This is a genomic window from Burkholderiales bacterium (assembly GCA_023511995.1).
In the GTDB taxonomy this organism is placed as follows: Bacteria; Pseudomonadota; Gammaproteobacteria; order Burkholderiales; family Thiobacteraceae; genus Thiobacter.
In genome coordinates this window covers 1-56,666 of the sequence record JAIMAL010000010.1, presented here as the reverse complement: position 1 = coordinate 56,666, position 56,666 = coordinate 1, and the positions used below count along the sequence as shown (strand labels likewise).

At 65.0% G+C, this 56,666-nt stretch carries 54 protein-coding genes and 1 tRNA gene (1 of these 55 running past the window's edge); 26 read left to right on the top strand and 29 right to left on the bottom strand.

Annotation, left to right across the window (positions count from 1 at the left end; all coding sequences use genetic code 11):
* From K6T56_06935 to clpB, 3 genes are all read right to left on the bottom strand, one after another.
* Positions 1–787: the 5' portion of an ankyrin repeat domain-containing protein gene (locus K6T56_06935; protein ID MCL6556079.1), read on the bottom strand. 113 nt of this gene lie to the left of the window's left edge; 787 of the gene's 900 nt are visible here — the first part of the coding sequence; its start codon is at positions 785–787; its stop codon lies off the left edge, out of view.
* Between the two features lies 1 nt (position 788).
* Complete coding sequence (locus K6T56_06930) at positions 789–1,208, bottom strand: secondary thiamine-phosphate synthase enzyme YjbQ (GenBank protein MCL6556078.1); 420 nt, start codon at positions 1,206–1,208, stop codon at positions 789–791.
* Positions 1,209–1,304: 96 nt separating this feature from the next.
* The gene (gene clpB, locus K6T56_06925; protein ID MCL6556077.1) at positions 1,305–3,902 is read right to left on the bottom strand and encodes an ATP-dependent chaperone ClpB; all 2,598 of its coding nucleotides are present in this window, start codon (positions 3,900–3,902) and stop codon (positions 1,305–1,307) included.
* Between the two features lie 178 nt (positions 3,903–4,080).
* Here clpB and nadC point away from each other — a divergent pair, with 178 nt between their 5' ends.
* Entirely contained in the window at positions 4,081–4,920 is an 840-nt protein-coding gene (gene nadC, locus K6T56_06920) for a carboxylating nicotinate-nucleotide diphosphorylase (protein ID MCL6556076.1), read from the top strand.
* Positions 4,921–4,926: 6 nt separating this feature from the next.
* Here the strand turns inward: nadC and thrC are convergent, their stop codons facing one another.
* From thrC to alaC, 3 genes are all read right to left on the bottom strand, one after another.
* Positions 4,927–6,345, bottom strand: coding sequence for a threonine synthase (thrC, locus tag K6T56_06915; GenBank protein MCL6556075.1), 1,419 nt, complete (start codon positions 6,343–6,345; stop codon positions 4,927–4,929).
* Between the two features lie 29 nt (positions 6,346–6,374).
* On the bottom strand, positions 6,375–7,688 hold the full coding sequence (locus K6T56_06910) for a homoserine dehydrogenase (protein ID MCL6556074.1): 1,314 nt from the start codon (positions 7,686–7,688) through the stop codon (positions 6,375–6,377).
* 86 nt (positions 7,689–7,774) lie between these two features.
* Positions 7,775–8,959 (bottom strand): alanine transaminase, encoded by a 1,185-nt coding sequence (alaC, locus tag K6T56_06905; protein MCL6556073.1) that lies wholly within the window; start codon positions 8,957–8,959, stop codon positions 7,775–7,777.
* A 78-nt stretch (positions 8,960–9,037) separates the two neighbouring features.
* On the opposite strand from alaC, the gene K6T56_06900 reads away from it, so the two are divergent.
* Positions 9,038–9,406, top strand: coding sequence for an Mth938-like domain-containing protein (locus tag K6T56_06900; protein MCL6556072.1), 369 nt, complete (start codon positions 9,038–9,040; stop codon positions 9,404–9,406).
* Positions 9,407–9,508: 102 nt separating this feature from the next.
* Here K6T56_06900 and yrfG read toward each other — a convergent pair whose 3' ends face one another.
* The 12 genes from yrfG to K6T56_06840 all read right to left on the bottom strand — a co-directional run bounded on the left by yrfG (position 9,509) and on the right by K6T56_06840 (position 17,309).
* On the bottom strand, positions 9,509–10,162 hold the full coding sequence (gene yrfG / locus K6T56_06895; protein ID MCL6556071.1) for a GMP/IMP nucleotidase: 654 nt from the start codon (positions 10,160–10,162) through the stop codon (positions 9,509–9,511).
* A gap of 3 nt (positions 10,163–10,165) precedes the next feature.
* On the bottom strand, positions 10,166–11,122 hold the full coding sequence (gene rpoS, locus K6T56_06890; protein ID MCL6556070.1) for an RNA polymerase sigma factor RpoS: 957 nt from the start codon (positions 11,120–11,122) through the stop codon (positions 10,166–10,168).
* The gene (locus K6T56_06885; GenBank protein MCL6556069.1) at positions 11,119–12,066 is read right to left on the bottom strand and encodes a peptidoglycan DD-metalloendopeptidase family protein; all 948 of its coding nucleotides are present in this window, start codon (positions 12,064–12,066) and stop codon (positions 11,119–11,121) included. The genes rpoS and K6T56_06885 overlap by 4 nt, the downstream gene beginning before the upstream one ends.
* Before the next feature lie 31 nt (positions 12,067–12,097).
* A complete protein-coding gene (locus tag K6T56_06880) occupies positions 12,098–12,754 on the bottom strand; it encodes a protein-L-isoaspartate(D-aspartate) O-methyltransferase (protein MCL6556068.1) in 657 nt (218 codons plus the stop codon).
* A gap of 7 nt (positions 12,755–12,761) precedes the next feature.
* Entirely contained in the window at positions 12,762–13,505 is a 744-nt protein-coding gene (gene surE / locus K6T56_06875; GenBank protein MCL6556067.1) for a 5'/3'-nucleotidase SurE, read from the bottom strand.
* Between the two features lie 43 nt (positions 13,506–13,548).
* Positions 13,549–13,625, bottom strand: a tRNA-Pro gene (locus K6T56_06870).
* Between the two features lie 56 nt (positions 13,626–13,681).
* On the bottom strand, positions 13,682–14,590 hold the full coding sequence (locus tag K6T56_06865) for a TauD/TfdA family dioxygenase (GenBank protein MCL6556066.1): 909 nt from the start codon (positions 14,588–14,590) through the stop codon (positions 13,682–13,684).
* Positions 14,590–15,162: a hypothetical protein gene (locus K6T56_06860; protein MCL6556065.1), complete on the bottom strand. Its 573-nt coding sequence runs from the start codon at positions 15,160–15,162 to the stop codon at positions 14,590–14,592. Before K6T56_06860 ends, K6T56_06865 begins: the two co-directional genes overlap by 1 nt.
* Positions 15,163–15,164: 2 nt before the next feature.
* Positions 15,165–16,013 (bottom strand): sulfurtransferase, encoded by an 849-nt coding sequence (locus tag K6T56_06855; protein ID MCL6556064.1) that lies wholly within the window; start codon positions 16,011–16,013, stop codon positions 15,165–15,167.
* A gap of 59 nt (positions 16,014–16,072) precedes the next feature.
* On the bottom strand, positions 16,073–16,405 hold the full coding sequence (locus K6T56_06850) for a TusE/DsrC/DsvC family sulfur relay protein (GenBank protein MCL6556063.1): 333 nt from the start codon (positions 16,403–16,405) through the stop codon (positions 16,073–16,075).
* Between the two features lie 59 nt (positions 16,406–16,464).
* Entirely contained in the window at positions 16,465–17,052 is a 588-nt protein-coding gene (gene cas6, locus K6T56_06845; GenBank protein MCL6556062.1) for a type I-MYXAN CRISPR-associated protein Cas6/Cmx6, read from the bottom strand.
* Positions 17,053–17,102: 50 nt separating this feature from the next.
* Positions 17,103–17,309, bottom strand: a complete 207-nt coding sequence (locus tag K6T56_06840; protein MCL6556061.1) for a hypothetical protein — start codon at positions 17,307–17,309, stop codon at positions 17,103–17,105.
* Between the two features lie 334 nt (positions 17,310–17,643).
* Between K6T56_06840 and dsrA the strand changes: the two genes are divergently transcribed.
* The 16 genes from dsrA (at position 17,644) to cysG (ending at position 33,353) form a co-directional block, all read left to right on the top strand.
* Complete coding sequence (gene dsrA / locus K6T56_06835; GenBank protein ID MCL6556060.1) at positions 17,644–18,948, top strand: dissimilatory-type sulfite reductase subunit alpha; 1,305 nt, start codon at positions 17,644–17,646, stop codon at positions 18,946–18,948.
* Between the two features lie 73 nt (positions 18,949–19,021).
* On the top strand, positions 19,022–20,092 hold the full coding sequence (gene dsrB, locus K6T56_06830; GenBank protein MCL6556059.1) for a dissimilatory-type sulfite reductase subunit beta: 1,071 nt from the start codon (positions 19,022–19,024) through the stop codon (positions 20,090–20,092).
* 78 nt (positions 20,093–20,170) lie between these two features.
* Complete coding sequence (gene tusD / locus K6T56_06825; protein MCL6556058.1) at positions 20,171–20,530, top strand: sulfurtransferase complex subunit TusD; 360 nt, start codon at positions 20,171–20,173, stop codon at positions 20,528–20,530.
* Positions 20,531–20,541: 11 nt separating this feature from the next.
* Positions 20,542–20,949 (top strand): sulfurtransferase complex subunit TusC, encoded by a 408-nt coding sequence (gene tusC, locus K6T56_06820; protein ID MCL6556057.1) that lies wholly within the window; start codon positions 20,542–20,544, stop codon positions 20,947–20,949.
* A 12-nt stretch (positions 20,950–20,961) separates the two neighbouring features.
* Positions 20,962–21,267 (top strand): sulfurtransferase complex subunit TusB, encoded by a 306-nt coding sequence (gene tusB / locus K6T56_06815; protein ID MCL6556056.1) that lies wholly within the window; start codon positions 20,962–20,964, stop codon positions 21,265–21,267.
* Between the two features lie 30 nt (positions 21,268–21,297).
* Positions 21,298–21,630, top strand: a complete 333-nt coding sequence (locus K6T56_06810) for a TusE/DsrC/DsvC family sulfur relay protein (protein ID MCL6556055.1) — start codon at positions 21,298–21,300, stop codon at positions 21,628–21,630.
* A 72-nt stretch (positions 21,631–21,702) separates the two neighbouring features.
* Positions 21,703–22,437 carry a respiratory nitrate reductase subunit gamma gene (locus tag K6T56_06805; GenBank protein MCL6556054.1) on the top strand — a complete coding sequence of 245 codons (735 nt, stop codon included), beginning with the start codon at positions 21,703–21,705 and terminating at the stop codon, positions 22,435–22,437.
* Positions 22,438–22,456: 19 nt separating this feature from the next.
* A complete protein-coding gene (locus K6T56_06800; GenBank protein ID MCL6556053.1) occupies positions 22,457–23,998 on the top strand; it encodes a (Fe-S)-binding protein in 1,542 nt (513 codons plus the stop codon).
* A gap of 40 nt (positions 23,999–24,038) precedes the next feature.
* Complete coding sequence (locus K6T56_06795) at positions 24,039–25,988, top strand: NAD(P)-binding protein (GenBank protein ID MCL6556052.1); 1,950 nt, start codon at positions 24,039–24,041, stop codon at positions 25,986–25,988.
* 2 nt (positions 25,989–25,990) lie between these two features.
* On the top strand, positions 25,991–26,464 hold the full coding sequence (locus tag K6T56_06790) for a hypothetical protein (protein ID MCL6556051.1): 474 nt from the start codon (positions 25,991–25,993) through the stop codon (positions 26,462–26,464).
* Entirely contained in the window at positions 26,461–27,207 is a 747-nt protein-coding gene (locus K6T56_06785) for a 4Fe-4S dicluster domain-containing protein (GenBank protein ID MCL6556050.1), read from the top strand. Before K6T56_06790 ends, K6T56_06785 begins: the two co-directional genes overlap by 4 nt.
* 2 nt (positions 27,208–27,209) lie before the next feature.
* Positions 27,210–28,415 carry a polysulfide reductase NrfD gene (nrfD, locus tag K6T56_06780; GenBank protein MCL6556049.1) on the top strand — a complete coding sequence of 402 codons (1,206 nt, stop codon included), beginning with the start codon at positions 27,210–27,212 and terminating at the stop codon, positions 28,413–28,415.
* Positions 28,416–28,534: 119 nt separating this feature from the next.
* On the top strand, positions 28,535–29,935 hold the full coding sequence (locus K6T56_06775; protein ID MCL6556048.1) for a cobyrinate a,c-diamide synthase: 1,401 nt from the start codon (positions 28,535–28,537) through the stop codon (positions 29,933–29,935).
* Between the two features lie 29 nt (positions 29,936–29,964).
* A complete protein-coding gene (locus K6T56_06770; protein MCL6556047.1) occupies positions 29,965–30,306 on the top strand; it encodes a hypothetical protein in 342 nt (113 codons plus the stop codon).
* Positions 30,307–30,406: 100 nt separating this feature from the next.
* On the top strand, positions 30,407–31,876 hold the full coding sequence (locus K6T56_06765; protein MCL6556046.1) for an NAD(P)/FAD-dependent oxidoreductase: 1,470 nt from the start codon (positions 30,407–30,409) through the stop codon (positions 31,874–31,876).
* 37 nt (positions 31,877–31,913) lie between these two features.
* On the top strand, positions 31,914–33,353 hold the full coding sequence (cysG, locus tag K6T56_06760) for a siroheme synthase CysG (GenBank protein MCL6556045.1): 1,440 nt from the start codon (positions 31,914–31,916) through the stop codon (positions 33,351–33,353).
* Between the two features lie 50 nt (positions 33,354–33,403).
* Here the strand turns inward: cysG and K6T56_06755 are convergent, their stop codons facing one another.
* Both K6T56_06755 and K6T56_06750 read right to left on the bottom strand, forming a co-directional pair.
* Positions 33,404–34,072 carry a response regulator gene (locus K6T56_06755; GenBank protein MCL6556044.1) on the bottom strand — a complete coding sequence of 223 codons (669 nt, stop codon included), beginning with the start codon at positions 34,070–34,072 and terminating at the stop codon, positions 33,404–33,406.
* Positions 34,069–35,274, bottom strand: coding sequence for a GAF domain-containing protein (locus K6T56_06750; GenBank protein ID MCL6556043.1), 1,206 nt, complete (start codon positions 35,272–35,274; stop codon positions 34,069–34,071). Before K6T56_06750 ends, K6T56_06755 begins: the two co-directional genes overlap by 4 nt.
* Before the next feature lie 197 nt (positions 35,275–35,471).
* On the opposite strand from K6T56_06750, the gene K6T56_06745 reads away from it, so the two are divergent.
* From K6T56_06745 to pelG, 8 genes are all read left to right on the top strand, one after another.
* Complete coding sequence (locus K6T56_06745; protein MCL6556042.1) at positions 35,472–36,536, top strand: thioredoxin fold domain-containing protein; 1,065 nt, start codon at positions 35,472–35,474, stop codon at positions 36,534–36,536.
* 188 nt (positions 36,537–36,724) lie between these two features.
* Positions 36,725–39,403, top strand: a complete 2,679-nt coding sequence (locus K6T56_06740) for an endo alpha-1,4 polygalactosaminidase (protein MCL6556041.1) — start codon at positions 36,725–36,727, stop codon at positions 39,401–39,403.
* Entirely contained in the window at positions 39,363–42,962 is a 3,600-nt protein-coding gene (locus tag K6T56_06735; protein MCL6556040.1) for a tetratricopeptide repeat protein, read from the top strand. The genes K6T56_06740 and K6T56_06735 overlap by 41 nt, the downstream gene beginning before the upstream one ends.
* Positions 42,963–42,978: 16 nt before the next feature.
* Positions 42,979–43,512 carry a penicillin-binding protein activator LpoB gene (locus K6T56_06730; GenBank protein ID MCL6556039.1) on the top strand — a complete coding sequence of 178 codons (534 nt, stop codon included), beginning with the start codon at positions 42,979–42,981 and terminating at the stop codon, positions 43,510–43,512.
* 4 nt (positions 43,513–43,516) lie between these two features.
* A complete protein-coding gene (locus tag K6T56_06725) occupies positions 43,517–44,809 on the top strand; it encodes a PelD GGDEF domain-containing protein (GenBank protein ID MCL6556038.1) in 1,293 nt (430 codons plus the stop codon).
* Complete coding sequence (locus tag K6T56_06720; GenBank protein MCL6556037.1) at positions 44,799–45,770, top strand: hypothetical protein; 972 nt, start codon at positions 44,799–44,801, stop codon at positions 45,768–45,770. Before K6T56_06725 ends, K6T56_06720 begins: the two co-directional genes overlap by 11 nt.
* Entirely contained in the window at positions 45,767–47,266 is a 1,500-nt protein-coding gene (gene pelF / locus K6T56_06715; protein MCL6556036.1) for a GT4 family glycosyltransferase PelF, read from the top strand. Before K6T56_06720 ends, pelF begins: the two co-directional genes overlap by 4 nt.
* Positions 47,266–48,636, top strand: a complete 1,371-nt coding sequence (pelG, locus tag K6T56_06710) for an exopolysaccharide Pel transporter PelG (GenBank protein MCL6556035.1) — start codon at positions 47,266–47,268, stop codon at positions 48,634–48,636. Before pelF ends, pelG begins: the two co-directional genes overlap by 1 nt.
* Before the next feature lie 7 nt (positions 48,637–48,643).
* Here the strand turns inward: pelG and K6T56_06705 are convergent, their stop codons facing one another.
* From K6T56_06705 to K6T56_06665, 9 genes are all read right to left on the bottom strand, one after another.
* Positions 48,644–49,936 (bottom strand): adenylosuccinate synthase, encoded by a 1,293-nt coding sequence (locus tag K6T56_06705; GenBank protein ID MCL6556034.1) that lies wholly within the window; start codon positions 49,934–49,936, stop codon positions 48,644–48,646.
* A gap of 25 nt (positions 49,937–49,961) precedes the next feature.
* Positions 49,962–51,128, bottom strand: coding sequence for an ATP phosphoribosyltransferase regulatory subunit (locus tag K6T56_06700; GenBank protein MCL6556033.1), 1,167 nt, complete (start codon positions 51,126–51,128; stop codon positions 49,962–49,964).
* A 3-nt stretch (positions 51,129–51,131) separates the two neighbouring features.
* Positions 51,132–51,317 (bottom strand): DUF2065 domain-containing protein, encoded by a 186-nt coding sequence (locus tag K6T56_06695; GenBank protein ID MCL6556032.1) that lies wholly within the window; start codon positions 51,315–51,317, stop codon positions 51,132–51,134.
* Between the two features lie 3 nt (positions 51,318–51,320).
* The gene (hflC, locus tag K6T56_06690; protein MCL6556031.1) at positions 51,321–52,199 is read right to left on the bottom strand and encodes a protease modulator HflC; all 879 of its coding nucleotides are present in this window, start codon (positions 52,197–52,199) and stop codon (positions 51,321–51,323) included.
* Complete coding sequence (hflK, locus tag K6T56_06685) at positions 52,196–53,368, bottom strand: FtsH protease activity modulator HflK (protein ID MCL6556030.1); 1,173 nt, start codon at positions 53,366–53,368, stop codon at positions 52,196–52,198. The genes hflC and hflK overlap by 4 nt, the downstream gene beginning before the upstream one ends.
* A 67-nt stretch (positions 53,369–53,435) precedes the next feature.
* Positions 53,436–54,584: a GTPase HflX gene (hflX, locus tag K6T56_06680; protein ID MCL6556029.1), complete on the bottom strand. Its 1,149-nt coding sequence runs from the start codon at positions 54,582–54,584 to the stop codon at positions 53,436–53,438.
* Positions 54,568–54,804, bottom strand: a complete 237-nt coding sequence (gene hfq / locus K6T56_06675; protein ID MCL6556028.1) for an RNA chaperone Hfq — start codon at positions 54,802–54,804, stop codon at positions 54,568–54,570. The genes hflX and hfq overlap by 17 nt, the downstream gene beginning before the upstream one ends.
* A 221-nt stretch (positions 54,805–55,025) precedes the next feature.
* The gene (gene der / locus K6T56_06670) at positions 55,026–55,913 is read right to left on the bottom strand and encodes a ribosome biogenesis GTPase Der (GenBank protein ID MCL6556027.1); all 888 of its coding nucleotides are present in this window, start codon (positions 55,911–55,913) and stop codon (positions 55,026–55,028) included.
* A gap of 24 nt (positions 55,914–55,937) precedes the next feature.
* A partial coding sequence (locus tag K6T56_06665) for a hypothetical protein (protein ID MCL6556026.1) occupies positions 55,938–56,666 on the bottom strand: 729 nt, incomplete at its 5' end.

Here is a 56,666-nt window from a genome sequence, read left to right as displayed (position 1 = left end):
AACGCACCACCTGCAAATGCCCGTTGGCACTGGCTTTGTGCAGAGGCGTGAACCCCTCATGCCCCGCCTGGTTCACCAGGGCACCACGTTCCACCAGCATCTGCACGATGGCGAGGTGACCGCGGGCCGCCGCCTGCAGGAGCGGTGTGAAGCCATAGACCGTCATCGCGTTGGGATCGGCGCCCTTGTCCAGAATGAAACGCGTGGCCCGCTCGTAGCCATTGAGCGCCGCCCAGTGCAAGGGTTGGTAGCCATAGCGGTCCGCGGCGCGCACTTTGGCCCCCTTGGACAGCAACAACATTGCCGTCTCCTCCCGGCCATTGAAAAGCGCCACCAGAAGTGGCGTCCACTCATCCGCCCGCCGGGTATCCACGTCCATGCCCGCCCGCAGAAAGAGCAGCACCTCCCGCGTCTCACCCCTCTCCACCCGTTGGAAAAAGGTCTCGGGTGCGAAACGTTCCCCCCGTCTTTCCAAGGTGTCGAGAAAGGCCGCGCGCTCGCTCTCGTCCATGGGGGGCTCGTCGGCCCAAGGATCGTCTTCCTCCTGCGGAAGGGCGCGCCACCGATCGTGAGCGAGGGAAAGACGGAGGATGTCCCTTGCTACATCAGGCGGAAAACCCTGTCTGCGCTCTGTATCCGCGATGGAAAGTTCGGCAAAGTATGCCTCGCCGGCGTCGGTGCCCCACAAGTCCGCGATTTTTTCCAGTATGGCGGGGTAATCACGATCGAGCGCATGGGGATAAGGCTCCCCCACTGCGGCCAGATAGGTGGCGAGCTTGGTGTCCACGCTATTCTCCCAGCAGATGCAGCGTCACCTGCCGGCGTTGGGCCGCGTGGCGATGCTCGAACACGTAGATGCCCTGCCAGGTACCCAGCACGGGCGCGCCGCCGGAGACGGGAATGGACAGGCTGGTCTGGGTCAGCGCCGCCCGCACATGGGCGGGCATGTCATCCGGGCCTTCGATCACGTGGGAAAACAGCGGGTCCCCGTCCGGCACCAGACGGGCAAAGAAACGGGCGAGATCCGCCGTCACATCCGGGTCGTAGTTCTCCTGGATGAGGAGGCTGGCCGAAGTATGGCGGATGAAGAGGGTGAGCAGCCCTTCGCGGATGCCCGTGCTGCGCACCCAGGCCACCACCGGCTCGGTACAGGCATAAAGCCCCTTGCCGCGGGTGGCGATGCTCACCGTATGACTCGCCTGACGCATGGGCCCATTGTACTGCGCAGGAACGGCGGCGTGTTTAGCAGGGGCACAAATGGAAACGCGCCCGGGGGAGGCCGGGCGCGTTTCCTGGCCACGCGGTCAGGCGGCCTGGGCCAGGGTGCCCTTCTCGAAGACGATCTCGCCGCCGCGGGCGTCGACGCGGATGACGTCCTTGGGACCGAAGCGGCCGGCGAGGATTTCCTTCGCCAGGGGGTTTTCGATCCGCGCCTGGATCGCCCGTTTCAGCGGACGGGCGCCATAGACCGGGTCGAAGCCGGCCTTGGCGATCTCCGCCAGCGCCGCATCCGTGACCTCCAAGGTCATGTCGTGGGCGGCCAGCCGCTTGGCCAGGTAACCCAACTGAATCCTGGCGATGGACTTGATGTGCTCCTCGCCCAGGGGATGGAACACCACCACTTCGTCAATGCGGTTGATGAACTCCGGCCGGAAATAGTTGCGCACCTCCGCCAGCACCGCCAGCTTGATGACCTGGTAGTCGTCACCCGCCATCTGCTGGATCATCTGGCTGCCCAGGTTGGAGGTCATGACGATCACCGTGTTGCGGAAATCCACGGTGCGCCCCTGACCATCGGTCAGCCGGCCATCATCCAGCACCTGCAGCAGGACGTTGAACACGTCCGGGTGGGCCTTCTCCACCTCGTCGAGGAGGATCACGCTGTAGGGCTTGCGCCGCACCTGTTCGGTGAGGTAGCCCCCCTCCTCATAACCCACGTAGCCCGGCGGCGCACCGATCAGGCGGGCCACCGAATGCTTCTCCATGTACTCCGACATGTCGATGCGGATCAGGTGATCCTCGGAGTCGAAGAGGAAGGCAGCCAGCGCCTTGCACAGTTCGGTCTTGCCCACCCCGGTGGGACCAAGGAAGAGGAAAGAGCCATAGGGCCGGTTGGGGTCGGCAAGCCCGGCACGGGAGCGCCGGATGGCATCGGCCACCGCCCGCACCGCCTCGTCCTGCCCCACCACGCGCTCGTGCAGCGCCTCCTCCATGTGCAAAAGCTTCTCCCGTTCCCCCTGCAGCATCTTGGCCACGGGAATGCCGGTCATGCGCGAGACCACCTCCGCGATCTCCTCCGCGCCCACCTGGGTCCGCAGCAGCTTGAACTTGCGCTTTTCCGTGCCCGCGGCCTCCGCCTGCTTGAGCTGGGCCTCGAGCTGAGGCAGCTTGCCGTACTGGATTTCCGCGACCTTGTCCAGTTGACCCTTACGCTGCAGCTCGGCCATTTCCGCGCGCAGCCGTTCGATCTCCTCCTTGATGTGTTGCGTGCCCTGGACCATGGCCTTTTCCGCCTTCCAGATTTCCTCCAGGTCGGAGTATTCCTTCTCCAGGCGGGCGATCTCCTCCTCGAGGAGGGCCAGGCGTTTTTGCGAAGCCTCGTCCTTTTCCTTGCGCACCGCCTCCCGCTCGATCTTGAGCTGGATCAGGCGCCGCTCCAGCTTGTCCATGGCCTCTGGTTTGGAATCGATTTCCATCTTGATCCGCGCCGCCGCCTCATCGATGAGGTCGATGGCCTTGTCGGGCAGGAAACGGTCGGTGATGTAGCGGTGGGACAACTCCGCCGCGGCCACGATCGCCGGGTCGGTGATCTCCACCCCGTGGTGCAGTTCGTATTTCTCCTGCAGTCCGCGCAGGATGGCGATGGTGTCCTCCACCGACGGTTCTTCCACCAGCACCTTCTGGAAACGCCGCTCCAGCGCCGGATCTTTCTCGATGTATTTGCGGTATTCGTCCAACGTGGTGGCGCCGATGCAATGCAGCTCCCCGCGCGCCAGCGCAGGCTTCAGCATATTGCCGGCATCGATGGCGCCTTCGGCCTTTCCCGCCCCCACCAGGGTGTGGATTTCGTCGATGAAGAGGATGATGCGCCCTTCCTCCTGGGCGATCTCCTTGAGCACGGCCTTGAGCCGCTCCTCGAATTCACCGCGGTATTTGGCGCCGGCCAGAAGCCCCGCCATGTCCAGGGAGAGGACACGCTTGTTTTTCAGCGTCTCCGGCACTTCGCCGTTGACGATACGCTGGGCGAGCCCCTCGACGATGGCGGTCTTGCCGACGCCGGGCTCGCCGATCAGCACCGGGTTGTTCTTCGTCCGCCGCTGCAGGATCTGGATGGTGCGACGGATTTCGTCATCCCGCCCGATCACCGGGTCGAGCTTGCCTTCGCGGGCCCGCTCGGTGAGGTCGATGGTGTATTTCTTCAGGGCTTCACGGGTGGCCTCGGCTTCCGGATTTTGCACGGTTTCCCCTCCACGGATGGCATTGATGGCTTTTTCGATGGCGGCGCGCGTCGCCCCTGCATCTTTCAGGGCGCGGCCGGTATCGCCCTTATCCTCCAGGGCGGCAAGCAGGAACATTTCCGAGGCGATGTATTGATCGCCCCGCTTCTGCGCCTCGCGGTCGGTGAGATTGAGCAGATTGTTGAGATCGCGGGAAATGTTGATTTCCCCGCCATGCCCCTCCACTTTGGGCAGACGTTTGATGGACGCCTCCAGGGACGTGCGCAGGGCCTGCACGTTGGCCCCGGCCCGCTGCAGGATGGAGGCGACACTGCCGTCCTCCTGGTTGAGGAGCGCAAGCAGCAGGTGCTGGGGCTCGATGTAGGGGTTGTCGTTGCCCACCGCCATGCTCTGCGCATCGGCAAAGGCCTGCTGGAATTTGGTGGTCAGTTTGTCGAAACGCATCGTGATCCTTTCCCAAGGGTGTGATTTGCTCTCAATATAGGGGGTAACGGCGGGATTTCAACGGGCCGGGTTGCCGCTTACAGGCTTACAGTATGGAGGCGCCAAAAAAAGACCGTTCTTGCCTCTCCCCCGCCTCCTCCCCGGTGGGGTGCGCCGTTTCACGCTAGAATGCGGGCCCATGAATGACAGCGAACTTTGGCGCGCCATCGAGGCCAACGTCACGGCTGCGCTGGCGGAGGATCTGGGACCGGGGGATCCCACCGCCGCCCTCATTCCCCCCGAAAGACGCGCAACCGCCCGCCTCATCACGCGGGAGGCGGCGATTCTGTGTGGTCAACCCTGGTTCGAGGCCTGTTTCCGCCGTCTGGATCCGGACGTGATCTTCCGCTGGCGGGCAACCGAGGGGCAGGCACTCACGGTGGGCATGGAGGTGTGCGAGATCGAAGGGAAGGCCCGCGCGCTTCTGTCCGCCGAGCGCTCGGCCCTGAATTTCCTGCAGACGCTTTCCGCGGTGGCCACCGTCACCCGGCGTTACGTGGAGGCAGTGGCGGGCACCCGGGCGCGCATCATGGATACCCGCAAGACCCTGCCGGGCCTGCGTGTTGCGCAGAAATATGCGGTGCGCGTGGGCGGCGGGGTGAATCAGCGCATGGGGCTGTTCGATGGCATCCTGATCAAGGAAAACCACATCGCGGCCGCCGGAGGCATTGCGCAGGTGATGGCCGCGGCGCGCCTGGCGGCACCGGGCTTAAGCATTCAGATCGAGGTGGAAAACCTGGCGCAGCTCGAAGAGGCGCTGGCGGCGGGCGCGACTTTGGTGTTGCTCGACAATTTCCCCCTGGCTGCGCTGCGGGAAGCGGTGCGGCTTGCAGCGGGGCGCGCCGAGCTCGAGGCCTCCGGCGGTATCAACCTCAGCAACGTGCGCGCGGTGGCGGAAACCGGGGTGGACCGTATCTCCGTCGGCAGCCTGACCAAGCACATCAAGGCGGTGGATTTCTCCCTGCGCATTCCCCTGTGAAGGGCCTCAGGCGTGGGCGGCAATGTACCGCTTGACCTGCTCCACGTCGGCCTCCACCACCTCCACCCGCTGCGGCCGTTCCTCCAGCCCCAGGAGGTCCGCCGGCCGCTCCGGCGGCCGCCCCAATGCCTCGCGGATCGTTTCCTCAAATTTGGCGGGCAGCGCGGTTTCCAGGCAGATGAGGGGCACCTCCGGCTCGCGGTATTCCAGCCCCACCTTGAGGCCGTCTGCGGTGTGGGGATCGATGATCTGTCCGTACTTTTCGTACACCATGCGGATGGTGGCGATACGGTTGGCATGGGTACTGCGTCCAGAGACGAAGCCAAATTCCTTCACCCGGGCAAACTCCTCCGCCGACAGGGTGATACCTTCGCCGCGGTCCACATGGGACCAAAGCTGCCGGATGCGCGCCGGATCACGCCCCACGGCATCGAAAATCATGCGTTCGAAGTTGGACGCCTTGGAGATGTCCATGGAGGGGCTTGAGGTGCGCAGGGTGCGTGCCCGTGGCGCGTAATGACCGGTCCTGAAAAACTCGTCGAGCACGTCGTTTTCGTTGGTGGCCACGATCAGACGACGGATCGGCAGGCCCATCATGCGCGCGATGTGTCCGGCGAGGACATTGCCGAAATTGCCGGAAGGCACGGCAAAAGAAACTTGCCGGCCGATCTCCTCCACCACCGCCAGGTAGGCCTTGAAGTAATAGACCACCTGGGCGGCGATGCGTCCCCAGTTGATGGAATTGACCGCGCCGATGTGGTAGCGGGACTTGAATTCCAGGTCATTGGACACCGCCTTGACGATGTCCTGGCAGTCGTCGAAGGATCCGCGCACGGCAAGGTTGTGGATGTTCGGGTCCATGAGGGAATACATCTGCGCCCGCTGGAAGGGACTCATGGCGCCGAAAGGCGAGAGCATGAAGACGCGGATGCTCCGCTTGCCCCGCATGGCGTATTCCGCCGCCGAACCGGTGTCGCCGGAGGTGGCGCCGAGAATGTTGAGGGTGGCGCCGGTGCGTGCCAGGACATATTCGAAAAGGTTGCCCAAAAGCTGCATGGCCATGTCCTTGAAGGCCAGCGTGGGACCATTGGACAGGGCGAGGATGAACAGGCCATCTTCGAGACGGCGCACCGGCGTGATGTCGGCGGCATTTTCCCCCGGTCGGGTGTGGCAGTACACCGCGGGCGTATAGGTCCGGTGCACGAGCCCCCGCAGGTCATCCCCCGCTATGTCAGGGGCGAAGCGGGAAAGAATGGCAAACGCGAGCTCCGCGTAATCCAGACTGCGCCACGCTTCGAGCTGTGCAAGGCTTACGCGGGGATAATCCGTCGGCACGTAAAGGCCACCGTCTGGTGCCAGACCGCCGAGGAGGATTTGCAAAAAAGACTGCGGTTCGGCGCCGCCGCGGGTGGAGATGTATTCCATGGCCACTTTCCAGACTTTTCCGGCCCGCCTCAGGTGAGGGTTTCCAGTCGCAGTTTGATCACCGCACCGGAAATGGTGGGCAGGGCCTCGATCCGGCTGATGGCCTGCACCACGTGTTTTTCCAGCGTCTCGTGGGTGAGCATGATGATGTCCACCTGCTCCTCGCCCTCTTCCGGCTCCTTCTGGATCATGGCATCGATGGAGATGCCGAGATCGGCCAGAATCCGCGTGATGTCCGCCAGCACGCCCGGCCGGTCGTAGGCCCGCATGCGCAGATAGTAGGCGGTGCGCACCTCGCCGATGGGCAGAATGGGCTCATCGGAGAGGGCATCCGGTTGGAAGGCGAGATGGGGAACGCGGTTTTCCGGGTCCGCCGTCGCCATGCGCGTCACATCCACCAGGTCCGCCACCACGGCGGAGGCAGTGGGCTCCGCCCCCGCGCCGCGCCCGTAATAGAGGGTATGCCCCACCGCATCGCCCTTGACCAGGATGGCATTCATCACTCCATCCACGTTGGCGATGAGCCGGCGGGCGGGGATCAGGGTGGGGTGTACCCGCAACTCGATCCCCTTCTCCGTGCGTTTGGTGATGCCCAGCAGTTTGATGCGATAGCCAAGCTCCTCGGCGTAGCGCATGTCCTCGCGGGTGAGCTGCGAAATGCCTTCGGTGTAGGCCTTGTCAAACTGCATGGGAATGCCGAAGGCGATGGCGGAGAGAATGGTGAGCTTGTGCGCGGCGTCGATGCCTTCGATGTCGAAGGTGGGATCGGCCTCCGCATAGCCGAGACGCTGCGCCTCCGCCAGCACCTCGGCAAAGGGCAGGCCTTTGTTGCGCATCTCGGTGAGGATGAAATTGGTGGTGCCGTTGATGATGCCGGCCACCCACTCGATGTGATTCGCGGTCAGACCCTCGCGGATCGCCTTGATGATGGGAATGCCGCCGCCCACCGCCGCCTCGAAGGCGACCATCACCTGCTTTTCCTGCGCCAGGGCGAAGATTTCATTGCCATGTTTGGCGATCAGGGCCTTGTTCGCGGTCACCACATGCTTGCCGTTGCAGATGGCCTGCATCACCAGTTCCCTGGCGGGGCTGGTGCCACCGATGAGTTCCACCACGATGTCGATGTCCGGATGGTTGACCACGGCCATCGCATCGTCGGTGATGGCGAGCCCCTCGCCACCGTATTGACGGCGCGCCCGCTCCACGTTGCGCACCGCGGCCATCACCACGCGAATCTCCCGCCCGGCACGGCGGCTAATCTCCCCCGCGTTGCGGCGCAGGACGGTGAGGGTGCCACCCCCCACCGTTCCCAGTCCCAGCAGACCGACGTTGATTGGTTTCATTGCCTTTCCCTGAAAATGATTGCCTACCTGCAGGCACCGCCCCTCGGCGGAAGCGACGGTGCGCCTTGCCGGAAGGGCTAACGCCTCTAGAGGAGTCCGTCTTTCTTGAACATCTCGCGGATGCCACGAATCGCCTGACGGGTGCGCGCTTCGTTCTCGATGAGGGAAAAACGCACGTGGTCATCGCCATAATCGCCAAAGCCGATGCCGGGAGACACCGCCACCTTCGCCTCCGCCAGCAGTTTCTTCGCGAACTCCAGGGAACCCATGGCCCGATAGGGTTCGGGAATGGGCGCCCAGACGAACATGGTGGCCTTGGGCACCTCCACCGGCCAGCCGATGGCGTGCAGTCCCTTGCACAGGGCATCCCGCCGCCGCTGGTACATATCGCGGATTTCCCGCACACAGTCCTGGGGCCCCTCCAAGGCGAGGATGCTCGCCACCTGGATGGGCGTGAAGGTGCCGTAGTCGTGGTAGCTCTTGATGCGCGCGAGCGCCGCCACCAGGTCCCGGTTGCCCACCATGAAGCCAACCCGCCAGCCCGGCATGTTGTAGCTCTTGGAGAGGGTGAAGAATTCCACCGCGATCTCCTTCGCCCCCGGCACCTGCATGATGGACGGCGCCCGGTAGCCGTCGAAAACGATGTCGGCATAGGCGATGTCGTGCACCACATAGATGCCCTGCTCCCGGCACATGGCCACCACCTTTTCGAAGAAGGGCAGTTCCACACACTGGGTGGTGGGGTTGCTGGGGAAGTTAAGGATGAGCATCTTGGGCTTGGGATAGGAGGTGCGGATGGCCTTTTCCAGCGCCTCGAAGAAATCCATGCCCGGACGCATGGGGATGTATTGGATATCCGCCCCGGCGATGACCGGCCCGTAAATGTGGATGGGATAGCTGGGATTGGGTACCAGCACGATGTCGCCCTTGTCCAGCGTGGCCAGACACAGGTGGGCAATGCCCTCCTTGGAGCCGATGGTGACGATCGCCTCGGTGTCGGGATCGATCTCCACCCCGTAACGGCTGGCGTACCAATGACTGATGGCCCGGCGCAGGCGGGGAATGCCCTTGGAGACCGAATAGCGGTGGGTGTCGCCCCGCTGCGCACTTTCGATCAGCTTGTCCACGATGTGCCGGGGCGTGGGCTGGTCGGGGTTGCCCATGCCGAAGTCAACGATGTCCTCGCCCCGCCGCCGGGCGGCCGCCTTCAGCTCCCCCGTGATATTGAAGACATAGGGCGGCAGGCGGGAGATACGGGGAAATGCATCCATGGTTCCGCGAAATGGCCAAAAAGCCAAAAAAGATATAATGTTACAGAACCGCTCCGGCCCCCGCAACGACGCCCCCCGATGAAGCTGCACCTCGACCGTTTCGGCAATCAGAATGCCTTCACCGGTTACGGCGAAGGTTACGTCCTCATCAACCAGCAGCGCTTCGAGCGCAGCCTGATCGTGCTTCCCGACCGCATCATCGCCGATTGGGCGCCGCGGCGCGTGGAGGAGCTCACCGCAGCCGACAGCGCGCTGCTGGCGGATCTGCCGGCGGACATCCTCCTCCTCGGCACCGGGCGGCGCTTGTGCTTCCCCCCGGCACCCCTCCTGCAAGCTCTCACGACGAGGGGGATCGGCATGGAGGTGATGGACAGCCACGCCGCCGCCCGCACCTACAACATCCTCCTCGCCGAAGGCCGGCGGGTGGCCGCCGCCCTCCTCCTCTAGCGGCAAGCCTCTCCCAGAGCTTCTGCGAGGCAGCGGCCACGGTGACCCCGCCGCCCACAGCGTGGCTTCCGCCCCGCAAGGGGGATCGCTTCGGCGCTTCGTTCAGGGAGGAAGAATGTCGGCGAAACTGAGAAGCAGGGGAAACTCCTGAGCTTCCCGCGCCGGTGCCTGGGAATCCGGCCGCGCCACGGCGAGGAGATGCCGGATGCCATAGGCCCGGGCCGCACGCAGCACCGGCAGACTGTCGTCGATGAGCAGGGTGCGTCCGGGCGCGAAGGATTCGCGCGCGGCAAGCCAGGGCCAGAACTCCGGGTGTTCCTTGGGCCGCCCGCATTCATGGGCGCAGACGATGGCATCGAAATAGCGGTCAAGCTCCGTGCGTTCCAGCTTGAGGGTCAGACTCACCTGGTGCGCATTGGTCACCAGCACGACGCGCTTTCCCCGCTCCCGCACGCGGCTGAGGAAAGGCTCCACGTGGGGATGGACGGCGATCAGGTGGGCCACCTCGCGCTTTAAGCGCGCGATGTCGAGTCCCAGCTCCCGGCTCCAGTAGTCGACGCAATACCACTCCATCGTCCCGGCCACCCGGGCATAACGGGACAGCAGCGCCTGCCGTGCCGTAGCCAAGGGAAGGCTGTGCTTTTCCGCATAGCGCTGCGGCACGTGGGCGAGCCAGAAATGGTTGTCGTAGTGGAGGTCGACGAGGGTACCGTCCATGTCCACAAGGACGGTGTCGATGGTCTGCCAGTCGAGCATCGGCTAGAGCAGGGAATCCTTGGACACCCCGGCACGGCGGAGAATCCGCCGCAGGGACTGCAGGGCCTCCATCTGGATCTGGCGCACCCGCTCCCGGGTGATCCCGTGGGCGGCCGCCACCTCCTCCAGGGTGCTCACCTCGTAGCCATTGAGACCGAAGCGGCGTTCGATCACCGAACGCTGTTTGTCGGGGAGCTGCTCCAGCCACTCCTGCACATAGCGTTCCATTTCCGCCTGTTGCAGCCACACTTCCGGCAACACCCCCTGCTCGTCGGGAATCGCCTCGCCGATGGAAAGATTGGGGTCGATGTCCAGGGGCGCATCGAGGGAGGCCATGCGCTCGTTCAGGCTCAGGATGTAACGCACCTCCTCCACGTCACGCCCCAGCAGATGGGCCACATCCTCCGCCGTGGGATCGGGTTTGCCGTGGGCCTCCAGGTGCCGCTGCGCGCGCAGATAGGTGTTGAGCTCCTTGATGATGTGCACCGGCAGGCGAATGGTGCGCGACTGATTCATGATGGCGCGCTCGATGTTCTGCCTGATCCACCAGGTGGCGTAGGTGGAAAAGCGGAAGCCCCGCTCCGGGTCGAATTTCTCCAGGGCGTGAATGAGACCGAGATTCCCCTCCTCGATCAGGTCCAGAAGCGGCAGACCCCGGTTCACGTAGTGCTTGGCGATGTTGACCACCAGTCGCAGATTGCACTCGATCATGCGCTGGCGTGCCATGAAATCCCCCTGGACCACGCGCCGCGTAAGTTCCAGCTCCTCTTCCGCCGAAAGCAGGGCATTGTGCCCGATTTCGTTGAGATAAATCTGGGTGACGTCGGCGTTGAGATCGGACAGGAACTCGCCTTCCGCCGTTTCCGTGGCCGGTTCGGCCACCCCCTCGGGCGCGCCGGCCACTTCCGGGGGCAGCTCGTTTTCCTCGGGGGCGTCCTGGGGGTCGAATCCGGAAATCATGAGCTCCTGTCGTTGGGCAGGTATTTGAGCGGGTCCACGGGTTTGCCGAGGCGGCGGATTTCGAAATGGAGCTTCACGCGGTCGGCGTCGGTGTCCCCCATCTCCGCGATCTTCTGCCCACGCACCACCGACTGACCTTCCTTCACCAGGATCTGGCTGTTGTGGGCATAGACGCTGAAGTAGCTCTTGTTGTGCTTAATGATGATGAGTTTGCCATAGCCGCGCAAGGTGGTGCCGGTGTGCACCACCTTGCCCGCGGCAGCAGCGTTCACCGGCTGGCCGGCGCTGCCCGCAATGTCCACCCCTTTGTTTCCCCCCTCGCCGAAGGTGGCGATGATTTTGCCGCTCGCCGGCCAGACCCATTCGACCCGCTCCGGATCGTCCTCCTCCCCTTGCGGCGCATCCTTTTCGGCGGGCTTTTCGGCCGGTTTTTCCGGCGCCGGGCCGGCTGCCGGCGCAGCAGGTGCCTCTGTGCGGGGCGCCGGCGTTGCGGGCTTTTCCAGCCTGGCCAATGCCTGCTCGGAATAGGGCAGCCGCAGCGCCTTGGGCTCTGACTTCACATTGCCCGTGGCGGAGGGCAGGGGCTTGGCCTCGGCCAGGGGGGCGGTGCGCAGGGGTTGCACCCCCTCGCCATTGGGCGGAGTCAGCCGCAAGACCTGGCCGACGCGGATGAGGTAGGGCTCGCCGATGCCGTTCCATTCGGCAAGCTCCCGGTAATCGAGGCCGAATTCCAGGGCGAGCCCATAGAGGGTGTCACCCTTTTTCACCGTGTAGGTGGCAGGCCGCCAGTCCGCTTCGGGCGCGGGCCTTCCCGCCGGTTTGGCCGGCGGGGTTTTCGCCGTCTCCGCCGGCAGACGGTCAATCACCGGTGCCCGTTTGGGGCTGCCCCCACAGGCGGCAAGCAGCATGGGGATGAGGACAATCAGCAGAATTTTGCCGGACATGGCGTTTCCCTCACGGCCGCTGTGCGCCGGATCAGGCCATCCCCGGCAAAAGCGGCACGAATTTGACCTCTTCCAGTTCGAGCTGTTGAAAGCCCAGCGCCGATCGCTCGACGACGGTGAGCCGCTGTGTGTCCGTGCCCAGGGGGAGGACCAGGCGGCCGCCGGGGGCGAGCTGGGCGAGGAGCTTCTCGGAGATGTGAGTGGCGGCGGCGGTCATGACGATGGCATCGAAGGGGGCGAGCTCGGGCAGCCCCTGGCTGCCATCGGCGTATTTGACCTTGACGTTGAACAGGCGCAGTTCCCTGAGATTCCTGCGCGCCCGGGCAATGAGCGGCGCAATGCGCTCGATGGTGATCACCTCCTGGGCGAGCTTCGCCAGAATGGCCGCCTGATAGCCGCAGCCGGTGCCGATTTCCAGCACCCGCTTCAGACTGCGCCCGTTGCGCGCCAATTCCGTCATGCGCGCCACCGTATAGGGTTGGGAGATGGTCTGGCCGAAGCCGATGGGCAACGCCACGTCGTCGTAGGCGCGGCTCGCCAGGGCCTCTTCGACGAAGATGTGCCGTGGCACGGCACCGATGGCCGCCAGCACCACCTCGTCGGCGATCCCCTGCCCCCTCAGACGCTCCACCATGCGCGCCCGAGTGCGCTGGGAGGTCATGCCGATGCCGGAAAATCTGCTGCTCACCGGCCCCTCAGTTGCCAAGCCAGGCGCGCACCTCATCGAGCTGCGCGAAATGGGTGAGATCCATCTGCAGGGGCGTCACCGAAACGCAGCCTTGAGCCACGGCGTGGAAATCGGTGCCCGGCCCCGCATCCTGGGCGCTGCCGGCCGCCCCCACCCAATACACCGTCTCCCCGCGCGGACTCTGGGTTTTCACCACCGGCTCCGCCTTGTGCCGTTTGCCCAGCCGGGTCACCTCAGTGCCCTTCAGCGCCTCGTAGGGCAGATCGGGCACGTTCACGTTGAGCAGGCACGGCGGCGGCAGTGGCCGGTTGCGCATGCGTTCGACGAGCTCCACGGCCACCCGGGCGGCGGTGGAATAATGGCCGTGGCCCTGGCTCGCCAGGGAGATGGCCATGGCAGGAATGCCCAGCAGGAACCCTTCCGTCGCTGCGGCGACGGTGCCGGAGTAAATGGTGTCATCCCCCATGTTGGCGCCGTGATTGATGCCGGAGATCACCATGTCCGGCGGTGTCTCCAGCCAGCCGGTGACGGCCAGATGCACGCAGTCGGTGGGCGTGCCATTGACGTAATAAAAGCCGTTGTGGGAACGGCGCAGGCTCAATGGCCGGTCGAGGGTGAGGGAGTTGCTTGCGCCGCTGCGATCCCGCTCCGGGGCGACGACGATGACCTCGGCAATGGCAGCAAGCGCGTGAGCGAGGGCGGACAGGCCAGGGGCGAAGTATCCGTCGTCATTGCTGAGCAGGATGCGCATGGGAGAGGAATGGTCCAGCGGCAGACGGATTGGCCCGTGAATCTGGTCGGGGCGAGAGGATTTGAACCTCCGACCACCTGCACCCCATGCAGGTACGCTACCAGGCTGCGCTACGCCCCGAATCCGCGCATTATAACGGAAAGCCTGCGCCGCAGCCAACCCGCCGGGCGCAGCGTTCAGGCCACACCACCGGCGCAGGCCGCCATGCCGGTGCCGCGGATGCGATCCAGGTAACGCCCCCGGTAGATCATGCGCCGGCGCGCGGGGCTGTCGGTGAAGCCGCTGCGGTCGTGGAGGACGTTGTTGCAGATGAGCCCCATGCCCGGCTCCAGCCGGCCGCGCAGGATGAAGGGCGAGTCTTCGCCGAGGATGGCCTCCAGCGCCGCCACCGCCGCCCGCACCGATGGCGTGTCCTTCCACTCAATGCTGCGGGTGCGCGCGGTGTAGCGCATGTGCAGGGCACCGCAGGGGAGCAGGGAAAACACGGGGCCGCTCTGGGCGGGCCTGGCCACCCCGTTTTCATCGAGGCGGGGGGGAATCGTCATCACATCCGGCTCACTGAGGGCGCGCACATGTTCGGGATCGCGCTCGCGCAGCAGGATGTAGGCGATCTCGTGATCCAGCAGACGGTTTTCACCGCCAGTCTCGGCGCTTTGCACACAGTGCAGGATCATCCCCAGAATGCGCTGCGCCGGGGGGTTGTAGTAGCCGTCGGTGTGCCAGCGGATGGGCCGGTTGGTGTAGGGGATGAAATCGCCGCGCATCCCCTCCTGCTCCTCGGCGACGGTCAGGGTGCTGATGGCATCCTCATCGGCGAGCAGATTGCGGTCGAGGCGCACGAGCCCGAACTGCTCCCCCAGTTTGCGCGGCAGGTCTTTGTCGGCTTCCACGTGACGGCTGGCGTAGATGGCCATGTTGGCCCGGCGGCAGCGCGCCAGGATCGCCTCCTGCTCCGCCGGGGTGAGCCGCCGGGGGTCGGCCACCTCCACCACCAGCTCGTCGAAGGAGCGGGGATAGGCCGCAAGCTTCTCATCCCGCCAAGCGCGGTAACTCGCTTCGTCCTCGAGATGGAAGGGGCAGCCCATCAGTCACGCTTGGGGAAAAAACCGTTGATGAGCTTCTTCACCGTTTCGATCGCTTCCGGCGCCTGGAATTCGATGATCTGGTCGATGATCCAGACCTGATCCTGGCTTTCCATACGCTCACGGATCATGTTGGCGAGATAGCGCTTGACGGCGAAACTGGGCTCTTCCGGCGGGAAATCGAAGGTGGCATAGTCCGCGCCCCGCCGGTTGAGGAAATCGAGGAACTCCGCCGCGTAATCCCGGGTGTGCACTTCGTCCGGCGCCAGATCGCGGATGTTCTGGTCCACGTAATCGGCCAGTCGGGCGCCGGTGGCAGCGATGAGACTGGCGCGCCGCTCCTCGTCCACCCGCCCGTAGAGCAGGCGATCGGCGATGTGGAGCATGAAGGCACACATTTCGGCGATGATGCCGAAGCCCCGGCCCAGGTGGATGATGTCGTACTCCGCCTTGGAGATGTCGTCCACCGCCTTCGAGGCCTGCTTCCACATGTTGAGGGCAAGCACGCTGGCGGTCTCGTCACTGGCGCGCGCGGCATCCTTTTTGAACCAGGTGGTTTTGACCCGTATGGCCATCGCTATTCTCCTCTCGCCACGGGGCGGCGTGGGTCGGTGATCCACTCACTCCACGAGCCCGGGTAGAGTTTCGCCCCGGTGAGGCCCGCCACTTCCATGGCCAGAAGATCGTGGCAGGCGGTCACGCCGGAGCCGCACATGACGATCACCTCCTCCGGCCTGCGCCCGGCGAGCAGGGCCTCGTAATGGGCGCGCAACGCCTCCGCTGGCAGAAAAGTGCCGGAGACATCCAGGTTGTCGTCGAAGGGAACGTTGATTGCGCCCGGCACATGACCGGCCACGGGGTCGATGGGTTCCATCTCGCCGGTGAAGCGCATTTCCGGCCGCGCGTCCAGAATCAGCCGGCTGCCGCTGCGGCTGGCCTCGAGGACGGTTTCCGCATCCACCCGCAACTCGTCCCTCAGGTGGGGTACAAACACGGTCGGGGTGATCCGGGGCGGCTGGGTGGTGAGGGGCCGTTTCTCCCGCTGCCATTTGGGCAGCCCCCCATCCAAGAGGGCCACCCCATCGTGGCCCATCCAGCGCATTAGCCACCACAGCCGCACCGCCATGGAGCCGAAACTGTCGTCATAGACGACCACCTGTTTGTTCCCGTCGATGCCCCACCGGCCCAGGGTGCGGGCAAACTCCGCCGGATCGGGCAAGGGATGCCGGCCATTGCGTCCGGTGCGCGGGCCCGACAGGTCTTCATCCAGATGGGCATAGCGCGCCCCCGGCAGATGCCCGGCGGCGTAGGCACGGCGGCCGGCTTCGGTATCGCTCAGGGTGAAGCGGCAGTCCACGATCACCCAATCGGGATCGTCCAGGTGGGAGGCCAGGGTCTCCGTATCAATCAAAGTGGTATAAGCCATCCGCTGCCCCATATAAAAAGGCCGGCACCGGCCGGCCTTGGCCCAACCTGCGGCCGGCTTCAGTAGCCGCCCTTGCCAAACGGTTTGGGCAAACCGGCAATCCGCACCGCCTGCCGCGCCGGCTGCATGGGGAAGAGTTCATAGAGCCGCTTTTTCCAGTCGATGCCCGGTTGCAGCTCCTCCATTTCCTTGACCAGGTTGCGGAAATTCGGCGTGTGGCCCTTTTCCCGGTATTCGTTGCGCAGGTGTTCGATGACCATCCAGTGTTCATCGGTGAGCTCGATGCCTTCCGCGGCGGCGATCACCTTGGCCGCTTCCTCGGTCATGATCGGCTCGAGGAGGAACTTCTCATCATCGTACTCGTACTCGACACCATCGATCACATAGCCCATCTGTCAACTCCTTCTTCTGTCAAACAAAAGCCAAGTTAGGGAAGCCGACCGGCACGCCGTCAGGCAACCGGCGTAATCGATTTGTGGGGGATGAACACGCCGCAACCCAGCTTGCGGTTCGTCCCCAGACCCTGCTGCTGGATGAGGAGGGCATGCTCCACAGGCAGGCCGTGGAGCAGGACGCTGTAGCCATACTCGGTGCCCCGCTCCGTGGTCAGGGCCTGGCGGCGGCCACAGATGAAGCGGGTGTCGATCTTAAGCTCGTCCAACATCCGGATGACGTCCTGGGCAAAAGCCTTTTCATCGGCGCTACCCGTCGTCACCAGGTGCGCGTAGAGCGGCGTGTGCAGAGAAAGCGGCCGCAGCTTGCCGGCACCGATGGCAAAAGCCGCCCCGGCCAGTTCGAACCGCTGCCCGGAGAGCTTGAGCACCTCCTCCACCCGGTGGCGTGGCACGCGGATGACCAGCTTGGCGCGGCGGTTGAGCATGAGTCGGCCGCCGCCCACGTCCGCACCCTGGATGGGGTGGATGGCCAGCAACGGCTCTTCCTCCATCCAGGGAGCCAGGGCACGCAGGGCGCGGTAGAGGAGGAGGCCGTGATCCTGGGGCAGGCCCTCCCCCTTCAGCTCGAACTGAACATCGGTCACCGCCGCTTCGTCCACCTTGGGGGCGACGAAGCCTTCGTCTGCAAGCCAGCCTATTTTTGCTCTCCTTGGCGGCGCGCCCAGTCGGTGAGGGCATTCCCCCAACGGGCCGCCGTCGCCGCGTCGATGTCGAAGACGGTGAAGCGCTTGCCCTCCCGGATGCGCAACCGGAGGGTGGTATAGCCCGCCGGGTGCTCCACCTGCTGCAGCTCCACCTCCTGGCGGAAGGGCTGACAGAGGAACTTTTCCAGACTGGTGATGCGCTCCGATTGCAAAATCCGCCGCCTGTGCTAGAGTTTCAGGTTCGGCGATAAGGTAATGGCTTGATTCAACTTTATCAAGCGCGCCCGCGCCGTTTGGCCGCCTTCTAGCCAAACTTGGGGAGCCCGGATACTCCTTTTGGGTAGGTCCGAGCTAACTACTCAGGTGAATAGTGCCCCCGGAACACGGGGCATAACATTTTGGCCACGTAAGGGCGGGTACGGCTTCGGCCCCGCCGGGGTCCCAGGTGAGGCGTCTGTTGCCCGGCAGTCAGGCGGCAGCCGTGCAGTGTCCTTGGGTTGTCAGTTCAACGTTTTTTGTGGAGAGAACGCCATGGCAAAACAAATTCCTGCAACGCCGATGCTTGACCAGCTGGAAAGCGGCCCCTGGCCCAGCTTCGTGACCGGGCTCAAGCGCCTGGCGAAAGAAAAGGACATGATGGCCGACCTGCTGGGTCAGCTGGAAACGTCCTATGAAACCCGCAAGGGTTACTGGAAAGGGGGCACGGTGGGCGTGTATGGCTATGGTGCCGGCGTCATCCCCCGCTTCACCGAGCTGAAGGACGAAAACGATCAGCCCCTGTTCCCCGACGCAGCCGAGTTCCACACCCTGCGTGTGCAGCCGCCCGCGGGCATGCATTACACCTCCGACCTGCTGCGCAGCCTGTGCGACACCTGGGACAAATACGGCTCCGGCCTGATCGCCTTCCATGGCCAGTCCGGCGACATCATGTTCCAGGGCATCAAGACCGAAAATGTGCAGCCCGCTTTCGACGAGCTGAACGAAAAAGGCTTCGACCTGGGGGGTGCCGGTCCGGCCCTGCGCACCTCCATGTCCTGCGTGGGTGCTGCCCGCTGCGAAATGTCCTGCTATGACGAGGCCCGCGCCCTGCGCACCGTCATCAACAACAACCTGGACGACATGCACCGTCCGGCGCTGCCCTACAAATTCAAGTTCAAGTTCTCCGGCTGCCCGAACGACTGCGTGAACGCTATCCAGCGCTCCGACTTCGCCACCATCGGCACCTGGCGCGACAACATCCAGGTCAACGAGCAGCTCATCCAGGACTGGGTGGCCAAGCATGGCAAGACCGAACTCGTCAACCAGGTCATCAACATGTGCCCGACCAAGGCCATCCGCCTGGTGCCCAAGGACAAGGTGGCCCAGGGTGACGGCTACTCGGTGGCGGCGGTGGATGCCCAGGACTGCATGGAGATCGACAACCACAACTGCGTGCGGTGCATGCACTGCCTGAACGTCATTCCCGGCGGCCTGCTGCCCGGCAAGGACAAGGGGGTGACCATCCTCATCGGCGGCAAGGGCGTGCTGAAGATTGGCGCCACCATGGGCACCGTGATCATCCCCTTCATGAAGCTCGAGTCCGACGAGGACTTCGAAAAACTCAACGAGCTGGCCCGCAACGTCCTCGACTTCTTCGCCGAGAACGCGCTGGAGCATGAGCGCACCGGTGAGATGATCGACCGCATCGGCCTGGTGAACTTCCTCGAGGGCATCGGCATCGACGTGGATCCCAACATGATCCTCGAGCCGCGCTCCAACCCCTATGTCCGCACCGACGGCTGGGACGAGGAAGTCGCCAAGTGGAACGAGCGCAAGGCGGCGGCCAAGGCCGGCTGAAGCGTCACGGTCCAAGCGCCCGCCCGCGAGGGTGGGCGCACAAACCCAGGCATAACAATTGAGAGGAAACCCTATGGCAGAACTTCGCCAACCGATCGAATCCGGGGCGCCGGATCCCAAACCCTACATGCACCCGGTGATGGTCAAGAACTACGGGAAGTGGGTGTTCCATTCCCATCCGCGGCCCGGTGTGCTCTACCATCGCGCCGAAAGCGGGGATGAGATCTGGACCGTCAAGGCCGGCACCCAGCGCCAGATGGACACCTACACCATCCGCAAGCTGGCCGAGATCGCCGACAAATACGGTGATGGCTACGTGCGCTTCACCACACGTTCCAACATCGAATACATGGTGGCGGACGAAAAGAAAGTCGAGCCGCTGATCAAGGCCCTCACCGAAGCCGGCTTCCCCGTCGGTGGCACCGCCAACTCGGTGTCCATGGTGGCCCATACCCAAGGCTGGCTGCATTGCGACATCCCGGGCACCGACGCTTCCGGCGTCGTCAAGGCCCTGATGGACGAGCTCTACGACGAGTTTGTCAAATGCGAAATGCCCAACCGGGTGAAACTGTCCACCTCCTGCTGCGAAATCAACTGCGGCGGCCAGGCCGACATCGCCGTCATCGTCCAGCACACCAAGCCGCCCAAGATCAACCACGATCTGGTGGCCAACGTCTGCGAGCGGCCGGCGGTGGTGGCGCGCTGCCCGGTGGCGGCCATTCGTCCCGCACTGGTGAACGGCAAACCCTCGCTGGAAGTGGACGAGAAGAAATGTATCTGCTGCGGCGCCTGCTATCCTCCCTGCCCGCCGATGCAGATCAACGACCCCGAGCACTCGAAGATCGCCATCTGGGTGGGGGGCAAGAACTCCAATGCCCGTTCCCGTCCCACCTTCCACAAGCTGGTGGCTGCGGGCCTGCCCAACAACCCGCCGCGTTGGCCCGAGGTCAGCGCCGTGGTGAAGAAGATCCTCTCGGTGTACAAGGCGGATGCCCGTCCCTGGGAGCGTATGCGTGACTGGATCGACCGCATCGGCTGGCCGCGCTTCTTCGAGAAGACCGGTCTGCCCTTCACCAAGTACCACATCGACGATTGGAAGGGTCACCGCGTCACGTTCAACGCTTCGGCGCACATCCGCTTCTAAATCGTAGTCATCCCCCTGCATCCAAACGGGTGCGGGGGTGATGCCATTCAAAAACACTACAAAGATCAGGGGTTTTGAATGAAGTTTGGCATTCTGGTGAATGAGGGTCTTTACCAGCACCAGGCAAGCGATACCGCTTATCAGTTTGCCAAGGCTGCAATCGAGAAAGGCCACCAAGTGCCCCGTGTGTTTTTCTATCACGACGGGGTTTACAACTCGAGCCGCCTGACTGAGCCGCCGCAGGACGACCGCAACATCGTCCAACGCTGGCAGAAGCTCGCCAAGGAGCACAACATCGACCTGGTGGTCTGCGTGGCTGCCGCGCTGCGTCGCGGCATCAAGGATGAGAACCTGGCGGAAGGCTTCCGGATTTCCGGTCTCGGCCAGCTGGTGGAGGTGGGCATCCAGGCCGACCGTCTGGTGGTGTTTGGCGACTGATGGGAGAAGACATGACCGAAGCAACGGGTGGCATCGACTTCGAGGAAGAATCCGCCGGGGTCGTCAAAAAATTCATGTTCGTCAACCGCAAGGCGCCCTATGGCACCATCTACGCCCTGGAAGGGTTGGAAGTGGTGCTGATCAGCGCCGCGTTCGATCAGGACGTGAGCCTGGTCTTCCTCGACGATGGGGTTTATCAGATCGTCAAGGGCCAGCACACCAAGGCCATCGACGTCAAAAACTTCTCCCCCACCTATCGGGCGTTGGAAGGCTACGACATCGAAAAGCTCTATGTGCTGAAGGAGTCCCTGGAAGAGCGTGGGCTTACCGTGGATGACCTGCTGGTGGACGTGGAGGTGCTCGACGCCGCAGGCATGGCTAGGCTGATGGCCGAACAGGACGTCGTGTTGAGCTTCTGAGGGGGAAAGCGAATGCTGCACATTGTGAACAAGTCCCCGTACGAAAACCGGACGCTGGAAAACTGCCTGCGCGTCATCACCCATGAAGACGGGGCGGCCCTGCTCCTCATCGAGGACGCCGTCTATGCGGCGACCAAGGGCAACATCGCGGAAAACCTGCTGAAGGGGGTCATGGGCAAGATCAAGATCTATGCCCTCTGGCCGGACCTGGAGGCACGCGGCATGCAAGACCGGGTGATCGATGGCATCAAGCTCGTCGATTACGGCGGTTTTGTGGATCTGGTGGCGGAGCATCGCAACAACCAATCCTGGTTGTAATGCTTCATTTTTCTACGTAAGGAGAGGCAAATGAGCTTTGAAATCAACGGCAAAGTGTACGAGACCGACGAGGAAGGTTACCTGGTCAACCTGTCGGACTGGAACGAGGAAGTCGCCAAGCATCTGGCAGCCGAGGAAAAAATCGAGCTGACCGACGCCCACTGGGAAGTGATCAACTTCCTGCGTGAGTACTACAACGACTATCAGATCGCGCCGGCCATCCGCGTGCTGACCAAGGCGATCGGCAAGAAGCTGGGGCCGGAAAAAGGCAACAGCAAGTACCTCTACGAGCTGTTCCCCTACGGTCCGGCCAAGCAGGCGTGCAAGATCGCCGGTCTGCCCAAGCCGACCGGCTGCATCTAAAAGGGTGTTGATCGGCCGCCGCGCCCGGCCGGCGCGGCGTGCCGAACCTTCGTAGCGGATCCGAGGCGGGTGATGACGACAACAACGGTATTTTTTGCGGCCCTGTTTTACGTGGCCACCGCGATTCTGGTGCTGGGTCTGGCGCGCAAGATCTATCAGTACGCCAGCACGCCGGCGCCCCTGAAGATTCCCACCACACCGGCCCCGACGACGAAAACCGGCGTGGTGCTGCGCATGGCGCGCGAAGTGATTCTGTTCGAAAGTCTGTTCAAGTCCAACAAGTGGATTTGGCTGTTTGGCTGGCTTTTCCATGTCGGCCTGGCCGTCGTCCTCTTCCGTCATCTGCGCTATTTCCAATATCCGGTCTGGGACATCGTCTCCCTCGAACTCGTCCAGGCGGCGGGCAAATACGCCTCCTTCGCCATGGTGGCCGGTCTGATCGGGCTTTGGGCGCGGCGTTTCCTTGTGGATCGTGTGCGCTACATCACCACTCTGTCCGACCACCTCATCCTCCTGCTGCTCATCGGTATCGGCATCACCGGGATGAGCATGACCTTCGTCAGCCATACCGACATCGTCGGCCTCAAGGCTTTCATGCTGGGACTGATGCGCTTTGAAATCAATCCGCTACCGGAGGACCCCCTCCTCATGGCACATCTCGCCCTGGTGGCAACGCTGATGATCGTCTTCCCCATCAGCAAACTGCTCCATGCGCCCGGTGTCTTCTTCAGCCCCACGCGCAACCAGGTGGACGACCCGCGGGAACATCGCCACCTCGCGCCCTGGGCGGCGGAACTGGAAAAGTGATTACGGTTTAGGGGACCCCATGGCTGCATCGACCTTCGAAACACCGAAGCTCCTCAACGATACCGCCACCCTGCCCATCCCCCCCATCAAGCCGGGGGCGATGCAGGGGGTGCAGTCGTTCATCGCCGGCGACAAAATCCAGGAGCAACTGGGTTACCCGGGCGAACTGCTTCCCAACTGGAAGGAGCGCGCCATCGAGCGCATGGGGGAGCTGTTGCAGAAATACCGGGGCCTGCAGGTCTTCCTCGACGCCTGCGTGCACTGCGGTGCCTGCACCGACAAGTGCCACTACTACCTGGGCACGGCAGACCCCAACAACATGCCCGTCGCCCGCCAGGAACTCCTGCGCAAGGTTTACCGCCGCTATTTCACCTTCGCTGGCAAATACTTCCCCAAACTGGTGGGCGCCATCGACCTCACCGAGGAAGTGCTCGACCAGTGGTACAGCTATTTCTATCAGTGCTCGGAATGCCGCCGCTGCTCGGTGTATTGCCCCTATGGCATCGACACCGCGGAAATCACCATGGCCGCGCGGGAAATCATGGACTCCGTCGGCCGCGGGCAAAAGTATTCCAACGAAATCCTGGGTAAGCTCCATCGCATCGGCAACAACCTCGGTCTGCCCGGCCCGGCCCTGGAGGATACCCTCGCCGGCCTGGAGGAGGACATCCTCGCCGACACCGGGGTGCCGGTGCGTCTGCCCATCGATCAGAAAGGCGCCGAGGTGCTGCTGGTCACCCCCTCGGCCGATTTCTTCTCCGAGCCCCATGTGGAAAGCCTGATCGGCTACGCCAAGGTCTTCCACGCCGCAGGGATCAGTTGGACGCTCTCCTCCACGGCTTCCGAGGCGGGCAACTTCGGCCTTTTCATTGGCAGCTATGAAAACATGCGCAAGGCGGCGCTGCGCATCCGCGAAGCGGCGCTGGAACTTGGCGTCAAGCGCGTCGTGGTGGGCGAGTGCGGCCATGCCTGGCGGGTGGCCTACAGCTTCTGGAACACCCTCACCGGGGTGGGCGCGGGCGCCGAGGATCCCTTCGGCAAGATGCTGCAGCAACAACTGGATCACCGCTACAAGCAGCCCTCCCACATCTGCGAAGTCACCTGGGACCTGATCCAGAAGGGGGCGATCAAGCTGGACAAGTCGGCAAACGACCACCGCATCGTCACCTTCCACGATTCCTGCAACGTCGCCCGCGCTTCCCGCATGGGCGACATCCCGGGGGGGCAGTTCATCATCCCGCGGGAGATCATCAAGGCCTGCTGCAATCATTTTTACGACATGGCGCCGGAGACCATCTACGAAGGCACCTACTGCTGCGGTGGTGGCGGCGGCTTGCTCACCGACGACCTCATGGAAGTGCGGGTCAAAGGCGCCCTCCCCCGCATGCAGGCCCTGAAACAGGTGGTGGACGAGAAGAAGGTCAACTTCATGGCCACCATCTGTGCCATTTGCAAGGCGCAGTTCACCAAGGTTCTCCCCTACTACGGCTTCCCCATGAGCATGGTTGGGGGCGTGCATCAACTGGTCAGCACGGCCATCCAGTTGGGCACGAACGAATAAAACCCGGAAATCAGACGATCACGACGTAAGGAGAAGTCAGATGGCAGCCCCGAACCAACCGAAAACCGAAGGCCTGACGTTCCGCCGCTTCAAAGACGGCCAAAGCCACGCCGACCGTCGCCTGAACCAGTGGATTTTCCAGGGCGACGAGTCGCACAAATGTCCTGAATACGTGCTCTCCACCCCGCCCTGCCAGGGCAGCTGTCCCTCCGGTGAGGACATCCGGGGCTGGCTCAACATCGTGCGCGGCATCGAAAAGCCCACCGGTGGCATGAGCTGGCAGGAATACGCCTTCCGTCGCATCACCGATGCCAACCCCTTCCCCGCGGTCATGGGGCGTGTCTGTCCCGCCCCCTGCGAAAAGGGCTGCAACCGCAATCAGGTGGAAGACCACGTGGGCATCAACGCCGTGGAGCACTTCATCGGCAACTGGGCGCTGGAGCACAAGCTGGGCTTCGGTGAGCCCGGCCCCGACACCGGCAAGAAGGTGGCCATCGTCGGCGGTGGCCCGGCCGGTCTGGCGGCGGCCTACCAGCTGCGCCGCAAGGGTCATGCCGTCACCATCTTCGACGAACACGCCGAACTGGGTGGCATGATGCGCTACGGCATCCCCGGTTTCCGCACTCCGCGGGAGGTGCTGGACGGCGAGATCAAACGCATCCTCGACATGGGCGTGGAGGTGCGCCTCAACACCCGCGTCGGTCGCGACGTCACCCTGGAACAACTGGACAAGGACTACGACGCCATCTTCTTCGCCATGGGGGCCCAGTCCGGCCGTGCCCTGCCCGTCCCCGGCGCCGACGCTCCCAACTGCGTGACCGCCATGGCCTTCCTGCGCGCCTTCAACGAAGGCCGCCTGCAGTCGGTGGGCAAGCGCGTGGTGGTGGTCGGGGGTGGCGACACCTCCATCGACGTCGCCACGGTGGCACGCCGCCTGGGCAACATCACCAAGATCAACGAAAGCGATCGGCCTGAATACGTGCTGCAGGGCCATGTGGCCCATGACGTGGCCGCCGTCTCCGCCCGCGAAGGCGCCGAGGTGATCCTCATCTCCCGCGCCACCATCGACAAGATGAACGCCAACAAGGCCGAGGTGGAACATGCCCTCGCCGAAGGCATCGAGATTCGCGGCGGCGTGACCCCGGTGGAAGTGATCAAGGGGCCGGATGGCCGTGCCACTCACCTGCGGGTGGCGGAATTCGAGATGGTGGGCAAGGAGATGAAGATCAAGCCGGGCACCGAGACCGACATTCCTGCCGACCTGATCGTCTCCGCCATCGGTCAGGCCGTGGATTTCACCGGCCTCGAAGTCCTCAACAATGGCAAGGGCCTGATGAGCGCCGACAAATTCTACCGGGTGCCGGGCAAGGAAAAATGGTTCGTCGGCGGTGACGTGCTGCGTCCCCACCTGCTGACCACGGCCATCGGTCATGCCGCCATCGCGGTGGACGGTATCGACGCCTACCTGCGTGGCGAGGAACTGGAACAGCGGCCGAAGGTGGACGTGCGCCACTTCGACGAGGTGCGCAAGTGGATCGAAAGCGGCCACGAATACAAGGAAATCCACGGCTACTACGCCGGGACCTCCTTCGACAAGGGCGTGCTGCACAACTTCGAGGACCGCTCCCACAAATACATCATCCCGTCCAACGAGCTGTTCCTCGGGCACTTCCCCTACACGCCGCGCAACAAGCGCAAGGAAATCGTGCTCACGGCGGAACAGGCTCTGGGCAATTTCCAGGAGCGTCTCCTGCCCCTTTCCGAGCAGGAGACCATCGCCGAGGCGAAGCGCTGCATGTCCTGTGGTCTGTGCTTCGAGTGCGACAACTGCGTCATCTACTGCCCGCAGACGGCCGTCTACAAGGTGCCGAAGAAGGACAACCCCACCACGGGCCGCTATGTGGACACCGACTACACCAAGTGCATCGGTTGCCACATCTGCGCCGATGTCTGCCCGACCGGCTACATCAAGATGGGCATGGGTGAGTGAAGATGAGCGGGGCCGCCAAACTCGGTCGGCGCGCCGCCGGAATCTGGGCGGCGCTCGCCGCCCTGCTCCTGGCCACCCTGGGTGCGTTCGCCGCGGCAAGCGGTGAACGCGCCGGCACCGCCGCGGGTCGGACGCCGAAGCCCGTTCTCGTCATCGAGAAGGGTGAGCGGTGTGTCGAGGACACCGCCTACATGCGCCGCAACCACATGAAGCTTCTGCTGCACCATCGGGATGACACCGTGCACAAGGGCATCCGGACCGAGAAGCACAGCCTGCAGAACTGCATCAACTGCCATGCCAGCAGCAAGAACAACAGCGTGCTGGGCAGTGATGAGAATTTCTGCCAGAGCTGCCACACCTATGCCGCAGTGAAGCTGGATTGCTGGGATTGCCACAGCAGCAAACCCAAGCAGCAGGCCGCCACGGCGGCTGCGGCCGTGGCTAAGGCGCCTGTTTCTGCCGGAGGCAAGCAATGACTGACAACAAGACGACCCCTGTCGATGAAGGGCGGCGCCGGTTCCTGACCGCATCCGCCGCCATGGCCGGCGTGGCCGTCGCCCCAGGTGTGGTCCTGTATGAAATCGCCCATGGCAAGCCCGCCGATGAGCCGGCCAGCCATGCCGTGCGCTGGGGGATGCTGATCGACACCAATCAGTGCCAGGAAGGCTGTGACGAGTGCGTCAAAGCCTGCGGAGAGGAAAATGGCTTCGGCCACGGCACGCGGGAAACCGATTCCCAGTGGATCCGCAAGGTGGAGCTCAGGGACATGCGCACTGGACGCACCAAGTCGCTGCCGGTCATGTGCCAGCATTGCGCCGAGCCGCCTTGTGTCGATGTCTGCCCCACCGGCGCCTCCTTCAAGCGGCCGGATGGCATTGTCTTGGTGGATCGCCACATCTGCATTGGCTGCCGCTACTGCATGATGGCCTGCCCCTACAAGGCGCGGTCCTTCGTCCACGAGCGCATCACCGATCAGAACCCGGACGTGCCGCGGGGCATCGGCTGTGTGGAATCCTGCACCATGTGTGTCCACCGCGTCGATCGCGACCAGCAGCCGGCGTGCGTGGAAGCCTGCGCCAGGGCGGGCCACGGCGCCATCCTCTTCGGCAACCTGAACGACCCCAACAGCGAGATCGCCAAGCGCATCGCGCAATACTCCACCATGGAGCTGCGCGCTGACCTGAAACTGAATCTCGGTGTCCGTTATCAAGGGTTTTGAGCATGCAAATCGCCTATCGTGAGGTCGAAGGACGCAGCCCCCGCTACTGGGCATTGCTCGGCATCATCGGGCTCATCGCCCTGCTCGGTCTGGGCGCGGCCTATTACATGGAGCATCACGGCCACATCGTGACCGGCATGACCAATCAGATCGTCTGGGGCATGCCCCACGTGTTCGCCGTCTTCCTCATCGTCGCCGCTTCCGGTGCCCTCAACGCCGCTTCCATTGCCAGCGTCTTCGGCAAGAGCGCCTACAAGCCCCTCGCCCGTCTGTCGGGTCTGGTGGCCGTGGCGCTGCTGGCCGGGGGTCTCATGGTGCTGATGCTGGATCTGGGGCGGCCTGACCGGGTCATCGTCGCCGCCACCTATTACAACTTCAAATCCGTGTTTGCCTGGAACGTCTTCCTCTACACGGGCTTTTTCACCTTCGTCGCCCTCTATCTGTGGACCATGATGGACAACTCGGTGGCTGCCTACGGCAAATACGCAGGCTTTGCCGCCTTCATCTGGCGCCTCATCCTCACCACCGGTACCGGCTCCATCTTTGGCTTTCTCGTCGCTCGCGAAGCCTACAGCTCCGCGCTGCTTGCCCCCATGTTCATCATTTTCTCCTTTTCCTACGGCATGGCGGTCTATCTGCTCATCCTGATCGCCGCCTATGCCTGGACGGGGCGGCCGCTGGGGGATGCCATCCTGCATCGCCTCGGCCGGCTCCTCGGCTGGTTCGTCGCCGCCGCGCTCTATTTCGTCGTGGTCTTCCACATGACCAACCTCTATTTCACCAAGTACCACGGCGTCGAGCGGTTCATCCTCGTCGAGGGGGGCATCTACACCCAGATGTTCTGGATCGGTCAGGTTCTCCTGGGTTCGGTGGTGCCCATGCTCATCCTCTTCAACGGCAAGCTGCGCGCCTCGCGCGGCCTGCTGGTGACCGCCTGTCTGCTGGTGGTGCTCGGCGGCCTGGCGCAGATGTACGTCACCATCATCGGTGGCCAGGCCTATCCGCTGGACATCTTCCCCGGCTGGGAGGAGCGCAGCAGCTTCTTTGACGGTGTCGTGCATCCCTATCATCCCTCCCTGCCCGAGTTCCTGCTGGGGCTGGGCGGGGTCGCGGTCGCCCTGGCCATCGTGACCATCGGGGTCAAGGTGCTGCGCTTTCTGCCGGAGAGCCTGGCCGACGCGGACGTGGACCCCCACGCCGCGGGATAGCTCCACTTCCCGGAGGAGGAGGCATGTTGCATCCATTCTGCGCCCATCGGCGCCTGCCGCCCCCATCCTCCCCCCCGCCCGCGGAGGGGCTCGGCGCCTAGCCGGCCAGGACTGGCACCATGGGCCGCCTCCTCATCTCCGCTGCGCACAAGTCCTCCGGTAAGACCACGGTCAGCATCGGTCTGTGTGCCGCATTGCGCGCGCGGGGGCTGACGGTGCAACCCTTCAAGAAAGGGCCGGACTACATCGATCCCATGTGGCTGGCGCAGGCCGCCGGCCGGCCTTGCTACAACCTGGATTTCTACGTCCAAGGGCGGGAGGAGATCCTCGGCGAATTCATCGCCCGCAGCGCCCATGCCGACCTCGCCCTGGTGGAGGGCAACAAGGGCCTCTACGACGGGCTGGACCTGGATGGCAGCAACAGCAATGCCGCCCTGGCGAAGCTCCTTGCCCTGCCCGTGGTGCTGGTGCTGGACACCACCGGCGTCATCCGCGGCGTGGCCCCCCTCCTCCTCGGCTATCAGGCCTTCGACCGGGGGGTGTACATCGCCGGCGTCATCCTCAACAAGGTGGGCGGCAGCCGTCACGAAGCCAAGCTGCGCGCCGTCATCGAGCATTACACCGACATCCCGGTGCTGGGCGCCGTGCATCACGATGCCGGGCTTACGATTCTGGAACGCCATCTCGGCCTCATCCCCGCCAATGAGGAAGCGGAAGCCCAGGCCCACATTCAGGCCCTCGCTGAGCGCATCGCCCGCCAGGTGGATCTCGATCGTCTGCTGGCCGTGGCGGCAGCCGCCCCACCCCTGGTGGCCCCGCTGCCAGCCCGTCCCCCTGCGGTGAGCGGCCGCCTTCGCGTGGCCATCGCCCGCGATAAGGCCTTCGGCTTCTACTATCCGGACGATCTGGAAGCCCTGCAGGCGGCGGGAGCCGAGCTCGTCCCCTTCGACACCCTGCACGATCCCCATCTGCCGGAAACCGATGCCCTTTTCATCGGCGGCGGCTTCCCGGAGAGTTTCGCCCGGGAACTTTCCGCCAATCGGAGTCTGCGCCGGGACATCCGCGACGCCATCGAAGCCGGTCTGCCCGCCTACGTGGAATGTGGCGGCCTCATGTACCTGGCACGCAGCCTCACCACGGACGGCATCCGCCACGAGATGGTGGGCATCGTGCCGGGAGATGTGGTCATGCACGCGAAGCCCGTGGGCCGCGGCTATGTCCGGCTCAAGCAGACCGCCGCCTCCCCCTGGGCGCGGGGGCCGCAAGACCTGCCGGAAATCTGGGCCCATGAATTCCATTACTCGAGCCTGGAAAACCTGCCCGCCGGCCTCACCTACGCCTACGAGGTGAAGCGCGGCCACGGCATCGACGGCAGGCACGATGGCTTCGTCTACAAAAATCTGCTGGCGTCCTATACCCATTTGCGGGGGACGCGCCGCTTCGACTGGCCGGCGCGCTTCATGGAATGGGTGAGGCGCTGCCAGGCCCATCCTTCCCCCCGTCGCCTGTCCGCTCCCTAGGGACAGGCGACTTCACCAAGGAGCTTCGTATGTTCACCGTCACCCGACAAGCCGCGATTCAGATCGCCAAGGCCGCCGAGGAAAGCGGCGCCGTGGGCCTGGCCTTGCGCATTGCCGCCAAGCGCACACCGGAAGGGGATATCGAGTTCGGCCTGGGCTTTGACGAGGCGCGCGTGGAAGACATGGAGATCGTCTGCCCTGCCGGCGTCAACGTGGTCATCGGGCCGAAAAGCTGGCCCCTGCTTAAAGGGGCCACCATGGATTACGCGGAGCTTGCGCCGGGCAAGTTCGGCTTCGTTTTCCTTCCCCCGCAGCCGGAACCTACACCCCCCGGTGGCGGCTGCGGGAGCGGAAACTGTGGCTGTGGCTAGACCATGGGAATGGGCGCGGGAGTGGAAACGGTGATTTTCGCGCCGGGGCAGGCGTCTTACGCCGTGGGCCCGCGCCCTTCACGGTATTGCAGCTAAGGACATGGACAAGTTCGACGTCATCGTCATCGGCAGCGGTCCCGGCGGCTACAAAGCCGCCCTCACCGCCGCCCAGCTTGGCGCCAAGGTGGCCCTGGTGGAAAAAGGGTTGCCCGGGGGCAACTGCCTGAACCTGGGCTGCATCCCCAAGAAAACCCTGCTCCATCTCGCCTCCATGATCGAAGATGTCCAGCACCTCAACGGCCGTGGGCTCACGGGGGAGATCCGGGGCGACTTCCGCGCCGCCATGCGCCACAAGGACGAGGTGGTGGCGGGCATCCGCAACAACTTTCCCGTCTGGCTGCGCCGGCTGGGGGTGGTGGTGATCCAGGGAAGGGCGCGCTTCATCGGCCCCCACGAAGTGGCGGTGGATGCCGTCAACACGCGAGAGGCAAGCCCCGTGCGCACCCTGAGCGCCCCCCGCATCATCGTTGCCACAGGTTCTGAACCCCGGCCGCTTGCCCAGTGTCCCACCGACGGCCAGCATATCCTCAACACCCGGGATTTCATGACCATGCAGGATGACCTGCCCCGCTCCATGCTCTTCGTGGGCGGCGGCATGGCCAATGTGGAACTGGCCTATCTCATGCATCAGTTCGGCAGCCGTGTGCTCATCGTCGAACAGGCGCCGGCGCTGCTGCCCAATGCGCGCATTCCCGAACACGCCGTCAACACCCTGGTGCGCAAATTCCACCGCATTGGTCTCGCGTTTCGTACCCGGACCACTGTCGCCCATTGCAAGGTGGAGGACGATGGCGTGTCCGTGGTCTTCGACGACGGCAGCGAGGCGCGCTTCGACAAGGTGCTGGTGGCGGTGGGGCGGCAGCCGCTGACCCGCGGGCTCGATCTGGACAAAGCAGGCATCGAGGTCAACGAGGAGGGCTTCATCGTCACCTCCAGCTACCTGGAAACCAATGTGCCCGGGGTCTACGCCATCGGCGATGTCAAACCCGGCCCGATGACGGCCAATGCCGCCCTACACGATGCCAAGATCGCCGCCACCAACGCCCTCAACGGCAACAGCCTCACTTTCAACTATTTCATGGTGCCCACGGTCCTCCATTCGGCCATGGAGATCGCCGCCGTGGGTCTCACCGAAGCTCAGGCGGAAGCGGCGGGGTTCGAACCGGAAGCCGCCCGCACGAGCTTCCTGGGTTCGGGCAAGGCGCGCGCCTATCACGACACGGAAGGCTTCATCGAGGTGGTGCACGATGCGGAAACCGGCCAGCTTCTAGGGGGCTGCATCGTCGGTCCCGAGGCCGGCGAGCAAATCCAGATGATGACCGCCGCCTGCCAGTCGGAACAGGGTCTGTGGTTCTTCAAGGAGCTGTCCTACAGCCACCCCTCCTGGTGCGAGGAATTCGAGACCGCCATCGAACCCTGCACCTCGGCCTTCACCCGTTCGGCGAAGGAAGTCTTCCGTCCCGGTATCTTCCGTCCCCTGCGCAAGAAGGCCACGGCCCGCCATTCCTGAAACCGCCTCCGGGCGTCTTTTGCAAAGAAACCGTCCCATGGATTTCCTGCCCATATTCCTGAACCTCCGCGGCAAACACGGTCTCGTCGTCGGCGGCAGCGAAGTGGCCGCGCGCAAGGCGGCGCTGCTCCTCAACGCCGGTGCCCGGGTGACCGTGGTGGCGCCACGGCTCGCCGAAGCCTTTGCCCAACTGGAACATCCCGAACGACTCCGCCATCTGGCGGCGGAATTCACCCCGGCACTCCTGGATGATGTGGACATCGTCGTCTGCGCGCTGGAGGACGAAGCCCAGGCTAGGGTGGTGTCGGAGGCGGCCCAGGCCAAACACCTGCCGGTCAACGTGGTGGACACGCCGCAGCTTTGCAGCTTCGTCATGCCGTCCATCATTGACCGCTCCCCCATCCTCATCGCCGTCGGTTCCGGCGGCGCCTCTCCGGTGCTGGCGCGGCTGCTGCGCGCGCGCCTGGAATCGATGATCCCCACCGCTTACGGTCGTCTGTCCGCCCTGGCCGCCCGCTTCCGCGACCAGGTCAAGGCGAAATTCAAGCGCCCGGAGAACCGCCGCCGCTTCTGGGAGAAAGTGTTCCAGGGACCGGTGGCGGAAATGATGTTCTCCGGCCAGGACGAGGCCGCCGCCGCCACGCTGCAGGCCATGATCGACGGCGAAATGGAACCGGATGCCGCCATCGGCGAGGTCTATCTGGTGGGCGGTGGGCCGGGCAATCCGGACCTGCTCACTTTCCGTGCCCTGCGCCTCATGCAACAGGCGGACGTGGTCGTCTATGACAATCTGGTCTCACCGGCGGTGCTCGACATGGTGCGGCGCGATGCGGAGCGCATCTATGTGGGCAAACGGCGGGCCAACCACGCCCTGCCCCAGGAGGAGATCAATGAGCTCTTGGTGCGCCTGGCGAAGCAAGGCAAACGCGTGCTGCGCCTGAAAGGGGGCGATCCCTTCATTTTCGGCCGCGGCGGCGAAGAGATCGAGACCCTGGCGGAAAACAAAATCCCCTTCCAGGTGGTCCCCGGCATCACCGCCGCCTCCGGCGTGGCCTCCTATGCCGGTATTCCCTTAACCCACCGCGACCACGCCCAGGCCTGCGTCTTCGTCACCGGTCACCTCAAGGACGGCAGCATGAATCTCGACTGGGACATGCTCGCCCGTCCCCATCAGACCATCGTCATCTACATGGGGCTGCACGGGCTGCCTGTGCTCTGCGCAAAACTCATCGAGCACGGGCTGCCCGCCGAGACCCCCGCGGCCATCGTCCAGCAGGGCACCACCTCGAAACAGCGCGTGGTCACCGGCACCCTCGCCACCCTGCCGGTCCTCGCGGAGGCAGCGCAGCTCAAGGCACCGACCCTCATCATCGTCGGCAGCGTGGTGACCCTGCACGACAAGCTCAAGTGGTTCAACCCCCGCGATTCCCGCGACGGCCTCAGCGAAGCGACACCGGAACACACCCAGGCCGCCTGAGCCTTGGGACTCCAGCGCTGTCAAGCCCCTTTTTCCGCCGGCCAGGGGGTTCAGTTGCCGTCAACGGAACGGGGGGAGGTGAGGCGGTGTTCCACGGCAAACACCGCCGCCTCCACCCGCGAGGAGAGATTGAGTTTGGCCAGAATGTGGCGCACGTGCAGCTTGACGGTATCGTGGCTGATGTCGAGCGCCCGTGCGATGGCTTTGTTGGACTCGCCGCGGGACAGGTGCATGAGGATCTGACGCTCCCGCTGGGTGAGCTGGGCGAGCAGGGAATCCGGCGTGCCTCGTTTCTGGTCCAGAAGGTTGACCAGCTTGGCCGTCATCTTCGGCGCCACCACCGTCTCGCCCCGCGCTGCCCGCTGCAGCAGGTCTTCCACGTCGTCGGGCTCCATGTCCTTGAGCAGATAGCCGCGTGCCCCCACCCGCAACGCAGCGGCCAGGTCCTCCTGGGCGTCGCTCACGGTGAGCACCACGATGGGCACCGTGCAGCCCTCCTGCCGCAGCTCACCGATGAGGGTGATGCCGTCCACCCCAGGCATGTTGAGATCAAAGACGGCCACATCCGGTTGATGGGTTTTGATGAGTTCCCGGGCTTCCGCGGGATTGCCCGTCATGGCCACCACCTTGATGCGGCCGTGACGTTCGATGAGTTCCGCCAATCCCTTGCGGAACAGGGTGTGATCATCCACCAGAATGACGCGGATCGGCTCGCTCATCGTGCCCCCACCTTGCGCGGCCGCGGCGCAGGAAACTCAAGATGCACCCGCGTCCCTTCGCCGGGACGGCTGTCCACGGTCACCTCACCGTTCAAGCGCTGCGCCCGTTCCTTCATAATGCTCATTCCCAGATGCATGCTCGGTCCGCCATTGCCTTGGGCCTTGAGCCCGATGCCATCGTCGGTGACGGTGACGGCGTAACGGTCACCGATGAATTCGATGGTGAGCTGCACATGCCGAGCAGCGGAATGCTTGCTGATGTTGTTGAGCGCCTCCTGCACGATATGGAACACCTGCACCTCCTGATCCGGGGTGAGGTTGACGTCAGGGGCGCGGTTGACGAAATCCACCTTGATACCGGTGCGCTGGCAGAAATTGTGCATGAGGTCTTCCAGGGCGGGCAGCAGGCCCCGCGGGTCCATTTTCTGCCGGAACTGGGTGAGCAGTTCCCTTAGCCCCGAATAGGCCGATTCCAGCGCATCGTCCACTTCCCCCAGGTAGCGTTCAGTCGCCACCTCATCCCCCTCGCGCACCGCTTCCCGGAGCATCGCCAGCCGCATCTTCATGTAAGCCAGGGTCTGCGCCAGGGAGTCGTGGATTTCCGCGGCCAGCATCTGCCGCTCGTCCATGAGGGTGATGCGCAGATTCTCCCGCGTCAGTCGCGCGTTCTCCAGGGCCATGCCCAGGTGTTCGCTGATGGAAAGGAAAAGCAGCGACACCTCTTCGGGAATGCTGCGGTCGCAGGGCATGAAGAGGTTGTACACCCCCATGGTCTTACCCTTGTGACGCAGGGGGACGGCGATCACGTTCTTGCAGCCTTCACCGAAATAATCCAGGTGGGTGACCTCGTGGCAGCAGCCCGCCGCATCGCCGCGCTGGATGGCGAAGTGCTGCGCCGCCTGCCCGCACACCCCGCAGCCGATGGGAACCAGGTATTCCCGGTCGATGACCTCCTGCGGCAGGCCGATGGCCCCCACCAGGCGCATGTGCTGACCATCGGAGGAAACCACCCGCACCGCCCCCCCAGTGGCCCCCGCCAGGCGGATCATGGTCTGCAGGAAACGCTCCAGAAGCTGCTCCAGGTCCGCGTCACTGGACAGACTGGTGGCAATCTCTGAATAGACACGCAGCGCAGGCAGCTTGTAGCCCGCCCGTTCCTCTTCGGGCTCCACGGGGCGCGCCGGCTTTTTTGCGTGGGTCATGACCATCTCGTGCCAATGGGGCAAGCCCGGCGATTCTAGCACCGGCCGGGGGGAATGCAAACCGCCGGCCCGCGGATTTCGGCTTTTCCAACAAATAGTTAGGTCGGCATCATGGCGATTGCCATGAGCCTCGAGGGAAAGCCCGCGAAAAGCCCGGTCGCGGTATCATCTTGCTTTGCTTTTGAGCGGAGGATGCCATGCACCGTTCCCGTCTCCACCTTCCCCTCGTTCTCCTGCTTTTTGCCATCGCCTTGGGCTTGAGCCCCACCGCCTGGGCCGCGGAAAAGAAGGGCCGCTATTTTGGCGCCAAGCCCACGGAATATCCCGCGTGGTTCAAGGAAAGCTTTCTTAATCTGCGCGAGGACATCGCCGAAGCGGCCGCGGCGAACAAACGCGTGCTCCTCGTCTTCCACCAGGACAACTGCCCCTATTGCAACCTCCTCGTGGAGCGCAACCTGTCGCAGAAGGACATCGTCGAGCTCATGCAGTCCCGTTTCGAGACGGTCGCCATCAACATGTGGGGGGACCGGGAAGTGACGGACTTTTCCGGCAGGACGCTCACGGAAAAACAGTTTGCCGCCGCCCTCAAGGTGCAGTTCACCCCCACCCTGCTCTTCTTCGACGAGAAGGGAGAGGTGATCCTGCGCCTCAATGGCTACCTGCCGCCGCAACGCTTCAAGCTGGCCCTGGAGTATGTGGCCGGGCGCAAGGAGAAAGAGCTCAGTTTCCGCGACTACATGGCCCGCCACGAGCCGCCGCCTGCCTCCGGCACGCTCAAGGCCGAGGACTTTTTCGCGCCGCCGCCCCACGACCTGCGCCGGGTGAAGAAACCCATCGCCGTCTTTTTCGAGCAGAAGGACTGCCCCGCCTGTGACCTCCTCCATGAGAAGGTGCTGCCCGATGCGGAGACGCGCCAGATTGTGCGCAGGGCACACAACATCCAGCTCGACATGTGGTCCGACACCCCGGTGGTTCTGCCCGACGGGCGCAAGACCACCGCCCGCGACTGGGCCCGGGAACTGGACGTCAAATACGCGCCCACCATCGTCATCATGGATGCCAAAGGCCGGGAGATCATCCGTTCGGAAGCCTTCTTCAAGGTCTTCCACACCCAGGGCATGTTCGATTATGCGACAAGCGGCGCCTACCGCAAGGAGCCCAGCTTCCAGCGCTACCTTTCCGCCCGCGCCGAACGCCTGCGGGAGCAGGGGCGCGACGTGGACATCTGGCGCTTTGCCGACGAGCCGCCGGCGCCTCGCTGACGGGCAAGGTCTATCTGGCGGAATTGCTGGCACGCCACCGCATCCCCATCCCGCGCACCCTGGTAGTCCACCGGAACAACGGGGCAGAGTTCCTGCAACGGGTGGAAAAACGCCTCGGGAAGCATTGAGACCGCCCCGCGGGAGGGGCTTTCACGTTACCATTCGGTTAGTTTGTCCCTGGCCCCGCCGTGTTGCGTCTTTTGCTTGTCCTCGCCTGGCTGCCGCAGGTAGCCCACGCCCTGAGCGTGGCCTTCTATTACGGCCGCGACCCGCTGCCGGAACTCGCCGCCTTCGACATCGCGGTGGTGGAAGCGCGCCATGGCTTCGATCCCGCACGCCTGCGTCGTCCCGGCTTCGAGCCCTTCGCCTACGTGAGTGTGGGGGAGCTTGCGGCGGATCACCCGGCACGTCCCGGCATGCCGGCGACCTGCCTTGTGGGCATCAACCCCGCCTGGGGGGGGAGCCTGATCGACCAATCGCGACCGGATTGCCGCGCGCATTGGCTTCGTGCGGTCTTCCAACCCCTCTGGCAGGCGGGCTGGCGGGGATTCTTTCTCGATACCCTGGACAGCTACCGCCTCATTCCCAAGGCGGAAGAAAAAGCGCACCAGGCGGGACTGATCGAGCTCATCCGGGAAATCAAGGCCCGCTATCCGAGCGCGCGGCTTTTCCTCAACCGCGGGTTTGAACTCCTGCCGGAGATCGCCTCCCTGGTGGAAGGGGTGGTGGCCGAGTCCCTTTTTTCCCGCTATGACGCGGCGACGAAAACCTATGGCGAAGTGCCGGAGGAGGATCGTCGCTGGCTTTTGGCGCGCCTCAAGGAAGTGCAGGACCGCTACGGCCTGCCGGTGGTGGTGATCGACTACCTGCCGCCGGCGCAACGGGAGGAAGCGCGACACCTGGCCCGGCGCATCGCCGCCGAAGGCTTCATCCCATGGGTGAGCGACGGTGAGCTGGCAAGCCTCGGGGTGGGGGTTCGGGAGGCCCTGCCGCGCACCCTGATCATCCTCTACGACGGACGGGAGGCGCCCGGGCTTCACGAACTGCAGGCGCATCGCTTCCTGGAGCTGCCGGCGCAATACCTGGGCTACCGCTTCCGTTATCTGGACATGAACGGGCTGCTCCCCACGGCCCCCCACGCCGGCCGCGTGGCGGGAGTCATCGTTTGGGGGGTGGGGGATTCGCCCCGGCCGCAGGCGCTGCGCGACTACCTCGTTGCGCGGCGCCGGGAGGGCATCCCCGTTCTCTTCCTCAACACCCTGCCCTTGGATCCCGTTGAGCTGGGAGAGGAGTGGGGGGTGCAGCGCATGAGGCTGAAGGGGGAGATTCCGTTGCAGAGCGTCCTCGAGCCCTTCGAGGCGCCACTGCCACCCCGGCTTATCACCGCCACCGAGGCCCTGACGGGGGAGCGCCTCATCCCCTGGGTCCGGGCGGGGGAAGGCGTGCTGGCGGGGCTTGCCCCCTGGGGCGGGTTTGCGCTTGCCCCCGCCCTCATTGAAGCCGTGCCAGGCGTGGACCAGTTCCGCTGGCGCCTCGACCCCTTCCGGCTGTTGGCGGAGGGGCTCAAGCTGCCCCTTTTTCCCGTCCCCGACGTCACCACGGAAAACGGCCGCCGGCTCCTGACCCTCCATGTGGATGGCGACGGCTTCGCCTCCCGCGCCGAGCTGCCTGGCCGCCCCTGGGGCGGTGCTGCGTTGCTTGCCTTTTTGCAGAAGCATCGGCTCCCCCATGGCATCTCGGTGATCGAAGGCGAGATCGGACCCGACGGCCTCTACCCCCAGCACAGCGCGGAACTCATGGACATCGCGCGCCGGATTTTTGCCCTCCCCTGGGTGGAGGCAGCAAGCCACAGCTTCAGCCACCCCTTCCGCTGGAGCGAGGCGGCCGGTCAGGGCGAAGGCGGCTACACCCTGCCGATTCCCGGCTACCGCTTCGACCCCCGGCGGGAAATTTTGGGCAGCCGGGATTTCGTCGCCGGGCTGCTCCCCCGCGGCAAGTCGGTGGCGCTTTTCTTCTGGACGGGGGATTGCGCCCCTCTGGCCTCGCAGCTCACGCTGGTGCGGGAGGCGGGCCTACTCAACATCAACGGCGGCGATACGGTGATTTCCAAAAGCTGCTCGAGCCTCACCTGTGTCGCCCCCTATGGGCTTGCCATCGGCGATGAGCGGCAAATCTATGCGCCGGTGGCCAACGAAAACCTGTACACGAATCTCTGGAGCGGTCCCTTCTGGGGCTACCGACGCGTCATCGAAACCTTCGAGCGCACCGAAACCCCGCGCCGGCTGAAGCCCGTGGGCATCTACTACCACTTCTACTCGGCCACCAAGCCCGCGGCGTTGGCGGCCCTGGAAACGGTCTATGCCTGGGCGCAGGCGCAACCCCTGCATCCGGTCTTCATCAGCGAGTACATAGAGAAGGTGGAGGATTTCTTCGACTACGCCATTGCCCGCGAAGGGGAGACATGGCTGCTCAAGGGTCGGGGGTTTGTGCGCACGGTGCGGCTCCCGAAAGGCACGTTCCCCGACCTTGGGCGAAGCGCGGGGGTGGCGGGCTACCGCACCGCCGCCGGCGCCACCTATGTGCATCTTTCCGGCGCCGAAGCCCGGCTCAGGCTGACCGCGACACCCCCCGCCGCGCCGCCCCATCTCGTGGAGGCCAACGGGAGACTGACGGCGTTTTCCCATCAGCCCTCCCGCACCGTCTTCACCCTGCGCGGCCACGTCCCCCTGGAAGGCCGTCTCGCCGTCCCTACTGCCTGCACGGTGGAGGCGGATCCCAAGGCGCGGCTTGGCCGCAGCGGCGATCAAGTTGTCTTCAGGAGCGAGCATGCTGCGCTCACGCTCACAGTCCGCTGCCCCACTCCCTGAGCGACCGCGGCTTGCGCCACCACTCCTCATCCTGGCCCTCACCCTGGGCATGGCCGCCATCCTGGTCCTCCTCTTTCCCCGGGAGGATCTGGTGCTGCGTCTGGCCGCCAACCCGGAAGGGCCGCTGTCCGCCGCCTACCTGCGGGCGCTCATCAAGACCGAGCCGGACAACCCCCGGCTGCGTCTGCTGGTCGCCGGCAACCTCCTGCGCGCAGGCCGCCTCGACGAACTGGAAGCCACCCTGCGCCCTGCCCTCGAAGCAGCGGACCCGGCCCTGCGCCGCGAGGCGCTCTGGCTGCTGTGGCAGGCGGAAGGGGAGCGCCAACGCGAAGCGCCGCCCGCGGTCCGCCATCAGCGGGAGTTGCGCCAGAAGGCGTTGACCCTCGAGCTCATCGCCCTGGAGTCGGACCCCCGGAGACTGGCCCAGCTCGCCGGACAGCTCCTCGCCCTGGGGGAAGGCCAAACCGCCCTCGCCATCTTCCGGGAACTGGAGCGGCGCAATCCCGGCAGCCTCCTCACCCATCTGGAACAGGCTGGCGCCCAGGCCCTGGCCCGGGGAGATTATGCCGCGGCAGCGGAAATCCACATGGCGGCGCGGCGCCACGCCACGACGCCCATCGAGCGGCGGAAATATTTCCTCGCCGCCCTGCGGGACCTGGAAAGCGGCAACCGCCCCGATGCGGCGCTGGCCCTGGCCGAGCGCGAACTGATGGAATTGGCCGATGACCGCGCCGTCCTGCTGGAGCTGGTGCGGCTCGCCCGCGCCGCGCAGCGGCCGGACCGCGCCGAGCATTACGTGCGACGCCTGTTGCGCATGAGTCTCTTGGAACACTGGAACCGGCTCGCCAACGGCCTTTCCGCCACCCTGCGGGCGGTGGCCGGGGAGGGGCCGGCCCTGCCCTTCGACCCCAAGGTCTATGAGCTCGCCTATACCGTCTTCCTGGAAAACCGCAAGATTGCCGACGCCTACCGCGTGGCGGCCTCCGCCGTGCGTCAGGCGCCGGACAATCTCCTCTGGCGGCGGCGCCTCGCCCAGGTGGCCGAGTGGTGGAACCGTCCCGACGAGGCCCTGGAGCAGTGGCTGTTCATCGCCCGCCGCTCGGGGGAAGCCGATGCCTGGGAAGCGGTGCGCCGCTTAAGCCTCGGGCTTTTGCGCGACGATGCCTACGAAGCCTGGCTGAGACACCGCCTGGCCCGGGGTTTCGATGCGGCGCTGGTGCTGGCGCTTGCCCAGACCCAGGAAAGGCAGGGCCGGCCGGAAACAGCGCTCGCCACCCTGGAGGCCGGCTGGAAGCAAAGCCACGCCGCCCCCCTCGCCCAGGCCGCGGCGGAGCTCGCGGAACGGCTGGGGGATCTCGACGCCGCCCTCACGTGGTGGCAGCGCCTTGCCACCGAACCGGGCGCGGAAACGGCGTTGCGGATTGCCACCCTGGAAGTGCTGCGGGGCGACCGTGATGCCGCCCGCCGCACGCTGGAAAAGCTCCCCCCCGAAAAGCGCACGCCGGCAGTGTTGCGCATGCTGGCGGAGCTTGCCGTAGAGATGGGCGACCGGCCGGGCGCCCGGCGCGCTTTGGCGGCCCTTGCCGCCAGCAGCGAAGTCCTGGCGGACGATCTCGCCACCCTGGAGGCGCTCCTTGCCGATGAACCCATGGAGGCCGCCCGCGTGGCGCTTTTGGCCTGGCAACGTTTCCGTGACCAAGAGGCGCTGCTGCGGGCCCTTTCCGCCTATCAGGCGCAGGCCCGCTTCGACGAGGCGCAGACGATCTTCGCCGGTCTCGATGCCGAAACCCGCCACCGCCTCGAAGCCTCGCCCCGCTATTGCCTCCTTGCCGCCCGTCAGGCCTGGCAGCGCGGTAGACTCGCCGAAGCCCGGCGGCTTCTCGCCCGCGCCCAACGGCTCGCCCCGGAAGACCTAGACGTCGCGGAAGCCGCGCTGTGGTTTGCGCTGGAGGCGGGCGAGAGCAGAGCGCTGCGCGAGGTCCTTGCCCGCCACGGGGCAAACCTTGTCCGCCAGCGTCGCCTGGATGGGGTCATCGCCGCCCACACCACTCTCGGCGAGCCGCACCTGGCTTGGCGCCTGGCTGCGGCGGAACTTCCCCGCCACCGGAACGACCCCCTCTGGCTTATCATGGCGGCGGACCTCTTGGAAACCCTCGACCGGCACGAGGAGGCCTGGCAGCTTCGCCGCCGGGCATTGAGCCTCGTGCGGGCGCGCCCGCGGGATGGCCTGGCGGTGGCGCGGGCGAGGCTCGCGGCGAGCCTCGCACCGGGGGATGCGGCGCTTGCCGCGCTCCGCGCCGCGGTAGCGGAAAACCCCGACGAGGCCGCAAGCCTTCTGCTCTCCCACTGGATCACGGCGGGGGAATATTCCTGGGCCCGCGCCTGGATGTACGGCCGCCTCGCCCGGGAAGCCGCCCGCCCTCGCTGGGCCGAGCTCGCCGTGGCCCTGGCGGAGGATGATCGAGAACGCTTGGGCGTGCTTCTGGAAGACCCCGCCGGGCTGCCCCGCCGGGATGCCGTGGAAGCCACGCGCCGTCTCGATCCGCCGCTGGCTACGAATCTCGCTTTTGCCCATCAGGAGGCGCTGGGAAGCGATGACGACCTTCAGGCCCAGCTCGCTCCCTTGCTCCGGGAAGGGGCAGCCCGAGTGGGTCTTGCCAGCCAAAGCCTGCGTCTTGGTGGCCTCGATGAAACCCGCAACAGCCTCACCGTGGAGGGGGCGGCGCTGCCCCGGCTTCGGCTTGCCCTGGAACTCACCTCCCTCACCCGACACCTGCGCGATTCCCAGGCCCTGGGGCAGGCGGTCAACGAACGGCGGGCGCTGCTTCGCGCCGCCACGGGCGACGCAGAACGGGGCCGCTGGGAGGTGAGCCTCGCCCACCGCGAGGGATTTGCGCCCCGCACGCCCGCGGCGGTGTTCTTCCGCCGCAGCCGGGGAGGACTCGAGTGGGAGGTGGAAATGGCGCGGGCGCAGCCCGCCGAGGACTCCCTGCCCCTGCGTGTGGCGGGGGAAAAGGACATCCTGGCCCTGAAACTGAGCTTGGCCCCGGTGCGGCCTTTTGCCTTTTCCCTTGAGGCCGCAAGGCACCATTACCGCAGCCAGACGGGCACCCCCTTAGGTCGCGGCACGAGTCTCACAGCCCACGCCACCACCGCCCTGCGCCAGGAGGACCCGGACCTCCTTGTCGATCTCTTCGTCGCGCGGCATCGCTTCGAGGCGCGGGAGGTGAACGATGGGCGGCTGACACCCCTGCTGCCTGCCGGCGCCACGGCTTTCGCTTCCGATTTTTTCCTGCCTCCCTCCTTCACCCTGTGGGGCCTCACCCTGTCAAGCCGCACCGCCCTTGAGGAAACCGACAGCCGTGGGCTCAAGCCCTTCTGGGCCTTGACGTTAAGCCGGCACAGCGAGGAGGGTTTCGGTTACGATGCACTTTTGGGGGTAGGGGGAAGCCTCGTCGGCGCCGATCATGCCGGATTCGGCGTCGAATGGGCGCGCGCCCAGGGCACGCAGCCGGGCAGCACCCGCCGTGTTTTTTTCCACTACCGCCACGACTTTTGAACAAGAAGAGGAAACCATGACGTCGAAGCGCAAAACCTGGCTCTTTGTCCTGCTTTTCACCGGCTGGCTTGCCGGCTGTGCCACCGTGGAACGTGCCGCCGCGCCCACTTTGGAGACGCAGGCGGTGTGGGCAGTGGCGCCCTTCACCAACCAGACGGAGACGCCGCTGGCGGGGGGCCGCGCGCAGAGCATTGCCAGCCAGTGGATCGCCGCCCGCCTCTCCCCCCGCATCGTGCTGCCGCCGGCGGATTGGCTGGAGGAGGGGCTTTTGGAAAAGGCACGGTCGCGCAGCGAACAGGAACTTCTGCAATGGGCGAAAAGCCAGGGCGCCCGCTATCTCGTCACCGGCCAGGTGACGGAATGGCGCTACAAGGTGGGCGTGGATGGCGAACCGGCGGTGGGCCTTGCCGTGACCGTCCACGACGTCACCACGGGCAGCCGCCTCTACAGCGCGGTGGGGGGAAGAAGCGGCTACTCGCGGGAAGCCCTCTCCGCCGTGGCGCAGAAGCTTTTGGCCGAGCTCTTGGCTCCATTGGCTTCCGCCCGCTGAACCCATGACGGAGTCCATCAGGAGGCGTTGGGCGACGCTCGCCGCCCAGCCCGCCGCCGCCGGGGAAACCCTGGCCGTCCCCCTGCTGGCGGTGGGGCTTGGGCTTTGGCTTTCGCCCCTCGATCCCTTCTGGGTGAAAAGTGGCTTCCCCTGGGCCTGGCTTGCCCCGGTGCTGGTGAGCCTGCGCTATGGGTCCCTCGCCGGAGTGGCCGCGAGCGGCGTGCTGGTGCTCGCGTGGTTTGCACTTTCCGCCGGCGGCTGGCCGCTTTCGCCCTTTCCCCGCCACTATTTCCTCGGCGGTTTCATGCTGGTGATGCTCACCGGTGAGTTCACCAGCCTGTGGATGGGCCGCGCCCGCCGCGCGGAAACCCTGCACGCCTATCTGGACGAGCGGCTGGAGCGCCTCACCGAACAGTACTATCTGCTGCGCCTGTCCCACGACCGCCTGGAGCAGGAACTCCTCACCCGTCCCCTCACCCTGCGCGATGCCCTGGGGCGTCTCACCGGGGGTGTGCCGCTTGCGGACAGCGCGCGCACCCTGCTCGATCTGCTGGCCCAATATGCCCAACTGGAGCGGGCGGCGCTCTATCCCATTCGCGACGGCGTGCTCTCCCTGGAACCGGTGGCGGTGCTGGGGGAGCCCTTCCCCCTCGACCCCTTGGACCCCCTCGTGCGCCATGCGCTGGACCACGGGCGGCTCGCCCATGTGCGGGATGTGCTGGATCATGCCAGCAGCCGCTACCGCGTGGTGGCCCCGGCCGCCGCCAAGGGGGAGGCGGCTAGTCTCCTGCTGGTGGTGGAGCGGCTGCCCTTCCTCGCCCTGCACGAGGAGACCCTGCAGAGTCTGGACCTCCTCCTTGCCTATTACGCGGACGGGCTGGCCATGGAACGGCTGGCCGCCCCCCTGCTTGCCCACTATCCGGACTGCCCGCCCGCCTTTGCCCTGGAGCTCATGCGCCTTGCCCGCCTTTGGAGGGAAAACCGCCTCGCCTCAAGCCTCGTGGTTTTCCATTTCACGCCGGAAGCCATCGCCGCCGAGCTCCCCCGCGCCCTCTCCCGGCTGTCGCGGGGGCTGGATCTGGAATGGTTCGTGGAGCCTTCGGCGCGGCTCCTCGTCATCCTGCCCCTCGCCGGCGAGGCGGGCGCGGAAGGCTACACCCGCCGTATCGAGCGCTGGTTTGTCGAACATGGCCGCGGACGGCCGGAGGAGGCAGGGGTGCGCCTGCGCCGCCTGAGCCTCGACGAGCCGCCCCTCGTCCTCTTGGCGCGCGCGCTGGAGGAAGGCGGTGCAGACTAAGCTTTTCGCCTACGCTACCGCCCTGGAGGGGGCCGCCTGGGGTGGCGCGCTGCTCGCCCAAGACAGCGGCACGGCTTTCTTAAGCTTCATGCTCCTGCATGGGGCCGCGGCGGTGCTTTTCGCGCTGGCGGCTGCCGCTTGGCTTGCGCCGGGGGCGCGCCGCGCAAGACTCGCCTTGCTTCCCTTGTGCTTCGCCCTGCTCTTCTCCCTACCGGGGGTCGGGGTGGTGCTCGTGCCGGCGTGGCTTTTGAGCCTGCGTCGGATGCGCGCCCGTGCCCACCGGGCGCCCTTCGGCCAGGTGGAGGTGCCCCCCTTCGATGTCCACCTCGGTGGCCGCCTCCCTTTCCGCTTCGCAGGCGCCGCCGGGATCCTGGCCAATCCGCGGGTGCCGGTGGATACCCGGGTGGGGGCGCTGCTCGCCCTGTCGCGCATGTCGGGCCGTGTGGCGACCCCTTTGCTGCGCAGTGTGCTCACCTGCAGCAACGAGGATGTGCGGCTGCTCGCCTACGGCCTGCTGGATGCGCGGGAAAAACGCCTCAACGAGGCCATCCACGCCGCCCTCACCCGTCATCGGGCGGCCGGCCCGGACAGAGGCGACGCTGCCGCGCAGCTCGCCCAGCTTTACTGGGAGCTGGTTTACCACGGCCTGGCGGTGGGGGATGTGCGCCGCCATGCGCTGGAACGCTGCCTCGCCTATGCCGAGGAGGCCTTGGCCGCCGGGCGGTCAGAAATGGCCCTCTATCGCGCCCGGGCACTGCACGCCCTGGGAAGGCTTGCCGAGGCCGCCGAGGTCTATGCGGCCTTGAGGGGTCTTCCGCCAAGCCGCGTGCTGCCCTACGCCGCCGAACTCGCCTATGACCAGGGCGACTATGCCACCATGGGGGCGCTGCTCTCGCGCCTCACCCCGGATGCCTCCCTGCACCAGCTTGCCGCGGTGCTGCGCTACTGGAGGGCGGCATGAAGGCCGACATTGCGCTGCTTCTCGAGGGCACCTATCCCTTCGTGAGCGGCGGGGTGTCGAGCTGGGTACACCAGATTATCCGCGCCTTTCCTGAGTGGCGCTTCCACCTCGTCTTTCTCGGCAGCCGCCGGGAGGACTACGCCGGCATGCGCTACGAACTGCCGCCCAACGTGGTGGGGCTGGAAATCCATTATCTTTTCGAGCCAGAGGCACCACCCCCGCTGAAGGCGCCGGAGCCTTCGCCACAGGTGATGGGACAGGTGGAAGCCGTGCACGAGGCTTTCCTTGCCGGAGTGCCGGTGGAGGAGGCGATGACACGCCTTGTGGGCCTGTTTCCCGTGCTGCTTTCCGGGGAGGCTTTGCGCCGGGAGCACTTCCTGCGTTCCCGCGCCGCCTGGGAATCCATCTGCAGCCGCTACCGACGCTTTTGCACCGATCCTTCCTTCGTCGATTATTTCTGGACGGTGCGCATCATGCACGCGCCGTTGTGGAAGCTTTCCGCCATCGCCCGCAGCCTGCCCAAGGCCCGCGTCTATCACACCATTTCCACCGGCTACGCGGGCTTCCTCGGCGCGCTTTTGCACTGGCGCGACGGGCGTCCCCTGATCCTTTCCGAGCATGGGATTTATACGAAGGAGCGCAAGATTGATCTGCTCAAGGCGGAATGGATCCGGGACAATCGCAATGTCTTCCAGCGGGATCCCACCGAGGTGTCCTACTTCCGCGCCCTGTGGATCCGCTTTTTCGAGTGGCTGGGGCGCACCTGCTACCAGGCGGCCGATCCCATCATCGCCCTCTATGAGGCCAACCGGCAGCGCCAGATCCAGGATGGCGCCGATGCCGCGCGCACACGGCTGATCCCCAACGGGGTGGACCTCGCCCGCTTCCGCCCGCTCCGCAGCCAGCGGCCGGCGCGGGTACCGCCGGTGCTGTGCCTGATCGGCCGGGTGGTGCCCATCAAGGACGTGAAGACCTTCATCCGCGCCATGCGGCGGGTGGTAAACGTGCTGCCCGAGGCGGAAGGGTGGATCGCCGGGCCGGAGGACGAGGATCCCGGCTACGCCGAGGAATGCCGCAATCTGGTGGAAAGCCTGGGACTCGCGGGCAAGGTGCGCTTCCTGGGCTTCCAGAAGGTGGACGCGCTTTTGCCGCGGGTGGGGCTCACCATCCTCTCCTCCATCAGCGAGGCCCTGCCCCTGGTGATCCTCGAAGGCTTCGCCGCCGGCGTGCCCACAGTGGCCACCGATGTGGGGTCCTGCCGGCAGCTCGTCGAAGGGTTGCCGGGCGAGGACCGCGCCCTGGGGACGGCGGGCGCCATCGTCGGCATCGCCGATCCCCTGGCGCTTGCCGATGCGGCAGTGGCGCTGCTGACCGACGAGGCACGCTGGCGTGCCGCCTCGGCAGCGGCCATCGCCCGCGTCGAGCGCTTCTACACCGACGAGATGATGTTCGCCGCCTATCGCGAGGTGTATGGGGCGGCGATGGAGAAACACTGATGGCGGGGATCGGTTTCGAGCTGCGCCGGCTGCTTTCGCGCAATACCCTGGGCGGTACCCTCACCGCCTACGCCTATGCCGGCATGATTGGCTCGGGGCCCTGGGTGCTGTCCATCATCGGCATCCTGCTGGTGGGGCTTTTGGCCAGTGGCATCGTCGTGCCGCCGAGCCTCGTCACCCAGTTCCAGACCACGGTCACCTACCTCATCGCCTCAAGCCTCATCCTCACCGGCGGCCTGCAGCTCGCCTTCACCCGTTACGTATCGGACCGCCTGTTCGAAAAACGGGACGAGCTGGTGCTGCCCAACCTGCACGGCGTGCTGGGCGTGGTGCTGGGTGCCGCGGCGGCGCTTGCCACCCTGGCGATGGCTTTTTTCTTCGAGCAGGTGAGCTTCGGCTACCGGCTTTTGGTGGTGGCGGCCTTCACCACCCTCTGTGGCGTGTGGGTGCTGGCCGTGTTGCTGTCTGGCCTCAAACGCTACAAGGCCATCGTTCTGCTTTTTGCCGTCGGCTACGGCTTGGTGGTGGCACTCGCCTATCCCCTGGCCCGCTTCGGCCTGGAGGGGCTGCTCGCCGCCTTCGTCACCGGCCAGCTCGTGCTTCTTGGCGGCATGTGGGTGGTGGTGGCGCAAACCTATCCCAGCCACCGCAGCGTGAGCTACCACTGGCTGCACCGGCGCACCTTCTATCCCAGCCTGCTTGTCGCCGGCAGCCTCTACAACCTCGCCGTGTGGGCGGACAAGTTTCTTTTCTGGGTCAATCCCGTCACCTCCGAGCCGGTCATCGGGCCCCTGCGCGGCTCCATCATCTATGACCTGCCCGTCTTCCTCGCCTATCTTTCCATCGTGCCCGGCATGGCGGTGTTCCTGGTGCGCATCGAGACCGACTTTGCCGAGTACTACGAGAGGTTTTTCAATGCGGTGCGGGAGGGCGCTTCCCTCGAATTCATCCAGGACATGCACGACGAAATGGTTTATGCCGTGCGCCAGGGATTGGGGGAGATCGCGAAAATCCAGTCCATCGCCGTGCTGGCAACCTTCGTCGCCGGCCCCACCCTCCTTGCCGCGCTGGGGATTTCCGCGCTCTATTTGCCCCTTTTGCAGGTGCAGGTGGTGGGGGCAAGCCTGCAGGTGATGCTCCTTGCCGTTCTCAATGTGCTCTTCTATCTCGACCGCCGGCGCATCGTGGTGGGATTGACGACGATCTTCCTGCTCGCCAACACCCTCTTCACCGCCATTACGCTCAAGCTTGGCGCGCCTTTCTATGGCTATGGCTTCACCGTTGCCCTGTTGTTGACGGTGGCCCTCGGCCTCGTCTTTCTCGATCGCAAGCTGGACCGCATCGAGTACGAGACCTTCATGTTCCAGTGACGCGGCTTCAGTCGTAGGGATGCCGCAGGACGATGGTTTCCTCGCGGTCGGGGCCGGTGGAGATGATGTCCACCGGGACTTCGCACAGTTCCTCCATGCGCCGCAGGTAATTGCGCGCCGCCACCGGCAGGTCTTCGTAGCGGCGGATGCCCACCGTGCTTTCCTTCCAGCCGGGCATTTCTTCATAGATGGGTTCACATTCGGCGAGGGTCTCGGCGCCCACCGGCAGGATGTCACTGGTGCCCCCCGGCAGCCGGTAGCCCACGCACAGGCGCAACGTTTCCATGCCGTCCAGCACGTCCAGCTTGGTCACACACAGGCCGGACACGCCATTGATCTGGATGGAGCGCTTGAGCGCCGCCGCATCGAACCAGCCGCAGCGACGGGCGCGGCCGGTGGTGGCGCCGAACTCGTGCCCCCGCTCCGCCAGGTGCCTGCCCGCCTCGTCGAACAATTCGGTGGGGAAAGGGCCGGATCCCACACGGGTGGTGTAGGCCTTGGTGATGCCCAAAACGTAATGCAGCGTGTGCGGTCCCACCCCGGCGCCGGTGGCGGCGCCGCCGGCCGTGCAGTTGGAGGAGGTGACGTAGGGATAGGTGCCGTGGTCGATGTCCAGGAGGGTGCCCTGGGCGCCTTCGAAGAGGAGGTTGCGCCCCGCCTTGTTGGCCTCGTAAAGGAGCCGCGGCACATCCCCCACCATGGGGCGGATGCGCTCCGCCAGGGCCATGGTTTCGTCCAGGGTCTGCTGAAAGGAGACGGTGGGGGCGTTGTAGTAGTTCTTCAGCACAAAGTTGTGCAGGTCCAGCACTTCGCCCAGCTTCGCCGCGAAGAGATCGCGGTGGAAGAGATCCTTCATGCGGATGGCGCGACGCGCCACCTTGTCCTCGTAGGCGGGTCCGATGCCGCGGCCGGTGGTGCCGATCTTGGCCGCGCCCTTGGCCGCCTCCCGGGCGTGATCCAGCGCCACGTGATGGGGCAGGATGAGGGGGCAGGCTTCGGAAATGGTGAGCCGGCTCACCACGTCGATGCCGGCCGCCTCCAGCATGTCCACCTCCTCGATGAGGGCCTTAGGCGAGACGACCACGCCGTTGCCGATGTAGCAGCGCACGTTTTCCCGCAGGATGCCGGAGGGAATGAGGTGCAGGACGGTTTTTTTGCCCCCCACCACCAGGGTGTGACCGGCATTATGCCCACCCTGGAAACGCACCACCCCATGGGCGCGGTCGGTGAGCCAGTCAACGATCTTGCCTTTGCCTTCGTCACCCCACTGGGTGCCCACCACCACGACATTTTTCGACATCAGTCACGCTTCCCTTTCTTCACTGTCATGCTCCGGCCGGCAGCGGTTCCACCTGCCAGCCGCCCTCCCGATACACCAACCGGCGATCACAGCCCGATTCGCCACGATGGGCCTCCTGTCCCGGCAGCTCCACCACCACCACCTCGCCGGCGGCGCGCAAGGCTTCGATCTGCGCCCGCAGCGCCGGGTCTTCACCCCAGGGGGCGAGAATGCCCGGACGCCTCACTGCTGGCGCCAGATGCGGCAGCAGGGTGCGCAGGTCGGTGGAAAACCCGGTGGCGCTGCGCGCCCGGCCGAACACCTTGCCGGCGCCGTCGTAGCGCCCCCCCTGGGCCACGGCGCGGGCACAGCCCTCCACGTAGGCGGCGAACACGACTCCGCTGTGGTAGTGGTAGCCGCGCAACTCCGCAAGATCGAAGTGCAAAGATGCGCCCTCTTCCTGCAGCACATCGGCGAGCGTCTGCAGTGCATCCAGCGCCGCACCGATTTCCGGATAGGGCGGCAGACGCCGCGCCGCCTCCGCGAGCACCGCACCCGGGCCGTAGAGATCGGGCAGCAACAGCAGCGCCTCGCGGATTTCCCGGGCGCAGCCCGCGGAAAGCTCCCGCAGCGTGGGGACGTCCTTGTGCTGCAGGGCCTCGAACAGATCCGCCTCCTGTTCCTCCTCCAGGGCGGCGCGGCGCGCCAGGGCGCGGAAGATGCCCACATGGCCCAGGGCGAGGAGCACGTCCGTAAGCCCCAAGCGCTTCAGCAGAGTAAGCATGAGGCGCTGGATTTCCACGTCCGCCTCCAGCCCGCCATGGCCGAAAAGCTCCGCCCCCACCTGGAAGGGCTCGCGGCTTGCGTCCACCGAAGCCGGCCGGGTGTGCAGGACGCTGCCTGCATAGCACAGGCGGGTGATGCCCTGACGATTGAGGAGATGGGCGTCGATGCGTGCTGCCTGCGGCGTGATATCGGCGCGCAGGCCCATGGGCCGGCCGGAGAGCTGGTCCACCAAAGTGAAGGTGGCAAGGCGCATGTCGCGCCCGGTACCGGTGAGGAGCGACTCCAGGAATTCGATGAGCGGCGGCTGCACGAGCTCATAGCCGTGACTGGCGAAGAGGTCGAGGGCAACACGGCGCGCCTGCTCCAGTTGCCAGGCGGCGGGCGGCAGAACGTCCTCGATGTTCTCGGGCAGCAACCAGGTGTGCATGGGTCAGGCGGCAAGCCAGAGGAGAAGCAGACCGATCAACATGGACATGAGCCCCATGAAGCGCAACTGCCCATCGCGCAGGGCGATGAGCCGGCGGAAGGCATCACGCCACAGGGCAGGCGCAGCGAAGGGGACGATCCCTTCCAGCACCAGCATCAAGCCCACGGCCATGAGCAGGCTCACTCCCATACACTACTTCGTGCCCCGGCCGGGGTTCCTGAAGTACTTGAAGAACTCGGAATTGGGGTCCAGCACGAGGACGTCGCTGCGGTTGCGGAAGCTCTCCTTGTAGGCGTCGAGACTGCGGTAGAACGCGTAGAACTCCGGATTCAGCGAATAGGCCTGGGCATAGATGGCTGCCGCCTTGGCATCGCCCTCGCCCTTGATGCGCTGTGCATCGCGGTAGGCCTCGGAGATGATGATCTGCCGCTGCTTGTCGGCGTCGGCCTGAATCTGCTCCCGCTCCGCCGCACCGGTGGAGCGGCGTTCGTTGGCCACGCGCACGCGTTCCTGGCGCATCTGCTCGTACACCGAGTCGGCGACCTTTTCCGAATAGTCGACGCGCTTGAGGCGCACATCCACCACTTGGATGCCCAGCGCCCGCGCTTCCCGATCCACATTGGCGCGCAGGCTTTCCATGACCTGATCCCGCTGGCCGGAGACCACGTCGTCCACGGTGCGTTTGTTGAACTCGGCACGCAGACCGTCCCGCACCAACTGCAGCAGACGCGCCTCGGCATTCTTCTCATCGGCGCGCACGGAAACGTAGTACTGCCGGGGATCCGCCACCCGCCATTTGACGAAGGAATCCACCAGCATGTTGATCTTTTCCGCGGTGATGATGAGATCGGCATCCGGCGTATCCAGAGTGCGCACGCGCCGATCCACGTAGATGACGTTCTGCACCAGCGGCGTCTTCACGTAAAGGCCGGGCTGTGTCTTCACGGAAACGATCTCGCCCAACTGCAGGACGATGGCGGATTGGCGCTGGTCCACGGTGAACATGGCGAGACTCGCCACCACCAGCAGGACGAGGGCGACGACGACGAAGGAGGCGAAATTGCGCTTCATGGCTGCCGCCCCTCCCGGTTGCGCAGGAGCTCCCGCATGCGGTTGTCCTCCGGCTCACGCTTGGGTGTGGCTTCCGCCACCGGCGGCTTGGTAGCAGGCGCGCTGCTCACATCGGGCGCATTGCCCTGGATCAGCTTGTCCAGGGGCAGATAAAGCAGGCTGCCGCCGCTGCGCTGGTCCACCACCACCTTGGTGGTGTTGCTGAAAATCTGCTGCATGGCCTCGAGATAGAGACGGTCCCGGGTCACGGCCGGCGCCTTGTTGTATTCGGCAACCAGCGCCCGGAAGCGCGCCGCATCGCCTTCCGCCTTGGCGATCACGCTCTGCCGGTAGCCCTCCGCCTCCTGCAACAGGCGGGCCGCCGTTCCCTTGGCCTTGGGAATGACGTCGTTGGCGTAGGCCTCGCCCTCGCTGCGCATGCGTTTGCGATCCTGATCGGCCCGATTCGCATCGTCGAACGCCGCCTGGACCTGCTCCGGCGGCTGCACCTGGCTGATGGTGACGTTCTGCACCGTGATGCCGGACTGGTAGCGGTCCAGCATCTGCTGAATGAGCTCGCCGGCCTTGTTTGCCACCTGGGTGCTCTCGTAGAGGACGGAATCGATTTTGGTCTTGCCCACCACCTCGCGCATGGCGCTTTCGGCGATCTGCCGCACATAGGCCTGGTCATCGCCGATGTAGTTGCGGAAGAGAAAGAGTTGCGGATCGGTCACCCGGTACTGCACGGCGAACATGACGTTGACGATGCTCTTGTCGCCGGTGAGCATGGTGGCCTCGTGGGGCTGTTTGTTCTGCACGTTTTGCCGGTAACCGATCTCCGTGATGCGATTGCCTTCGACATCGACGATTTCCACGGTCTCGATGGGATAAGGCAGATGCCAGCGGGGCCCGGGCATGGTGAGCTCGACGAATTTGCCGAAACGCAGCACCACGCCCCGCTCACGGGCATTGACGATGTAAAAGCCGCTGCCGAGCCAGATGAGGAGGACAAGCCCGATGAGGAAAACGCCGCCGTTGAAACCGGACCCGCTGCTGCCAGCGGGGGGTTGCGGGCCGCCCTTGCCACCGAACATGCGGCTCAATTTGGCGTTGAAGTTGCGCCAAAGCTCATCCAGGTCCGGCGGACCGCCACTCGATCTTCTGCCCCAGTCGGGCTCGTTCCATGCCATGCGGGTTCCAGTGCAATTGCCGATGAGGGAGACCCAGGCGCCTTGCTGCGCAACGCGGCTGCGTCGGTCAGCAGACCGCTTCGGTGGGGACTTCCTTCCGCCGGGCGGCGGCCTCGCCGAGGGCGAGCCTCAGTCCACCCAGCCCTTCGCCGGTCTGGGCGCTGAGCCAAACGCGCGCAATGTTACCACAGTCATCCCGTTCGAAGCCTGCGGTAAGACCCCGCTGGTCGATCTTGTTGTAGACGAGGATTTGCGGGATGTGCCGGGCACCGATTTCCGCCAGGACGGCGTTGACCTGCTCGATCTGCTCCTCCCGCACGGGACTGGCCGCATCCACCACATGCAGCAGCAGGTCGGCCTGTGCCGCCTCCTCCAGGGTGGCGCGAAAGGCCTCGATCAGGCTGTGGGGCAGGCGCTTGATGAACCCCACGGTGTCGGAGAGCACGATCTGGCCCGCCTCCGGCAAAAACACCCGGCGCGAGGTGGTGTCCAAGGTGGCGAACAACTGGTCAGCGGCGTAAGTCTGGGCGTGGGTGAGGCGATTGAAAAGGGTGGATTTTCCCGCGTTCGTATAACCCACCAGGGAAACGGAGAAGACCTCCCGCCGGTCCCGCGCGCGACGCTGGGTCTGCCGCTGACGGGAAAGACGCGCCAGGCGCTCCCGCAAAAGCTTCATCCGGCGCGCGATGAGACGACGGTCGGTTTCCAGCTGGGTTTCACCGGGACCACGCAGGCCGATGCCGCCCTTCTGCCTCTCCAGGTGAGTCCAGCCGCGCACGAGCCGGGTGGAGAGGTGTTCCAGTTGGGCGAGCTCCACCTGCAGCTTGCCTTCATGGGACTGGGCCCGCTGGGCGAAGATGTCCAGGATGAGACTGGTGCGGTCGATGACCCGGCATTGGAGGCGGCCTTCGAGATTGCGCTGCTGGCTGGGGGTGAGCTCGTGGTTGAAGATCACCACGTCCGCCTGGGTTTCCGCCACCCGGCCGGCGATTTCCTCCACCTTCCCCACCCCGGCGAAAAGCGCGGCATCGGGGCGGGCGCGCCGCCCGGTCACCACGGCCAGCGGCAGGGCGTTGGCGCTTTCCGTCAGGCGGCGCAGTTCCTCGACACTCTCGGCTTCGTCGGGCTCCCCGAAGTCGATGCTGACCAGCACCGCGCGGTGGGCAAAGGTGGGGCGCGCGGGAACGCTCACACTCCCCTCAGGCTTCGGGGGCATCGTGGGAGATGTGCACCGGGCGGGTGGGAACGACGGTGGAAATGGCGTGCTTGTAGACCATCTGGGTGACGGTGTTCTTCAGCAGGACCACGTACTGATCGAAGGATTCGATCTGGCCCTGCAATTTGATGCCGTTCACGAGATAGATGGAAACGGGGATATGCTCTTTGCGTAAAGTGTTCAAAAACGGGTCTTGTAACAATTGCCCTTTGCCGCTCATGGCTTCTCCATTGCTTTTCAGGTTGGTTTGTTCTTCCGGCCCACCGGTCAACCCATCATCCGGCGCCGGGCCGGCACCCCCGGGGTCATGCCAATGATAGATCACAAAACCGGACTTTGCCCAACATTTGGGCACCCCGGCCCCCTTCAACCGGTGCAAAAGTTTTAGCTTTGAGGGCCGCCGCGTGCTGCAAGTTCCCCCTCGCAAGCAGGGGATGACCTCTAGCTGCGGCCGTATTTTTTCTTGAGATAGCGCCGATGACGGCGTTTTTTTGCTTCCTGTCGCTTGGTCAAGGGCGCCGGTTTCTTTTCCGCGAAGGGGTTGTGCCCCTGGCGGAATTCCACCCGGAGGGGCGTGCCCCGCAACCGGAACGCCTCCCGGAAAGTGTTTTCCAGATAACGCCGGTAGGCCTCCGGCAGGTTGTTGACGTTGGTGCCGTGGATGACGATCACCGGCGGGTTGCGCCCCCCCTGGTGGGCGTAGCGCAGTTTGGGTCGGAATTGCCCGGCCCGGGGTGGGGCATGGGCGAGCACCGCTTCCTGCAGCACGCGGGTGACCTGGGGAGTGGGGAGTTTGGCCATCGCCGCGGCATAGGCTTCATCGATGGATTTGAAGAGGGGGCCCAGGCCGCTACCCTCGAGGGCGGAGATGTAGTGCACGCGGGCAAAGGAGAGAAAAGCCAGCCGGTGGGCGACGGTACGTTTCACCATTTCCCGGTGGTAGGCATCGAGCCCATCCCATTTGTTCACCGCCACCACCATTGCCTTGCCCGCTTCGAGGACGAAGCCCGCAAGATGCGCATCCTGTTCCGAGATATCCTGCTTAGCATCGAGTACGAGCACCACCACATTGGCATCCTCGATGGCCTTCAGCGTCTTGATGACCGAGAATTTCTCGATGGCCTCGAACACCCTGCCCTTGCGCCGCACTCCCGCGGTGTCGATCAGGGTGTAGCGGTGGCCGTCGCGGGTGAAATCCACGTAGATGCTGTCGCGCGTGGTACCGGGCTCATCGAAGGCGATCACCCGTTCTTCCCCCAGCAGACTGTTGACCAGGGTGGATTTGCCAACGTTGGGACGCCCTACGATGGCAACCAGCGGCTTAGGCATCTGCCACCTCCGGATTCGACCACATCATTTGACCGTGACACTGATCTTCTCTGGATCAACGCTAACCAGTTGGAGAACTTCGGGAATGGTGACCGTGGGAGTCACCAAGTGAGTGCCTGGCTCCAGTTTGCTACCGTCAATTTCGACCCGCACGTCCTTAGCCTTCAGGGTGCCAAGTATCGGCATCGGGCCGGTCACTGTCACCTGAACCGTTCCAGGTTGCAAGGTAGCACTCAGATCGCTGGGCAGGCCGACTATCACTGGAGCGATGCGCATTGTCTGGCTCCCTTCAGCCGCGCTGACGTACGCTCGGACGACGATTCCCTGCTGCCGAACGACTGACACCGACGGTGGCAGGTCAAGATCGGTGTTTACGGTGAGATCGGCGACGGCGCCATTGACATTGACTGGTTGAGTCGAGACGAAATTGAGATCGCGCAAGGCATTTGGGTCACCGACGACCGTCACGGCCGTTGGTTCGACCATCACTCCCACTAGTTGATAGCCAAGAGCAACCGAACCAACTATTCGTGGCGTCACGGCCACGGTCTTATAGCTCAGCTGCTGCTCGATAGGAAGCTCAACCAAGACCATCTGGGGCACAACTGTAACCCCCTTCACCTCGTTTCCGTCCGTCCCAATCGGGGTCGGCGCGAAACTCTGGCTGATGGTCGATTTGGCATCCAGCAGTTTGACGGTCACTGCCACCCTGGCCACCTGAGATACAAGGCTCTCCGGCCCGGTCACCATTAC

Excerpts from the sequence above, each read along its gene's own strand:
- K6T56_06930 (MCL6556078.1), bottom strand. The coding sequence starts at position 1,208 with ATGCGTCAGGCGAGTCATACGGTGAGCATCGCCACCCGCGGCAAGGGG.
- clpB (MCL6556077.1), bottom strand. The coding sequence starts at position 3,902 with ATGCGTTTCGACAAACTGACCACCAAATTCCAGCAGGCCTTTGCCGAT.
- nadC (MCL6556076.1), top strand. The coding sequence starts at position 4,081 with ATGAATGACAGCGAACTTTGGCGCGCCATCGAGGCCAACGTCACGGCT.
- thrC (MCL6556075.1), bottom strand. The coding sequence starts at position 6,345 with ATGGAATACATCTCCACCCGCGGCGGCGCCGAACCGCAGTCTTTTTTG.
- K6T56_06910 (MCL6556074.1), bottom strand. The coding sequence starts at position 7,688 with ATGAAACCAATCAACGTCGGTCTGCTGGGACTGGGAACGGTGGGGGGT.
- alaC (MCL6556073.1), bottom strand. The coding sequence starts at position 8,959 with ATGGATGCATTTCCCCGTATCTCCCGCCTGCCGCCCTATGTCTTCAAT.
- K6T56_06900 (MCL6556072.1), top strand. The coding sequence starts at position 9,038 with ATGAAGCTGCACCTCGACCGTTTCGGCAATCAGAATGCCTTCACCGGT.
- yrfG (MCL6556071.1), bottom strand. The coding sequence starts at position 10,162 with ATGCTCGACTGGCAGACCATCGACACCGTCCTTGTGGACATGGACGGT.
- rpoS (MCL6556070.1), bottom strand. The coding sequence starts at position 11,122 with ATGATTTCCGGATTCGACCCCCAGGACGCCCCCGAGGAAAACGAGCTG.
- K6T56_06885 (MCL6556069.1), bottom strand. The coding sequence starts at position 12,066 with ATGTCCGGCAAAATTCTGCTGATTGTCCTCATCCCCATGCTGCTTGCC.
- surE (MCL6556067.1), bottom strand. The coding sequence starts at position 13,505 with ATGCGCATCCTGCTCAGCAATGACGACGGATACTTCGCCCCTGGCCTG.
- K6T56_06865 (MCL6556066.1), bottom strand. The coding sequence starts at position 14,590 with ATGGGCTGCCCCTTCCATCTCGAGGACGAAGCGAGTTACCGCGCTTGG.
- K6T56_06860 (MCL6556065.1), bottom strand. The coding sequence starts at position 15,162 with ATGGCCATACGGGTCAAAACCACCTGGTTCAAAAAGGATGCCGCGCGC.
- K6T56_06855 (MCL6556064.1), bottom strand. The coding sequence starts at position 16,013 with ATGGCTTATACCACTTTGATTGATACGGAGACCCTGGCCTCCCACCTG.
- K6T56_06850 (MCL6556063.1), bottom strand. The coding sequence starts at position 16,405 with ATGGGCTATGTGATCGATGGTGTCGAGTACGAGTACGATGATGAGAAG.
- dsrA (MCL6556060.1), top strand. The coding sequence starts at position 17,644 with ATGGCAAAACAAATTCCTGCAACGCCGATGCTTGACCAGCTGGAAAGC.
- dsrB (MCL6556059.1), top strand. The coding sequence starts at position 19,022 with ATGGCAGAACTTCGCCAACCGATCGAATCCGGGGCGCCGGATCCCAAA.
- tusD (MCL6556058.1), top strand. The coding sequence starts at position 20,171 with ATGAAGTTTGGCATTCTGGTGAATGAGGGTCTTTACCAGCACCAGGCA.
- tusC (MCL6556057.1), top strand. The coding sequence starts at position 20,542 with ATGACCGAAGCAACGGGTGGCATCGACTTCGAGGAAGAATCCGCCGGG.
- tusB (MCL6556056.1), top strand. The coding sequence starts at position 20,962 with ATGCTGCACATTGTGAACAAGTCCCCGTACGAAAACCGGACGCTGGAA.
- K6T56_06810 (MCL6556055.1), top strand. The coding sequence starts at position 21,298 with ATGAGCTTTGAAATCAACGGCAAAGTGTACGAGACCGACGAGGAAGGT.
- K6T56_06805 (MCL6556054.1), top strand. The coding sequence starts at position 21,703 with ATGACGACAACAACGGTATTTTTTGCGGCCCTGTTTTACGTGGCCACC.
- K6T56_06800 (MCL6556053.1), top strand. The coding sequence starts at position 22,457 with ATGGCTGCATCGACCTTCGAAACACCGAAGCTCCTCAACGATACCGCC.
- K6T56_06795 (MCL6556052.1), top strand. The coding sequence starts at position 24,039 with ATGGCAGCCCCGAACCAACCGAAAACCGAAGGCCTGACGTTCCGCCGC.
- K6T56_06790 (MCL6556051.1), top strand. The coding sequence starts at position 25,991 with ATGAGCGGGGCCGCCAAACTCGGTCGGCGCGCCGCCGGAATCTGGGCG.
- K6T56_06785 (MCL6556050.1), top strand. The coding sequence starts at position 26,461 with ATGACTGACAACAAGACGACCCCTGTCGATGAAGGGCGGCGCCGGTTC.
- nrfD (MCL6556049.1), top strand. The coding sequence starts at position 27,210 with ATGCAAATCGCCTATCGTGAGGTCGAAGGACGCAGCCCCCGCTACTGG.
- K6T56_06775 (MCL6556048.1), top strand. The coding sequence starts at position 28,535 with ATGGGCCGCCTCCTCATCTCCGCTGCGCACAAGTCCTCCGGTAAGACC.
- K6T56_06770 (MCL6556047.1), top strand. The coding sequence starts at position 29,965 with ATGTTCACCGTCACCCGACAAGCCGCGATTCAGATCGCCAAGGCCGCC.
- K6T56_06765 (MCL6556046.1), top strand. The coding sequence starts at position 30,407 with ATGGACAAGTTCGACGTCATCGTCATCGGCAGCGGTCCCGGCGGCTAC.
- cysG (MCL6556045.1), top strand. The coding sequence starts at position 31,914 with ATGGATTTCCTGCCCATATTCCTGAACCTCCGCGGCAAACACGGTCTC.
- K6T56_06755 (MCL6556044.1), bottom strand. The coding sequence starts at position 34,072 with ATGAGCGAGCCGATCCGCGTCATTCTGGTGGATGATCACACCCTGTTC.
- K6T56_06750 (MCL6556043.1), bottom strand. The coding sequence starts at position 35,274 with ATGACCCACGCAAAAAAGCCGGCGCGCCCCGTGGAGCCCGAAGAGGAA.
- K6T56_06745 (MCL6556042.1), top strand. The coding sequence starts at position 35,472 with ATGCACCGTTCCCGTCTCCACCTTCCCCTCGTTCTCCTGCTTTTTGCC.
- K6T56_06735 (MCL6556040.1), top strand. The coding sequence starts at position 39,363 with ATGCTGCGCTCACGCTCACAGTCCGCTGCCCCACTCCCTGAGCGACCG.
- K6T56_06730 (MCL6556039.1), top strand. The coding sequence starts at position 42,979 with ATGACGTCGAAGCGCAAAACCTGGCTCTTTGTCCTGCTTTTCACCGGC.
- K6T56_06725 (MCL6556038.1), top strand. The coding sequence starts at position 43,517 with ATGACGGAGTCCATCAGGAGGCGTTGGGCGACGCTCGCCGCCCAGCCC.
- pelF (MCL6556036.1), top strand. The coding sequence starts at position 45,767 with ATGAAGGCCGACATTGCGCTGCTTCTCGAGGGCACCTATCCCTTCGTG.
- pelG (MCL6556035.1), top strand. The coding sequence starts at position 47,266 with ATGGCGGGGATCGGTTTCGAGCTGCGCCGGCTGCTTTCGCGCAATACC.
- K6T56_06705 (MCL6556034.1), bottom strand. The coding sequence starts at position 49,936 with ATGTCGAAAAATGTCGTGGTGGTGGGCACCCAGTGGGGTGACGAAGGC.
- K6T56_06700 (MCL6556033.1), bottom strand. The coding sequence starts at position 51,128 with ATGCACACCTGGTTGCTGCCCGAGAACATCGAGGACGTTCTGCCGCCC.
- K6T56_06695 (MCL6556032.1), bottom strand. The coding sequence starts at position 51,317 with ATGGGAGTGAGCCTGCTCATGGCCGTGGGCTTGATGCTGGTGCTGGAA.
- hflC (MCL6556031.1), bottom strand. The coding sequence starts at position 52,199 with ATGAAGCGCAATTTCGCCTCCTTCGTCGTCGTCGCCCTCGTCCTGCTG.
- hflK (MCL6556030.1), bottom strand. The coding sequence starts at position 53,368 with ATGGCATGGAACGAGCCCGACTGGGGCAGAAGATCGAGTGGCGGTCCG.
- hflX (MCL6556029.1), bottom strand. The coding sequence starts at position 54,584 with ATGCCCCCGAAGCCTGAGGGGAGTGTGAGCGTTCCCGCGCGCCCCACC.
- hfq (MCL6556028.1), bottom strand. The coding sequence starts at position 54,804 with ATGAGCGGCAAAGGGCAATTGTTACAAGACCCGTTTTTGAACACTTTA.
- der (MCL6556027.1), bottom strand. The coding sequence starts at position 55,913 with ATGCCTAAGCCGCTGGTTGCCATCGTAGGGCGTCCCAACGTTGGCAAA.